Origin of the sequence: Pseudomonas putida, from assembly GCF_028682635.1 — a bacterium.
Lineage (GTDB): Bacteria > Pseudomonadota > Gammaproteobacteria > Pseudomonadales > Pseudomonadaceae > Aquipseudomonas > Aquipseudomonas putida_AE.
The window spans coordinates 1-56,187 of the sequence record NZ_JANHLK010000025.1; the positions used below are offsets into that span (position 1 = coordinate 1).

The following is a 56,187-nucleotide window of genomic DNA, read 5'->3' on the forward strand; positions in this document are numbered from 1 at the left end:
TATGCCGTAGAGGCTGCGCAACGGCTTGTACTCGGGCGCTGGAAGGCCTGGGTAAGGTGGCTTTGGCGGCGAGGGGTACAGGCTGAAACGAGCGTCCTTGTTGAGCATCTGCTCGGCGCTGAGGTCCTGCTCGGTGCAGGTGAATTCGATGCGGTAGCTGAAGGGCTGGCTCAGGTGTTCTTCGCCTTCGAAGGCCAGGACGTCGAAGACGGCGTCGAACCAGCGAATGGCAAATTTGTGGCGAGTGTGGTCGAAAAAGATGCGCGGTGGCGTGCTCATGGTCAGTCCTTCCTGGTCTGCGGGGAGAATTTGCAGGAAGGGTTTTGCGTTCACCCAGGTCCTGATGGATGAAAGCTTTGGTTAAGTTGAATAAGTTGGAAATGGGACGTTTCTGAGAAGGGTGTAGGGCTTTTCTGTATTGGAATACCGGGGTTAAAAGTATCGGACAACCCTGTAGGAGCGAGCTTGCTCGCGATGGTCGTTAACGAAAACTCTGTAAGCCTGACACCCCGCGGCCATCTCGGTTTTTTCGCGAGCGAGCTCGCTCCTACATGAGGGTGGCAGCTGTACGCAGGTGTGGAAGACCAGGCCAATCCACGGGCCCTTGCCTACGCAGCCTTGGGCAGTAACGGCGGGTTATCGCTACCAGTGGTAAACCGGTAAAGGCTCAATCATCCGGCATTTCCGGTGGCTTGGCCGGTTTTGCCGGTTTGCCGTTTTTTGCCGCCTTGGCGGTCCCTTTGGGCGGTGGGGTTTCGGCAACCGGAGGTGGCGTTGGCGTCGCAGCTTCCTTCTCTGCCGCCGGCAAGGCATCGACGGTATCGAAGATTTTCTTCAGGTCGACCGACCTGGATTCATCCCCCGAGCTTTCGAGTTTCTTCTCGCCGTCCTTGCCCATCAGGATCACTTTGGGCAACGCGCCGGCCCCCAGTTTCAGCGCACGGATCAAGGCCATGGTGTCCTGTTGGCCGAGGTCCTTGCCGTCCAGTTGGCCGGACATGTTCAGCACGCTGTACACCCGGATGTTGCGCTCGGCGACACCCTGCTTGTTGGCCGGATCTTCCAGGGACTTTTTCAGGTTGACCCAGACCGGGTCGACGGTGCTCGAGGCAATCACGATCAGCGGCCGGGCCCTGCCCTTGTCGATATCCAGAGGTGAATCGCCATCGGCGGCGAACAAGGGGCCGGCAATCGCCAGCAAGGTAGCCAGGGTCAGTGACCTGATGAGCATGCGCATCTCCTTTTGATATCCACGCTCTAATGATTGCGCATCGCGGCGTTCGTTCCGGTGACGCTTGGCAAATGTGTTTCACCTTGCTCCAAGCTTAGGTCAGGGCGGTCATTGCGCAACAGGCTGGGCTAATCTGAAAGCATGAAATAAACCTCATGAGGAGCCGTGCATGAGCGTTCGACTGAACCACACCATCGTCTGGTGCCGCGACAAACAACGGTCGGCCCATTTCCTCGTTGAACTGCTCGGCCTCCCGGCGCCGGAGCCCTTCGGGCCGATGCTGATCGTCAGGCTCGACAACCAGGTGTCGCTGGACTTCTACGACAACGACCCGCCGATCGCCTCGCAGCATTACGCGTTCCTGCTCGGCGACGACGACTTCGACCAGGCCTTCGCCCGCCTGCAAGCAACCGGGCAGCCATGGTGGGCCGATCCGGGCAAGCAGCGGCCGGGTGAGATCAATGACCATGGCGGCGGACGGCGGGTGTATTTCGATGACCCGGACGGGCATCTGCTGGAGATCTTCACCCGCGAATAGCGGGATACTCATCGCTGCTGTCCGGCCAGGCCGTCAACACCTGGAAGCCATCTTCAGTGACCGCCACCATATGCTCCCACTGTGCCGAAAGGGAGTGATCCTTGGTGACCACGGTCCAGCCGTCGGCCAGGGTTTTGACGTGGCGCTTGCCCAGGTTCAACATGGGCTCGATGGTGAAAATCATGCCGGCTTTCAACTTCATTCCCTGGCCTGGGTAGCCGTAGTGAAGGATTTGCGGTTCATCGTGATAGATCTTGCCGATACCGTGACCGCAGTATTCGCGCACGACACTGAACCCGTCATCTTCCGCCACCTTCTGGATGGCATGCCCAATGTCGCCCAGCGTAGCGCCGGGGCGGACCATGCGGATACCGGCGCACATGGCGTCATAGGTCGTCTTGACCAGGCGTCGTGCCTGCGGGCTAGGTTCGCCCACGAAGTACATGCGGCTGGTGTCGCCGTACCAACCGTCCTTGATCACGGCAATGTCGATGTTCAGGATGTCGCCATCCTTCAATACCCTGTTCGAAGGGATGCCATGGCAGACCACTTCGTTGACGGAGGCGCATACGGTCTTGGGAAAGCCGTGGTAGCCGACATTGCCTGGAATGGCTTTCTGTACGTTGACGATATAGTCGTGACAAAGCCGATCGAGTTCGTCGGTGGTGACCCCTGCTTGCACATGGGGCGTGATCATCGCCAGCACTTCGGCCGCCAGCGTGGCCGCCGCGCGCGACTGGGCTATTTCTGCCGGGGTATTGAGCTTGATATTGGCCTTCATTGCTTGCCCCCGGTCGTTGCATGAACCGGCGAGGCTTGGGAAACATCCGCGATCGCACAGAGCTGTTTTACATCAAGGCCACCGGCCAGTTCGGCACGAATCAGCAGGCGGCAGATGTCGCTGTGATTCAATTCTGGATGTAGCTCGGCCAGCATCCCGATGCGCATCCAGTGTTCGGCTTGCGCATTGATCGAGCGACTCAGCGCATCGCTGGCGACGCGCAGGTTCTCATGCATGTCTTCTGAAATCTTGACGATACCCATCTACTTGCCCGATACGAAATATATATGAAACATATACTAATCGTTTCAGGTGCTGGAGCGCAATTTCTGGCACTGGGTTCAGCCAGAAGAATACTCAACCCTGCATCAGAACGGCGCCTGGCGGAACCCGCTTGCGCAGCTTCTTGCAACTCCCGGGCGGGGGCTGTTGCCCCGGCGGGCGATCGGCGAACCAGATGCGGCATTGGCCTGGGGGCGGCCAATGGCCGCGGGGAATCGTTATCTCATCGGACGCGGGCTCTGGCTCCAGCGCAGCCACCTTGAATTGTCCTGCGCTCTGTGGCCCGGCAGTCGCCGCGGCCACTTCCGCTTCGCGCGCCTTCTGTACGGCAACCGGATTCTCCTGCGCCTTGGGCGGGATACCCGAAGCCTGGGCCTGCTGCGCCGCCTGGATCAACTGGAGGTTGCGGTTGCGTAACGCCTCGTTGCCAACAATCCGCATGTTCGAGCGCAACGCCAGGGTTTGCGCCTGCTGGTATTGCCCCTGCTGCAGGCGCAACACGCCGAGGTAATGCAGGGTCGCGGGATTGTTCGGCTGGATATGCAGGGCGCGCTCCAGCGTGGCGGCGGCCTGGTCCAGCTGGCCACTTTCATACTGGCGCGAGGCGGTTTCGATCAGGGCGGTTGAGGCACTATTGCTTTGCGCGGGCGTTTTTCGCTCGGCAGCCACCGGGCCAAACGACGCGACGGCGCAAAACGCCAGGAGGAAGCTGGGCAGGAAACGCTTGGTTGGCATCAGGGGGCAGACTCGGCTGATCTCGGAGGGCACCGCCATGAAAGCAGGCCACCAGCACTGCTCGGAATCTCCGATACAGGGCCCCTACTGACCTGGCCTGCACCCTGAAGTTCCCGTTGCCACGGCCACTTCAGCCCACGTTCGACCTCTGCCAGTCGAACCGACAGGACCTGCTCCCGCACACATCATTAAATTTTCATCTTCAGGAAAATCAACTATACCCAATTGGGCAATCAGTATTGATCCCGGCCCCAAGCACCCGTGCAGTCGCTGGTCCCCGGTCACTCAACGTCAGGACAGACCACGAGACTCTGGTTATGAATGGTTTGAAAGTCGCAGCAGGCCATACCGTTCTAGATTGCTTCCATACTTCCCGCCCGATCGTTGCCCTGGATCAAACCGACTTCACCGATGTTGCCGCCGCGGTACTGACCGTCGACGATGTCATGGGCGGCGCGCTCGATGCCATTCAACGAACAGGTTTCGACATCCCCCTATTCCTGGTGGTCCCTCGCGGCGGTGCCGGCAACCGTGCACTCGATGTCTACAAGCGCCTGCACGAGGTCATCCTGCTGGTCAACGGAGTGTTTGACCTCTCCAGCTACAACGCCGAGTACTACGGCAATCAGCTGGAAACAGCCGCCAAGGCCTATGAAGAAAACCTGTTGCCGCCCTTCTTCGACGTCCTCAAGCACTACACCGAAGCAGCCAATGCGACCTTCGCCTGCCCCGGCCACCAGGGCGGACAATTCTTTCGAAAGCACCCCGCCGGCCGCCAGTTCTTCGATTTCTTCGGCGAAACCCTGTTCCGCGCCGACATGTGCAACGCCGACGTCAAGCTCGGCGACCTGCTGATCCACGAAGGCCCGGCCCTGCTGGCGCAAAAGCATGCCGCCACAGTGTTCAACGCGGACAAGACCTACTTCGTGCTCAACGGCACCTCGGCGTCGAACAAGGTGGTCACCAATGCGTTGCTGACGCCTGGCGACCTGGTGCTGTTCGACCGCAACAACCACAAGTCCAACCACCAGGGGGCATTGATCCAGGCCGGTGCCACGCCGGTGTACCTGGAAACCGCGCGCAACCCCTACGGCTTCATCGGCGGCATCGATGCCCATTGCTTTGAAGAAGACTACCTGCGCGAGCTGATCAAGGAAGTCGCCCCGGACAAGGCCCAGCTACCGCGACCGTTTCGCCTGGCGATCATCCAGTTGGGCACCTATGACGGCACCATCTACAACGCGCGCCAGGTGGTCGACCGCATCGGCAAGCTGTGCGATTACATCCTGTTCGACTCGGCGTGGGTGGGCTACGAGCAGTTCATCCCGATGATGAAGGATTGCTCGCCGATGCTGCTGGACCTTGGCGAAGACGACCCGGGCATCTTCGTCACGCAATCGGTGCACAAGCAACAGGCCGGCTTCTCCCAGGCCTCGCAGATCCACAAGAAGGACCGCCACATCAAGGGCCAGGCGCGCTACTGCAATCATGCGCGGTTGAACAACGCCTTCATGGCCCAGGCTTCCACCAGCCCGTTCTACCCGCTGTTCGCCTCGCTGGATGTGAATGCGCGCATCCACGCCGGCCGCAGTGGCTTGCGCCTGTGGGAAGACTGCGTGAAGTTCGGCATCAATGCACGCAAGCTGATCCTCGAAGCCTGCACGCTGGTGCGCCCCTTCGTGCCGGAAACCATCGACGGTTGCCCCTGGCAGGACCACCCCACCGACGCCATCGCCAGCGACCTGCGCTTTTTCGAGTTTCACCCCAAGGATCGCTGGCACGCCTTCCCAGGTTATGCCGACAAGCAGTACTTCATCGACCCCTGCAAGCTGCTGTTCACCACCCCCGGGATCGACCCGATTGATGGCAGCTACACCGACTTCGGCATCCACGCCGGCATCCTGGCCAACTTCCTGCGCCAGAACGGCATCGTCCCGGAGAAGTGCGACCTCAACTCGATCCTGTTCCTGCTCACGCCCGCCGAAGACTGGGCGAAGATGAGCCATCTGGCCGCACAACTGGCGCGCTTCGAGCAGTTCCTCAGCGATAACGCGCCCATGAGCCGAGTACTGCCGGCCATCTACGCCCGGTTCGAGGACCGTTACCGCAACTACAGCATCCGCCAGCTCTGCCAGGAAATGCACGACCTCTACCGCAGCCATAACGTGCAGCAGTTGCAAAAGGACATGTTCCGTAAGGAACACTTCCCGAAAAAGGCGATGAATCCGCAACAGGCGCAGATCGAATACATCCGCGGCAATGTCGAGCTGGTCGCGTTGGCCGATGCCGACGGCCGTATTGCGGCCGAAGGGGCACTGCCCTACCCGCCCGGTGTGCTGTGCGTGGTGCCGGGTGAAATCTGGGGTGGTGCGGTATTGAAGTATTTCCTCGCGCTGGAAGACGGCATCAATGCCTTGCCCGGCTTCACGCCGGAACTGCAAGGCGTGTACCTGAAAGAACAAGGCGGCCGCATTCGCGCTTACGGATACGTGCTCAAGGCCTGATCCTCGCCCCATTCAAAGAGCAGCGTTTCCTGCGACTTACAGCAAGGAGTGTGCGATGGCAGATTCAAGCAAGAAAATGGGCCTGATGGGGCTCACCACCCTGGTAACGGTCAACATGATGGGCTCAGGCATCATCATGCTCCCCACCAACATGGCCCAACTGGGTGCCGTCTCGCTGTTGTCGTGGATTTTCACGGCGATCGGCTCGATGGCCATTGCCTACTGCTTCGCCCAGTGCGGGGTGTTCTGCGCGCGTTCCGGCGGCTTGTCCGCCTACACCGAAGAAGCCCATGCCAAGTCGGGGTTCTTCCTCTGCTCGTACCTGTACTTCCTGTCCCTGGCGATCGCCAACGTCGCTGTTGCCATCTCGGCAGTGGGCTACATGAGCGCCTTCCTGCCCTGGCTGAGCACGGGAGCCATCCCGCTGTTCGTCGGCACGGTCGGGCTGATCTGGATCACCATCATCGCCAACTTCGGTGGCCCCAGCATCACCGGCAAGATCGGCGCGATCACCGTGTGGGGCGTGATCATTCCGGTGGCGGGCCTGTGCATCATCGGCTGGTTCTGGTTCGATGCCAACGTGCTGGAAGCCGCCTGGAACCCCAACAACCTGGCGATCTCCGACGCCATCGGCAAGGCCATCCCCCTGACCCTGTGGGCCTTCCTCGGCATGGAATCGGCGGCCCAGGCCACCGATGCGGTGGAAGACCCCAAGCGCAACGTACCGCTGGCCTGCCTGTTCGGCACCCTCGGTGCAGCCACGGTCTATGTGCTGTCGACCACCGTCATCCAGGGCATCATTCCCAACGCCGAACTGGCCAACTCCTCGGCACCGTTCGCGCTGGTCTACGCCAAGATGTTCAGCCCGCTGGTGGGTAACATCGTCATGGCCCTGGCGGTCATGGCGTGCGTGGGCTCGCTGCTGGGCTGGCAGTTCACCCTGGCCCAGACCGCGAAGATGACCGCCGACCAGAACCTGTTCCTCAAGCTGTTCAGCAAGGTCAACGCCAGCGATGCCCCCGTGATCGGCATGATCGTCTGCGGCGTGCTGCAGACGCTCATGGCCGTGTCGACCATCTCGCCCGATGCCGCTGCACAGTTCAGCAAACTGGTGAGCCTGGCGGCCGTGACCAACCTGATCCCGTACATCACGGCGCTGACCGGTTTGCTGGTGATCATGCACAAGGCCCAGGTGGGGCCCGCGGTGTACTCGCGCAACGTGGTGGTGTTGCTGGTGGCGGTGGCCTACTCGTTGTACGCCCTGTATGCCTGCGGCAAGGACGCCGTATTGGGCGGCACCCTGGTGCTCGCCTTTGGCTACCTGCTCTATGGCTTCCTCGCCAAGCGTTTCGTCGACGCGCCCACCGTCACCCAGGCCAGGACCGGCAATGTTTAGGCATGGCAATCAGGACTGCTCAGACTTGTACACGGGGAAACCGGACATGAACGTACCTTTTGCTGCAAAAACCACCCGCCTGCTGCTGGCCCTGGTGGTCACCGCCCTGCCGATGGTGGCGGGTGCCAACACCCTGGAGCGCATCCGCGCCAGCAATGCCTTTACCCTGGGCTACGTGCCGGACCTGTCGCCCTTCAGCGTTCAGGATGGCGACAAAGCCAGCGGTTATGCCATCGACCTGTGCCTGAAGATCGCCGACAAGCTCAAGAGCGAACTCGACCTGCCCAACCTGCAGGTGCGCTACCAGCCCGTCACGTCTGCCGAAGAGACCAGCGCGGTGAAACTGGGCAAGGTCGACATCCTCTGCACGCCGACCCCGCCTACCCTCGAACGGCGCAAGTCCGTCAGCTACTCGATACCGGTGTACACCGCTGGCCTCTCGGTACTGGTGCGCAAGGATGCCACCGAACCGCTGCTCAACGCGCTCAACGGCAAGGAAGCCATCCCCGGCCCGACCTGGCGGGCGACGATCAACCGCGGCCTGGCCAACCAGACCTACGCCACCGTCGAGGGCGGTGTAGTCGAAGACTGGATTCGCGAACAGATGCGCATGCTCGGCGTGATCGCTTCGCTGGTGACGGTGGCCAATACCGAAGAAGGTGCAGCGATGGTCGCCACGCGCAAGGCCGATGCGTTCTTCTCCGAGCGCATGCTCCTGAAAAACCAGGTGGCCAAAGGCGGCGCCAACAATGACCTGATGGTCCTGGACCGCATCTTCGAGTTCTCCCCGGTGGCCATGATCGTCGAACGCGGTGACGAAGACTTCCGGCTGCTGGTCGATATGGCACTGAGCGAGGCTTATCGCTCCGGCGCCATCGAGCAGGAGTACGACAAGTACCTGGGCGGGATCAACGAGACGATGAAGAAGCTGTTCCGGGTGTATGCATTGCCGTGAGGTTTTCTCAGAACGCCAGTTTGTAGCCGATCAATACCAGCATGGTCGCCAGGCAAGGACGCAACACTTCATCGGAGATGCGCCCGGTCAGGTGGCTGCCCAGGTAAATCCCCGGCAACGAACCGACCAGCAGATAACCGAGTACGTGCCAGTCCATGTTGCCCATGCTCGCATGGCCAAGGCCGGCGACCAGGGTCAGGGGCACGGCGTGGGCGATTTCGGTGCCGACCAGGCGGCGGGTCGGCAGCAACGGATAGAGGATGAACAACGCCACGGTGCCCAGGGCCCCCGCGCCGATCGAGGTCAAGGCGACCATGGCGCCCAGCACCAGGCCGGTGATCACGGTCAGGACATTGAGGCGCGCACCGCTGGGGTTGTAGTTGCCGCCCGCGCGCTTGTGGGCGAAATCGAGCAGGCGTTTCTTGAACAGGATCGCCAACGCCGTGGCGAACAGGACAAAGCCCAACGCCTGCTTGATGATCGCGTTCATCGCGTCGGGTGCTTCGTTCAGACTGCTCAGGAACCACAACGTCAACGCCACCGCCGGCACGCTGCCGAGGGTCAGCCACCCGGTGATCGACCAGTCGATGTTGTTGTTCTTGCGGTGAACCAGGACGCCGCTGGATTTGGTGATGGCCGCGTACAGCAGATCGGTGCCGACTGCGGTTGCCGGGTTGATGCCGAACCATAGCAGGATGGGGGTCATCAACGACCCGCCACCGACGCCCGTCATGCCGACGATAAAGCCGACCACCAGCCCGGCCACGACCAACCCGAAATTCAATAGATCCATTGATACGTCCACAAACCGCAGGGAATAACTGGCCCGCAGCATAGCGACAATTCTTATAACCAGTTATATCGATGCGATCTATCTTTATACCCCGATGTCATCACGACCTGTAGGAGCTGCCGAAGGCTGCGATCTTTTGATCTGGTTTTTGAAGATCAAGAGATCGCAGCCTTCGGCAGCTCCTACAAAGGGGTGGGTCATTGCACCGGCAGGAAATTCAGGAACAGCAGGCTCTGGGCATAATTCAGGCCGATCCGCCGGTAGCGTTCGTCGAGCATCTGGGTCACCAGGTCCAGGCGCGCGACGATCTTGCCGAACTCCACGGCGAAACTCAGGTTGCTGCCCTCCTCCGAGATTTCGTTGGAGAACAGCATGGGCTGGCCGTCCTTGTTCTGCCGCTGACTGAGGATCCAGGTGGCGATCTCGATGTTGCGCGCGGCATTGCTGACGAACGTCGGGTTGATCGCATCCGTCATGTAGAACTCCAGGCGATTGCCGTGGGCGGTGACCAGCATGCTGCCGATGGCATAGATGAACGCACCGACCCGATCGCCGAGAAATTCCGGGCTCATGGCAAACCGCAGCGCCGCCAGATCCTTCTTGTTCCCCAGCGTGGGCAAGGGCTGCTGCTGCTCAATGGCCATGCGCACCTGCTTGCCGGCCGTACGGGCATCGAGGAAGCCGGATTTCTTCAATTCCTCGGGGTTGCGCAGGTACAGCTTGCCCATCAGCAGGTAAAGGCTGTCGAGGTTGTCGCGCATGGCCAGCGTGGCCATGCGGTCGACGCTGGTTTGCAGGAACTCCTGGGGTTTGCCTTCGCGTATCTGGGTGAACAGGTCGTTGCCGGGTTGGTGGCTGCAACCGCTGGCCAGCAACAGCGACAGGCCGGCCAGTAGCAGGCGATGGCGACGGATTGAGCGGATGATGTGGGGTGAAACTTGGGCCATGGGCATTGAACTTGGACATGGGCCGGCGGTGGGGATCGCCGTCGGCTGGCAATGGATAGAGCCGATAGATGGGGAAAAGTGCGGTGGCGAGGGTTGGCAATCGATCACCGGCAGGTTTGGGAGCAGAACCGGAACGAAGCCGCTTACCTTGTAGGAGCTGGCTTGCCAGCGATGGTCGTCAACGATAACGCGTGATGTCAGGTTCATCGCGGCGCTCTGGCGTTAATCGCTGGCAAGCCAGCTCCTACAGGGGATCGGGTACATCCGCGTGCAGTTGGCCGTCGGGATGGAACCCTTGGGTCTATCCTGATGCCAACCGAAATATCACTAAAAGGAGCAAGCATGCGCACCCAGCAATTGGCCGGCACCCAAGTGCCCGTGATTGGCCAGGGCACCTGGCAAATGGGCGAAGACCCCGCCCGCCATAAAGAGCAAGTCGCCGCCCTGCGCCTGGGCATCGACCTGGGCATGACCCTGATCGACACCGCAGAAATGTACGCCGAAGGCGGCGCCGAGATCGTGGTGGGTGATGCCATCGCCGGCCAGCGCGACCGGGTCTTTCTCGTCAGCAAGGTCTACCCGCACAACGCCAGCCGCCAGGGCATTCCCCAGGCGTGCGAGCGCAGCCTGCGGCGGCTGAAGACCGAGACTATCGATCTGTACCTGTTGCATTGGCGGGGCCAGTATCCCCTGGAAGAAACGGTCGAGGCCTTCGAACGCCTGCGTGAAGCCGGCAAGATTGGCCGTTGGGGCGTGTCCAACCTTGATCTCGACGACATGCTGGAACTCCCGGCAAAGGAGGCCTGCGCCACCAATCAGGTACTCTACAACCTGGAAGAGCGCGGCATAGAATTCGATCTCTTGCCCTGGTGCAAGGCACACGGGATGCCGGTCATGGCCTATTGTCCGATCGGCCAGGCAGGGAACATGCTGGCCAATGCTACGCTCAAACAAGTAGCTGCCCGCCACGACGCCACGCCTGCCCAAGTCTCGCTGGCATGGCTGCTGCGCCAGGACGGCGTGATCGCCATCCCCAAGGCTGTCCGCCCGGAACATGTGCAACTCAATGCGCAAGCGGCACGGTTGAAGCTGGAGGCTGGGGATCTGGAGGCGCTGGACCAAGCGTTTCAGGCGCCCAAACGCAAGCAGCGGTTGGCCATGGTCTAAGCCATCGCGGTGACAGAGGGCTTCGATATGAGAAGCACCGATCAACCGGACGTCTTTAACCTGCAACGCTTTATCCAGGCGCAGAACCCGGTGTTCGACCGGGTTCAAGCCGAACTGGAGGCCGGCCACAAGCGCAGTCACTGGATGTGGTTCATTTTTCCGCAATTTGCCGGGCTGGGTGACAGCGACATGTCGCGCCGCTTCGCGATCCGCTCCCGGCAGGAAGCACAGGCCTATCTCGATCACCCGCTGCTGGGTGCCCGGCTAAGGACTTGTACCCAGCAAGTGCTGGACATCCCGCAGCGCTCGGTGGCAGCGATTTTCGGCCATCCCGACGACCTGAAGTTTCGCTCCTCGATGACCATGTTTGCCCAGATAGCGGCCGCCGACAGCCTCTTTCATCAAGCCTTGAACCAGTATTTCCACGGCATCCTGGATGACTGGACGCTGTCGCTGATGGACTCAAAACAAGCCCAGTTGCCCCCCCACCAGGGTTGAGAAATCGTCGTCGACAAACGGCAGGATCGCGTCCGCCACCGGTTGCAGCTGCCGGCTGATGTAGTGGTCGTAATCGATGGGCGCACTGCGGATTTCCAGCGGCTCGGGGCCGGCGACGGTGATCACGTAGCTGATCCAGCCGCCATTCTGGTACTGCCGCGGGCGGCCCTGGCGGTCATTGTAATCGTCGGCAATGCGCGCCGCCCGTACATGAGGCGGGACGTTGCGCTGGTAGTCGTCAAGCGTGCGGCGCAGGCGCTTGCGGTAGATCAAACGCTCGTCGAACTCACCGGCCAGGGTCTTGCGCACGTACTCGCGCACATAGTCCTGATAGGGCTTGCGGTGGAAGATCAGCGAATACAGCTCCTGCTGGAATTGCCGGGCCAGCAGCGACCAGTCGGTGCGCACGGTTTCCAGGCCCTTGTAGACCATCTCGTCACTGCCATCGGCGCGCGTGACCAACCCCGCGTAACGCTTCTTGCTGCCCTCCTCCGCACCGCGAATGGTCGGCATGAGGAAGCGTTTGTAGTGGGTTTCGAACTGCAGCTCCAGCACGCTCTCCAGGCCGTACTCGCGGCGTACATGCTCGCGCCACCACTGGTTGACGTGATCGACCAGCGCGCGGCCGATCTGCGCGGCTTCCTGCTGGCCGTGGGCGCGCCGCAGCCAGACGAAGGTCGAGTCGGTGTCGCCGTAGATCACCGTGTGGCCCTGGGCCTCGATCAGCTCACGGGTGCGCAGCATGATCTCGTGGCCACGCAAGGTGATGGATGACGCCAGGCGCGTGTCGAAGAAGCGGCAGCCACTGGAGCCCAGCACGCCATAGAACGCGTTCATGATGATCTTCAGCGCCTGGGACAGCGGCGCGTTGTGCTCTCGCTTGGCGGTTTCCCGGCCTTCGGCGACCCGGGCGACGATGGCCGGCAGGCAATGCCGGGTGCGGGAGAACCGTGCGCCGCGAAAACCCGGTACCGAATCCTGGTTGTCGGGGTGCTTGAGCCCTTCGATCAGGCCTACCGGGTCGATGAGGAAGGTGCGGATGATCGACGGATAGAGGCTTTTGTAGTCGAACACCAGTACTGACTCGTACAGCCCCGGCTGCGAGTCCATGACAAAACCGCCGGGGCTGGCTTGCGCCGGCTTGCTGCCAAGGTTGGGCGCCACGAAGCCCTGGCGATGCATCAGCGGCATGTACAGGTGGGTGAACGCAGCCACTGAGCCGCCCATGCGATCGGCCGGCAACCCGGTGACACTGGCCCGCTCCAGGAGGAACTTGAGCAGTTCGGTCTTGGCGAAGATCCGCGTGACCAGCTCGCAGTCCTTGAGGTTGTACTTGGCCAGCGCCGGCTTGTCCTCGGCGAACATGCGGTTGATTTCATCCATGCGCTGGTACGGGTTATCGATGGCCTTGCCTTCGCCCAGCAGGGTTTGCGCGACGTTTTCCAGGCTGAAAGAGGGGAAGCTCCAGGTCGCCGAGCGCAAGGATTCGATGCCGTCGATGATCAGCCGGCCGGCGGCGGAGGCAAAATAGTGGTTGCCGCTGCCGTGTTCGCGCCATTGCATTTCCTCGCCGCCACGCCCCAGTTTCAGCGGCACGCCCAGGCGCCGAGCGTGCTCGTGCAACACTCGCAGGTCGAACTGCACGACGTTCCAGCCGATGATGGCGTCGGGGTCGTGGCGGGCGAACCATTCATTGAGCTTTTTCAGCAGCAGGGTTCGCGACTCGCAGTACTCAAGTTGGAAATCCACTGCGCTGTGGTCGCCATTGGGCGGGCCGAGCATGTAGACCTGACGCTCGCCGCAGCCTTCCAGGGCGATGGAATACAACTCGGCCTGGGCGGTGGTCTCGATGTCCAGGGACACCAGTTTCAGGCTGGGTCGGTAGTCGGGGTCGGGTTTCATCTGTGCATCGAGCAGCAGGCCATCGGCATCCGGTGTACCGCCAAAACGTACCGGTGCGGTAATGAACCGTTCCATCATGTAGCGCTCCGGCGGGCGCACATCGGCCTCGTACACTTCGACGCCTGCCCGGCGCAGCGCGGTTTCCAGGCGCATCAGTTGCCCGTGCTGCCGGCAATACAGGCCGAGCACCGGGCGATGTTCGAAATCCAGCAGGGCCAGGGGCTTGAGCTCGACGTTCTTTTCGTCGCACAACAGCGCCTCGGCCTGCTCGCGCTGCTCGGCCGGGATGAACGCCACCGACGGTTGATGAGGCAGGCGGATGCGCCGGGGGCCGCTGTCGGTCGCCAGCCAGAACTCGACTTCGGTGCCCGCCGGTGTGTCGCGCCAATGCCGGGTCAGGACGAAGCCCTGGGGTAAATCCACCACTGCAAACCTCAACGTTGATTCAGAGGGTGATTCTACGCGTTAGCCTGGAAAAGATCGCAGCCTTCGGCAGCTCCTACAGAAGAACGCATTCCCCCTGTAGGAGCTGCCGAAGGCTGCGATCTTTTTGGTTTTACAGAAAAAAACCGCCGAATGACGTTTTTTGCATGCTATCTGCCGCATTCGCCCTTGCCCTCAACGCCTGGGTCTACGATCCTTCAAGGACAACGACAACACCCGGGAAACCGCCATGAAAACCGTCGCGCAACTGCTCAAGATGAAAGATCAGAAGAACCAGGAAGTGCACCAGATCAAACCGGATCACATGGTGCTCGAAGCGCTGATGAAGATGGCTGAAAAAAACGTCGGTGCCTTGCTGGTGGTGGAGAATGACGAGGTGCTGGGCATCATCAGTGAGCGCGACTACGCGCGCAAACTGGTGCTGCATGGCCGCTCCTCGGTGGGTACGCCGGTACGCGACATCATGGTATCGCCCGTCATTACCGTGGACACCCATCAAACCGTCGACACCTGCCTGGGCATCATGTCCGACAGACGCCTGCGCCACCTGCCGGTGGTGGAAAACGGCAAGTTGATCGGCCTGCTGTCGATCGGCGACCTCGTCAAGGAAGCCATCGCCGAACAGGCCGAGCTGATTCGCCAGCTGGAGCAATACATCCGCGGCGAATGATGAGTCCTCTGTACCTGTAGGAGCGAGCTTGCTCGCGATGGTGGATCAGCTGCACAGGTGTCGACTGACACACCATCGCGAGCAAGCTCGCTCCTACAGGGGGAGTTGATAGGTTTACGAAGGCCAATGCCGGGCAAACACCGGCGCCAATGTCGGGTGCCGGTCAATCCGTTCCAGCCAGGCGGAAAAACCCGGCCGGGTACGGCGCAAATGCTCGCGGCTGCCCGCCCACCGCGTGACCACCGCCGCCAGCACATCCAGGGCTCCCGGTGTCTCGTCACCCAAATACAACTCCGCGGAAAACTGGTCGGCAAACACTTCCCAACTCCAGTGCAGACGCTGCCGGGCACCGGCCATGAGGTTTTGCCGCGACGCTTCATCCGCCCCGGCCAGCCAGCGTTCGGGGTAATCGATGATGCCGATGGCCGCATAACAATTGCTGACGATGAACGCCAGGCCACGAATGGCCTGGTCACGGTCGGCAGGGTCGGCCGGCAACAGGTTCGACTGCGGAAACGTCAGCCCGAGATGAATCAGGATCGCCGCGCTCTCGGTGAGGATGCCGCCGTCGGGCAGCTGCAGCGTCGGAATCTGCTTGAGCGGATTGAGCTTCTCCAATGCCTGGGCGGCCTCCGGGGAGGTCTCGACATCGATGAAGCGATAGGCGATCTCGCACAGCTCCAGTGCAGCCTCGATCGCCGCCGCGCCAGAGTTCTGATGTCCGTAGAGTTGATACATGCACGCCTCCTGATTGGCCGAGATCAGCACCCGCTATGCAGTGTAGAAGGCGCCATCGACCACGCCTCGACCGTCCGACGACTGTAACATCACGGCCATCAAGGGAATTGCAGCGCCGCGTTCAACGCGCCATGCAGCGCTGGTAACGCTCGTCGACCCGTTTGGCGAACCAGGCGGTGGTGAGCTTGCGGGTGATTTTCGGGCTTTGCAGCACGATGCCCGGCAGTACCGCCCGCGGCAGGGCACGACCTTCGGCCTGTTCGGCCAGGGCGAAGACCCGCTGATAGAGCTCGCTGTCCTCGAACGCCAGGGTGTTGCCCTCCTCCAATTGATCCCTGATCGTCGGGTTGCGCATGCCCAGCTGCTTGCCCAGGGTGCGCACCGCCAGTTCGGTACTGCCGGGCATGATCGAATCGTAGCGGACCAGGTCGCCGTCCAGCGCCAGTGGAATGCCCGAGGCCCGGCTCACGGCGTTCTGGAAGGCGGCATTGCGACTGGCGTACCAACCGGCGTTGAAATCGGCGAAGCGGTACAAGGGTTGCTTGTAGCTCACCGGATAACCGAGCAAATGCGCGATGCCGAAGTACATGCCGCCGCGCCGGGTAAAGACTTCGCGTCGTATCGACCCCTCCACCGGATACGGATAGCCTTTGGCCTGCTGTTCGGCAAAGTCGATGCTGACCTGCATCGGCCCGCCGGTGTGCACCGGGTTGAAGCCGGCGAACAGGGTCTTGCCCATGGGCACCATGCCGATGAAGTCATCGAAAATCGCGCTCAGTTCCCGTTCGCTGCGTGCCGCATTCAGCCGGTCGCTGTAGGTCTTGCCGTTGGGCGAACTCACCCGCAGCGCACCGCTGACCAACAGTTCGGGGATATGCGCCTTGGATGCCCGGAGATCGATCTCGTCCCGGGCGATCTTGCCCAGCCCCGGCACGCGGGGATCAACCTGGAAGGTCGATTCCTGCTCGGTGACCGCCAGCACGGCACAAATGTTTTGCGTGGTCGGTGCAATGTCCTGCGCGGCAAACGCGGCATAGATGTCCGTGGCCCACCCCTGGCGATCGACGGTCTTGGCCGGCAGCAGGCGCACGATCTGCGCCTTGACCTCGGCGGGCTTGCGCGCCAGCGGTTCCTGGGTGCGCTGGCTGCTGCAGCCGGCCAGCACCAGTAACGCGGTGATGCTCATGATCAATCGATGGGCTTGCATGTTGCTCCAGGGCGTTCGTTTAACCGGGTAACCATACGACCAATGGCATGGCCCAGGCTATGACCGTGGCGTGAGCCCGGCTGTTCCTCTGGTGCCCATGAAACGTTACCTACACACCGTCATACAAATTGATTGCAGGATATGACTGAGAACTCCTATCATTCGCGCCAGGAGTCGCATTTGCGCAAGGAGTTCCGCGCCGTCATAACTTTTTTATCAGCGGCGGCGCCGCCCAGGAACCCATTCCATCATGACTCCAGCCCGAACCGGCATACCCTACCGTCCTACGCTACTGGCCTTGTTTTGCTCATTGTCGGTCACGGCCCACGCCGCGACACCCGCGCCAACCAACTCTTCAGCGCTGGTGCTGGACAACGTCAACGTCAATGCCCAGGCGCCCTCTTCGTCCGACCTGCCCCCGGTATACGCTGGCGGCCAGGTCGCGCGCGGTGGGCAACTGGGGGTGCTGGGCAACCAGGACATCATGGACGTGCCCTTCAGCGTCACCGCCTACACCGAAGAACTGATCCGCGACCAGCAAGCCGAAACCGTGGGCGATGTGCTGCTTAACGACTCGTCGGTGCGCCAGGCCTCCGGGTTTTCCAACCAGGCCCAGACCTTCATGATCCGCGGGCTGCCACTGAACGGCGACGACATCTCCTTCAACGGCCTGTACGGCATTTTGCCGCGGCAGATCATTTCCACCGACGCCCTGGAGCGCGTCGAAGTGTTCAAGGGCCCGAACGCCTTCATCAATGGCGTGACTCCTTCCGGCTCGGGCATCGGCGGCGGCGTCAACCTGCAACCCAAGCGCGCCGCTGACGTGCCTTTGCGGCGCTTCACCACCGACATCAGCGATGAAGGGCGTATCGGCGAACACCTGGACGTCGGCCAGCGCTTCGGCGAGGACAACCGCTTCGGCGCACGGATCAACCTGTCCCAGCGTGAAGGCGATACCGCCATCGACGATGAAAACCAGCGCTCCAAGCTGTTCGCCATAGGCCTCGACTACCGCGGCGATGCCCTGCGCCTGTCCGGCGACTTCATCTATTCCAAGGAGCGCATCAACGGCGGCCGCAGCTCGGTCAACCTCGGCAATACCACGCACATCCCGGATGCGCCATCGGCCGACACCAATTATGCGCAGAAGTGGGGCTTCAGCCAGATCGAAGATACCTTCGGCATGCTGCGCGCCGAGTACGACCTCAATGAAAGCTGGACCGCCTACGCCGCCGCTGGCGCCAAGCACACCCGCGAAGTCGGCAAGTACGACGGCACTACCCTGGTCGGCAACGATGGCAGTTCCGTGACCACCGGCTCGTTCATTCCCCATGACGAGGACAACAGCAGCGCCATGGGCGGCCTCAACGGCAAGTTCGCCACCGGCCCGGTCAGTCACCGGCTCAATTTCGGCCTGGCCGGGATCTGGACCCAGCAGCGCAATGCCTTTGATTTCGACCTGACCCGCTACCCCAACAACATCTACCACCCGGTCGACGTGCCGGCGCCCCAGGGCGGTTTCTCCGGCGGCGACCTGCACGATCCGGGCATCACCGGCAAAACCTTCGTGCGCAGCGGCGCGGTGTCCGACACCCTGGGCTTTTTCGATGATCGCCTGCTGGTGACCGTCGGTGTGCGTCGCCAGCAACTGGTGGTCCAGGGTTATGCCTATGGCACCGGAACCCGCACCTCCAACTATGACGAATCGATCACCACCCCGGTGTACGGCATCGTGTTCAAGCCGTGGGAACACGTGTCGTTCTACGCCAACCGTATCGAAGGCCTGGCCGAAGGCCCGACAGCCCCCAACACTGCCGGCTCGCGGGTGGTGGTCAACGGCGGTGAAGTCTTTGCCCCGGCCCGCTCCAAACAGCTCGAAGCCGGTGTGAAGGTCGACATGGGCACCTACGGCGCCACCTTCGGCGTCTATCGCATCGAACAACCGGCCGATGGCTACACCGAAGTCATCGACGCCGGCACCGCGCGCTTCGTGCACAAGGGCGAGCAGGTCAACAAAGGCGTGGAACTCAACGTCTTCGGCGAACCCCTCGACGGCCTGCGCCTGCTCAGCGGAGTCACCGTGATGGACACCGAACTGAAGAAAACCCAGGGTGGCCTCAACGACGGTAACCGGGCCATTGGCGTGCCGACCTTCCAGTTCAACGCCAGCGTCGATTGGGACGTCCCCGGCCTGCAAGGCGTCGCGTTGAACGGTCGGATGTTGCGCACCGGCGGTCAATACGCCGACGCGGCGAACAACCTCAGCCTGCCGACCTGGAACCGCATCGATGCCGGAGCCCGCTACGCCTTCAAGGTGCAGGAAAAGGACGTGACCTTGCGCTTTGGCGTGGAAAACGTGGCCAACAAGAAGTACTGGGAATCGGCCCAGGGCGGCTTCCTGACCCAAGGCGAACCACGGGTGGCCAAGCTGTCGGGGACTATCGACTTCTGATTATGTGGGAACGAGCTTGCTCGCGATGGTCGTGAACGATAACGCGCGCTTTCCGGGCAGCGCGGCGCACCTGAGATCATCGCGAGCAAGCTCGCTCCCACAGGTATTTTTCCATTCAGCGGTCAGCCTGGCCGCTGCGCAAGGCTGGACCATACTTGCTGCACACGGCAATGAGGACTGGTTTATGCAGCGTAGCGATGTATTGATCATCGGGGCCGGCCCGACCGGGCTGGTCCTGGCGCTATGGCTGAGCAAACTGGGGGTGCGCGTGCGGATCGTCGACAAGACCTCTGCACCGGGCACCACCTCGCGGGCGCTGGCGGTGCAGGCGCGCACACTGGAGCTGTATCGCCAGCTGGACCTGGCCGACGCCATCGTGCAAAAGGGTCATCAGGTAGCGGCCGCCAATTTCTGGGTAAAAGGCCAGCCCGTGGCGCGCCTGCCGTTGAGCCGCGTCGGCGAGGGCCTGACGCCCTACTCCTTCCTCGAAATCTTCCCCCAGGACGAACACGAACGGCTATTGATCGAGCGCCTGCAATCCTTCGGCATCACGGTGGAACGCAACACCGAACTCGAAGGTTTCGAGCAAACCGATGACGGCATCAGCGCCACGCTGCGCCTGCCCGACGGTCAGCAGGAAACCTGTCAGGCCTGCTACCTGGCCGGTTGCGACGGCGCCCGTTCGATCGTGCGCAAGACCCTCGACACCGGTTTTCCCGGCGGTACCTACCAGCAGGTGTTCTACGTCGCCGACGTCCAGGCCAGCGGCCCGGCCTTCAATGGCGAATTGCATGTGGACCTGGATGAAGCGGATTTCCTTGCAGTATTCCCGCTGGCCGGCAGCGGTCGAGCGCGCTTGATCGGCACCGTGCGCGACGAACGCGCCGAACAGGCGCACACCCTGCAATTCGAAGACGTGAGCAGTCGCGCCATCGAACATATGCAGGTCAAGATTGAGCAACTGAACTGGTTCTCGACCTACCGCGTGCATCATCGGGTGGCCGATCACTTTCGCAGCGCCCGCGCCTTCCTGTTGGGCGATGCTGCCCATGTGCACAGCCCCGCCGGGGGCCAGGGCATGAACACCGGGATTGGCGATGCCATCAACCTGGCCTGGAAACTCGCGGCGGTCCTGAGCGGCGGTGCCGAGGCAAAACTGCTCGATACCTACGAAACCGAGCGCATCGCCTTCGCCCGCAGACTGGTGGCCACCACTGACCGGGTGTTTACTTTCGTCACCGCCGAAGGGCCTATCGCCGACTTGCTGCGCACACGGCTGGCACCCTTCCTGATTCCGAAAATGGCCTCGTTCGAAACCACCCGCGAGTTCCTGTTTCGCACGGTGTCGCAGATCACCCTGAACTATCGCGGCATGCCCTTGAGCACGGGGGTCGCCGGGCACGTGCATGGCGGCGATCGCCTGCCGTGGGCCCATGACGGTGAAGGGGACAATTTTGGGCCGCTCAAATGCCCGACCTGGCAGGTGCACGTGTATGGCGACACCAGCGACGAGATGATCGCCTGGTGCCACGAGCACCATTTGCCGCTGCATGTATTCTACTGGCGCCCGGCATTCGAAGCGGCGGGCCTTGGGCGTAACGGCTTTTACCTGTTACGCCCGGACACCTATGTGGCGATCGCCGAAACCTGCTCGGACCCCAAGGTCATCGAACGGTATTTCCGCGATCACGGCATCCGCCCGTATTTTGGCGCGCCCTGACTGGTTTTTTTCAGATTCCGGCCAGTGCCAGGTCCATCGCAAAGTAGGTGAAAATCAGGTCGGCCCCTGCGCGCTTGATCGCGCCGAGGCTTTCGCGCACCACACGATCCTCGTCGATGGCCCCGGCCTGGGCGGCGAACTTGATCATCGCGTACTCGCCGCTCACCTGATACGCCGACAATGGCAGGCGCGAGGCTTCGCGAATGTCGCGGATGATGTCCAGGTACGCACCGGCCGGCTTGACCATCAGCGCGTCGGCGCCTTCCTGCTCGTCCAGCAGCGACTCACGCACCGCCTCACGGCGATTCATCGGGTTCATCTGGTAGCTTTTGCGGTCGCCCTTGAGCGCGCTGCCCCCGGCTTCGCGGAACGGACCATAAAGCGCCGAGGCGAACTTGGTCGAATAGGCCATGATCGGCGTCTGGGTGAACCCGGCGGCATCCAGTGCCCGGCGAATGGCCTGGACCTGCCCGTCCATGGCCGCGGACGGGGCAATCACGTCAGCGCCGGCACGGGCGGCGGCCACCGCCTGTTTGCCGAGGTTGAGCAGGGTCTGGTCGTTATCGACCTCGTGATTGTGCATCACGCCACAATGCCCGTGGTCGGTGTACTCACAGAAACAGGTGTCGGACATGACGATCATTTCCGGCACCGCATCCTTGGCGATGCGCGACATGCGCGACACCAGGCCGTTGTCGTGCCAGGTGTCGCTGCCATCGCTGTCCAGGTGGTGGGACACGCCGAAGGTCATCACCGACTTGATCCCGGCCCGGGCATAACGCTCGATCTCGCCAGCCAGCTTCGACTCGGGAATGCGCATCACCCCGGGCATGCTCTTGATCGGCACGAAGTCGTCGATTTCTTCTTCAACGAAAATCGGCAGCACCAGATCGTTCAGGCTGAATTCGGTTTCCTGGAACAGACTGCGCAGGCTCGCATTGCGGCGCAGACGGCGGGGACGTGCTTCGGGGAACTGACTGGACATGGGTATTCCTGAAAAACGGGGGATGAGGCGAAGGTTGTAAAGGAGGCAGCTTATGCCCTGCGAGGCGCAGGGCACAAATGTCGAACGCTCAAGACTTCGTTACCGGATCGGCAACAATCGTTCGAGCCAACACCAATCCCACAGGGGGGGGTTATTGCATGGATCAGTTCGAGATTGGTTTCGGAATTTCCAGCCCGCGCTTCACCGCCGGCCGCGCGAGGAATTTCTCCAGCACCCGGGTGACGTTGGGGAAGTTCTGGATACCCACCAGATCGCCCGCTTCATAGAAGCCGATCAGGTTGCGCACCCACGGGAAGGTCGCGATGTCGGCGATGGTGTAACGCTCGCCCATGATCCAGTCGCGCCCTTCAAGTCGCTTGTCGAGGACGCTGAGCAGGCGTCGGCTTTCTTCCACATAGCGGTCGCGTGGACGCTTGTCTTCGAAGTCCTTGCCGGCGAATTTATTGAAGAAACCAAGCTGGCCGAACATCGGACCAATGCCACCCATCTGAAACATCAGCCACTGAATGGTCTCGTATCGCGCTGCCGATTCCTGGGCCAGCAACTGCCCGCTCTTGTCGGCGAGGTAGATCAGGATCGCCCCGGACTCGAACAGCGGCAACGGCTGGTCGTCCGGACCGTGGGGATCGAGAATGGCCGGGATCTTGTTGTTGGGGTTCAGCGACAGGAACTCGGGGGACATCTGGTCGTTGCTCTCGAAGCCCACGCGATGGGGCTCATAGGGCAGGCCGATCTCTTCAAGCATGATCGATACCTTGACGCCATTGGGGGTCGGCAAGGAGTACAGCTGAATCCACTCCGGGTACTGGGCCGGCCATTTTCGGGTGATGGGGAACGCAGACAAATCGGTCATGTGGGCATCCACGGGAAAAATGAGAATGCCGATCATAATGGAGATAACCCGGGCTGCGGCGTCTGGCGCCATGAATATCAATGATGGTGGAGATCAAGCGAGATCACGGCGCGCTGGCGTGCCGGCTAGTGTAGGGTGTCCATAATTTCGCAACATCCTGTCGATAACCTTTGCTCCAACCCGTGCAAGGTTACCGGTAAAGTGCTGCGCTCTCGGCCGGAATCGAACCAAACGGGCCTCAGAGGACTCTGAGATGCGTCCCTTTGATACGGACCGGCTTCACGACATGGAAAACACCCGACGCAGGAAAGTCGCGGTGCAAAGGTTTGTCAGCCTTAACTCAATGCGCTGAAGAACCGTTTACTCCATGATCAATCCGTTGAAATTCACCCAACACTTCAAACGTCGCGCTTATTTGATCCTGCCCGCCTTGCTGGTGACCAGCGCGTTGTTTTTGGCGCTGGAGGCCCGTGAAAGTCGCGCCCAGCCGGCGGATGGCACCCAGACCCTGGTGTTCCTGCGCCATGCGGAAAAGCCTGAGGGCGGCCTGGGCCAGCTCAATTGCCAGGGTTTGAACCGCGCCATCGACCTGGCCACCCTGCTGCCGGAAAAATTCGGCAAGGCCGACTACGTGTTTGCCGCCAACCCGACGCGCAACGTCGAGGAAGGCGAACTGGACAACTCCTACAGCTACATCCGCCCCTTGATGACCATCAGCCCCAGCGCGATCAAGCTCGGTTTGCCGGTGAACATCAACTTCTCGGCCAACGACACCAGCGACCTGGCCGATGAACTGCTGCACGACAAGTACCACAACTCGGTCATCTACACCGCCTGGTCCCACGGCTATCTGCCGGAATTGATCAACAAGGTCGCCGGTGAAGCCGTTGGCCAGAAACAGAAGATCACCGAGGACTGGGAGTCCAATGACTACGACTCGCTGTATGTGCTGACCCTGACCTGGCACAACGGCAAGGCCAGTCTGCAGAGCCACAGCTACAAGCAGGGGTTGGACAACGGACAGCAGACTTGCCCGACTTGAATTGGTGCTTTAAGTCTTGTAGTGCCTTGACGGCCCCCTTCGCGAGCAAGCCCGCTCCCACAGTAGATCTTCAGTGAACACAAATTTTGTGTGTGGGAGCGGGCTTGCTCGCGAAGGGGCCGGCAAAACCACCCTCACCCGCGCCGACCACCCCGCTCGCGCAAATACGCCAACACCTCATCTCGCTCCCCCGCAAACTCGATCCGCGCCCCTTTCTTCTCCCGCTGAAAGACATACATCGGGTCGTAATACTCCACCAGCAACCCTTCGATCCACGCCCGGTGCAAATCCACCGCCCCACTGCGCGCCTGCTCGGCCAGCGCGTCTTCCATCAGGATCAGCATCCGCTGGTGCCGTTCACCGCCCAGGCGTTTGCGCACATTGTTCAGGCTCGCCAGCAAACGCTCGGAAAACAGCGCAAAACCTTCCTCGCCATGGGCACCGATGAACTCGGCACACAAATCCACCACGTAATCGCGCAGGATCCGCTCGACTCGCCCCTGCAGGCTGTCTTCGAGCCAGACCATCGGAAACTGCTGCATGCCCTGGTACAACGGCAGTGGCAGCGCGCAACTGCCGACCGCGCGGCTCTCGTCTTCGAGCACGAACTGTTCGATGCCGCGGGCGCGTTTTTTCAACACGTCCACGGCCAGGCAGTTTTCAAAGTCGATGTTGGACGGCTGGCCGGTGACGCGTTTGCCGAAACTGGAACCGCGATGGTTGGCATGCCCCTCGAGGTCCAGGCCGTTGTCCAGTTGCGTGAGCACGTCGGTTTTACCGGTGCCGGTCATGCCGCCCAGTAACACGAAATCGCACTGGGAGACGGCCTGGTCCATGGTTTCCAGGAGGAAGGTACGCAGAGCCTTGTAGCCACCGCCCACCCGCGGATAGTCGATGCCCGCCTCGTCCTTGAGCCATTGCTGGACGATCTGCGACCGCAGCCCGCCACGAAAGCAATACAACAGACCATCAGGATGGGCCCGGGCAAAATCCGCCCAAGCCTGGATGCGCTCGGCCTTGATGGCGCCGGACACTAATTGATGGCCCAACTCGATCGCCGCCTGCTGGCCTTGTTGCTTGTAGCTGGTGCCGATCCGTTGCCGTTCCAGATCGTTCATCAGCGGCAGGTTGACCACGCCGGGGAACGCGCCCTTGAGAAACTCGACCGGCGCACGGGCATCCATCATCGGTCGATCGTTGAGAAAAATATCGCGGTAATCGGTGCAGTCGACAGGCATCAGGACACCTCGACCGCGTGGCTCTGTCGCGCCACCAGTTCGCCGATCGGCGCCAGGTCCAGCCCCAGTTCGGCAGCGACCGCTAGAAACTCGGCGTTGCCTTCAGGCGTCACGGCGATCAGCAGGCCACCGCTGGTTTGCGGGTCGCACAGCACTCGCTTGTGCAGCTCCTGGAGGCGCCCGACCTTGCTGGCGTAGCTGTCGTAATTGCGCAGTGTGCCGCCCGGCACGCAGCCCTGGTCGAGGTAATACTCGACGCCCGGCAAGCGCGGTACCCGGTCATACCCGATGCGCGCGGTGAGGCCGCTGCCGTCGGCCATTTCCACCAGGTGCCCGAGCAGGCCGAAACCGGTGACATCGGTCATCGCCGTCACACCTTCGAGCTTGCCGAAACGGCTGCCGGGTTTGTTCAGGGTGCACATCCAGTCCCGGGCCAGGCCGATATCGGCGTTGCGCAATTTGCCTTTCTTCTCAGCCGTGGTCAGCACGCCGATGCCCAAGGGCTTGGTCAGGTACAACAGGCAGCCGGCCGTGGCCGTGTCGTTGCGCTTCATGTGGCGCTTTTCCACGAGCCCCGTAACGGCCAGGCCGAAGATCGGCTCCGGTGCGTCGATCGAATGCCCGCCAGCCAGGGGAATCCCGGCCTCATCGCACACCGCGCGCCCGCCGCGAATCACTTCCCGGGCAATCTCCGGCGCCAGCACGTTGACCGGCCAGCCGAGGATCGCGATCGCCATCAACGGATCGCCGCCCATGGCGTAGATGTCGCTGATGGCATTGGTGGCGGCAATACGGCCGAAATCGAAAGGATCGTCGACGATCGGCATGAAGAAGTCGGTGGTCGATACCACGCCGCGCTCTGCATCGATGGCATACACCGCCGCATCGTCGCGCGAGGCATTGCCGACCCAAAGTTTCGGATCAAGATTCTGCGCACCGCTGCCGGCCAGGATCACTTCCAGCACCTGGGGAGAAATCTTGCAGCCGCAACCAGCGCCATGGCTGTATTGGGTCAGGCGAATCGGTTCGCTCATAGGGCACCTCATGGGGTCAATGGGGCCGATTCTAGCAGAGCGGCCGCTGCCTCTGTGGCAGTGAGCCGGCTCGCGAAGCGGTCATGAATTCACCGTCCGCCAATCCGAATGAATTTTCCCATCGCCCAACGATCCCTCTATGTACACAGGGAGGAAGAAAGGCTCTATGAACAACGCAAAACTGTTCGTCATTGAATACACTCTTCATGGCGTCCCCAAGTCGTTCATCATCCGTCTGGACAAAATGGACAACGCGGAGGCATGGCATTGGGCAAGCTGCGACGCGGGGGTCGGACGTATCCCTCGCTTCGGCCGCGAAAAAGTGCAGAAGACCAGCAAACCGATGGCGGAAAAATTCGGCGTGGAAAACGTCAAGTGGCGCCCGGCCGGTTAACCCGGCAGCGCTCAGGATTGGGGGATCAGCAAATGACACTCGTCAGCAGCCCTGCACATCTGGACTACGGTCTGGATACGTTGTTCGGCCGCATCACCAAGAGCACCGAATGCCGGGTCGGCCTGGAACAGGTCGAAGATGATCCAATGCGCTTCGCGATCCGCGTTCCAGCGCCATTGCCGGAAGACCTGGAACAGGCCAAGACGGTGGTGGTGAGGGTCGATGGACGACGCCTGGCCGGCACCGTGCGCCACAGCGAACGGCTTGACGACGACAGCCTGAAACTGGAAGTGGAGCCTGACTAGGCCCCACGTTCCCGCGCTGCAAGTGTCAGTGGGCGCACTTGCAGCCTTTATGGGCGCACTCTTCGCCGTGCTCGTGGTGCTTGGAACAGGCTTCACAGCAGTAATGCTTGCCGTGGCGCACGATCGGATGTTCACCGAGCTTGCAGTTGCATTTCGGACAGTCACAGACGCTTTTTTCATCAGTCATGGCGCTGACTCCTTGGGCAGTGGTCGTCGGCGGGCCGCATCAGCAACCCGTTGTACCAGTGTAGGAGTTGATCAAGCGTACACCTGACCGTTCAACCCGCAACCAGACTGCTGCTGCGGTACATGAACACCAGGGCCAGCCCCAACAGCACCATCGCCAACACCCGGCTCCCCGATAACTCGATGGCCGGATTGCCCAGCCAGCCAAAATTATCGATCAGCATCCCCATCCCCAGTTGCCCGACGATCACCGCCACGGTCGCCACCGCCGTCCCCACCCGTGGCACCGCACCGACCATGACTATCATGTAGACCACGCCAAACACCGCCCCGCTGAGCTGCCACTTCGGCACGTCCAGCAGGCTCGTGGCATGGGCCGGTTCAAAAAAAACGATCAGCAACCCGGTCAGCACCGCGCCCACCACGAAGGTCAGCAAGCTGCTGCGCAACACCCCGACCGTTTCCCCCAGACGCCCGTTGATCGCCGCCTGCACACTCAGGATCGCCCCGGCCGCCACGACCACTGCCAACAAAATAATCAGACTCATCATCAACCCCGTGCAATCAGGACAAGTGCCGCGACAATCAGCAGCAAGGCCAGCCAGCGTTCAGCGTTGACCTTCTTGCGAGTGGTGCCGAACCAGCCGAAATGGTCGATCAGCACACTTTTGCCGACCTGCCCGGACAGGATGGCGATCATGGTCATCGCGATACCGATGTGCGGTGTCGCCAGCGTCAGCACCACGACATAGATCGGCCCGAGAAAACCGCCGATCAGCTGCCAGCGCGGTAATTCGCTCAGCGCCGGGCCCTTTTGCGGGCCGCTGAGCAACAACAGGAAAAACAGGATCGCCGAGCCGACGCCAAAGATGCTCAAGGTCGCCCACAGGTGACCGACCTGAACGCCCAAGGGCCCGAGCAAACCGGCCTCCACGGACAGGCCCATGCCCGCCAGGATCACCAGGGGCAGCAGCAGTAGCCGCAACCCTGGCCGGGTGCTCGGTGCCACTGCAGCACCGACGTTGTCGAGAGAAGAAGACTGCATCGATAAAACTCCGTTCGAGAAACATGGCGCGCATTATCGATTGGCAGTGCTTTGCGATAAATGGGAGCATCCTGACAACACTTTTGCGTAACTCGCACAGCAGGACTGACCATGCACGGCCTCAACGAACTGGGATTCAAGGCACTTCGGCTATTTGTCGCGGTGCTCGATCACGGCAGCTTTTCCGAAGTCGCCCGCCGCGAGGGCCTGGCGCCCTCTTCGATTTCCCGCCAGATCCAGTTGATGGAACAGGCCCTGGGCCAGCAATTGCTTTACCGCCACACGCGCGCCGTCACGCCCACCGAGGCCGGGCGATTGCTGGGTGAACACGCGCGACTGGTACTGGTGCAACTGGAAGAAGCCGAACAGGCGCTGCAGGAACAGCAAAGCGAGCCCAGCGGACTGGTACGGATCAACGCGCCAGTGGTGTTCGGCCAGCGGCATTTGACGCCGTGGCTGGGGCAGTTGTGTGCGCGCTATCCCAAATTGCAACTGGACATTCAGCAGACCGACAGCTATGTCTCGGCGTTACAGGAAGGCGCCGACCTGCTGTTTCGCATTGGCCCAATGCATGACTCCAGCATGCAGGGGCGGATCCTCGCGCCCCATCGCTTTCAGGTCGCGGCGAGCCCGGCGTACCTGCAACGCCACGGCACGCCACAACATCCAGACGATCTCGCTGCTCATCAATGCCTGGCCTACAAAGGCGTGTCAGGCCTGCAGCGCTGGTTTTTCCGCAAAGGCCAATTGCCCTGGACACCCTATACGGTGAAAGGGCCGATCACCGGCAACCACGCCGACACCCTGACCCAGGCCGCCGAGCAGGGCCTGGGGCTGGTGATGTTTCCGTCGTGGTTGATCGGCGAGGCCGTGCGCAACGGCACGCTGGTGCCGGTGCTGGGGGACTACCAGGTGTCCAACAGCCTCGAGCCGCAGCAGATCGCCGTGCTCTGGCCCGGCAGCCGGCGCCTGTCGGTGAAGGTCAGGACGGTGATCGACTTTTTTGTCGAATGCTTTGGCGAAGTGCCGTATTGGGACCTGTAGGAGCCGGCTTGCTGGCGATGCGAGGGTGGCCGTTATGCCGCCTTCGCTGCCGTATGTGAAATCAGAGCACCATCGCCGCAATCCAGCCGAACACCAGCAACGGCAGGTTGTAGTGCAGGAAAGTCGGGACCACGGTGTCCCAGATGTGGTGATGCTGGCCGTCGATGTTCAGGCCTGAAGTCGGCCCAAGAGTCGAATCCGAAGCCGGCGAACCGGCGTCGCCCAATGCACCCGCGGTGCCGACGATACAGACGATGGCGATCGGGCTGAAGCCCAGCTGCACGCACAAGGGCACGAAAATCACCGCCAGGATCGGCACCGTGGAAAACGACGAACCGATGCCCATGGTCACCAACAGCCCGACCAGCAACATCAGCAAGGCGCCGACGGCCTTGCTGTGGCCGATCCACGAGGCCGAGGTTTCGACCAGCGTCTGTACTTCTCCGGTGGCCTTGATCACTTCGCCAAAGCCGGACGCGGCGATCATGATGAAGCCGATCATCGCCATCATCTTCATGCCTTCGGTGAACAGCTCATCGGTGTCACGCCACTTGACGATGCCCGACGCCGAAAAAATCAGGAAACCCACCAACGCGCCGATGATCATCGAATCCAGCAGCAGCTGGATGATGAACGCCGCGGCAATGGCCACGCCGGCAACCATCAGGCTCAGCGGGTTGTACTGCACCGCGACCTGCTCGACCTGTTCGATCTTTGCCAGGTCGTAGACGCGCTTCTTGCGGTAACTGACAAACGCGATCAGCAGGCCTACCACCATGCCCAGTGCCGGGATACCCATGGCGTGAGTCACGTTGATGCCGCTGATATCGACGCCGCTGCGGGCGACGTTGGCCAGCAGGATCTCATTCAGGAAGATGTTGCCGAAGCCCACCGGCAGGAACATGTACGGGGTGATCAGGCCGAAGGTCATGACGCAGGCGATCAACCGGCGATCGAGCTGCAGCTTGGTCAGCACATACAGAAGCGGCGGCACCAGCAATGGAATGAACGCGATATGGATCGGCATGATGTTCTGGGACGCGATGGCCACGACCCACAACAGGCCGATCAGCAGCCATTTGACCTGGCCACCGCCATTGGCATGTTGGCGATCGACCATTGCCAGGGCCTTGTCAGCCAGGGCATGGGCCAGGCCGGACTTGGCAATCGCCACCGCAAACGCGCCGAGCAACGCATAGGACAACGCCACCGTCGCACCACCGCCCAAGCCGCTATTGAACGCCTTGAGGGTCGCGTCGATGCCAAGGCCACCGGTCAGCCCCCCCACCAGCGCCCCTACGATCAGCGCGATGACCACATGCACGCGGGACAGGCTGAGTATCAGCATGATGCCGACCGCGGCAATTACTGCATTCATTGTCGTTACCTCTGGGCAAGCGAAAAGAGTCCGGCCGGCAGTCTGCGAGAGCCGCCAGCGGATAAAGGAACAGGTTTTATTAGAGGGCGCGCACTTTGAAGGAAGCCGCTGCAAGCTGCAAGCCTCAAGCGACAAGTTTTGGCTCAAGAAAGCTGCTTTCAGGCCGTTACAGAGCAAAGTCGCAGATATTTATCGAATAAGGACGCCTCCATGTCGCTCAGACAACTTTCCATTCAATGGAAAATCACCCTGTTGGCCGGCCTCTGCCTGGCGGGCATCGTGACCCTGCTGGTGGGTCTTTCGCTGTATCGCATGGAGCACAGTTCCGCGCTGGTGAAAGCCTCGAGCATGGAGATGCTGACCGAAGCGGCCCAGGCGCGGATCGAGTCCCAGGGTGAAAACCAGGCGCTGATGATCCGCCAGCAGTTCATGGACGCCTATCAATATGGCCATGGTTTCTCGCGCCAGGTGCTGTTCCTGCGCGACCAGGCGGAAAAACGCTTCCTCGATGCCTTCGACCTGCGCGAAGACCTGACCCGCCAGGTCAAGTCGGCACTGCAAGCCAACCCCGACCTGCTCGGACTGTCCCTGGTGTTCGAACCCAACGCCCTGGACGGCAAGGACGAACTGTTCAGCGGCCAGGCGGAGCTGGGGAGCAACGACAAGGGCCGTTTCGCCCTCTATTGGTCGCAGCCGACACCGGGCAAGGTGACCTCCATGGCGCTGCCCGAAAGCGACATGGCCGACACCAGCACCGGCCCCAGCGGCGAACCGGCCAACGCCTGGTTCACCTGCCCGCGCGCGCGCCTCACGCCTTGCGTGATCGAGCCGTACTTCTATGTGATCGACGGCCAGAATGTGCTGATGACCAGCATCGTGTTCCCGTTGATGGTCAACGGCAAGGTCATCGCTTCGCTGTCGGTGGACATCAACCTCAACAGCCTGCAGGCGATCAGCCAAAGCGCGAGCGAGAAGCTCTACGACGGCCAGACCAGCGTCAGCATCGTCAGCCCGGCCGGCCTGCTCGCCGGTTACAGTGCCGATGCCAGCAAACTCAGCCAGCGCCTGGAAGCCGTGGACACCCGCACCGGCGCCGAGCTGATGCGCATGCTCGCCGCCAGCAGCACGACCGCCAGCCTGCACAATAATCAGCAATTGAAAGTGCTGGCGCCATTCCAGCCGATTCCCGGCGGCAAAGCCTGGGGCGTGTTGCTCGACGTGCCGGAAAAAGTCCTGGTCGGCCCGGCCGAGACCCTGAAAAAGCAACTGGATGACAGCAATACCGCCGGCACCCTGACCGAACTCGGCCTGGGCATCCTCGCCGCGCTGATCGGCTTGCTGCTGGTGTGGCTGATGGCGCGCAGCGTGACCCGGCCGATCCTCGGCGTGGCGCACATGCTCCAGGACATCGCCAGCGGTGAAGGTGACCTGACCCGCCGCCTGGCCTATGACAAACAGGATGAACTGGGCCAACTGGCGGGCTGGTTCAACCGTTTCCTCGACAAGCTGCAACCGATCATCGCCGAGGTGAAACGCTCGGTGCAGGACGCCCGCGGCACGGCGGACCAGTCGTCCGCCATCGCCACCCAGACCAGCGCCGGCATGGAGCAGCAATACCGTCAGGTCGACCAGGTCGCGACCGCCTCCCACGAAATGAGCGCAACCGCCCAGGACGTCGCCCGCAGCGCCGCACAAGCGGCACAGGCGGCGCGCGATGCCGATCAGGCAACTCGCCAGGGCCTGACCGTGATCGACCGCACCACCGCGAGCATCGACAACCTCGCCGCCGACATGAGCGCGGCGATGGTCCAGGTCGAAGGCCTGGCGGCCAACAGCGAGAAAATCGGTTCGGTGCTGGAAGTGATTCGCGCGATTGCCGAACAGACCAACCTGCTGGCCCTCAATGCCGCCATCGAAGCCGCCCGGGCCGGTGAAGCCGGGCGCGGTTTTGCCGTGGTGGCCGATGAAGTGCGCAACCTGGCGCGGCGCACCCAGGAGTCGGTCGAAGAAACCCGCGTGGTGATCGAACAACTGCAAAGCGGCACCCAGGACGTGGTCGGTTCGATGGGCAACAGCCACCGCCAGGCCCAGGACAGCGTCGAACAGGTTGGTCAGGCCGTGACGGCGCTGCAGCAGATCGGCGACGCGGTCACCGTGATCAGCGACATGAACCTGCAGATCGCCAGCGCCGCCGAAGAGCAAAGTGCCGTGGCCGAGGAAATCAACCACAACGTGGCGACCATCCGCGACGTCACCGAGTCGCTGTCGGGGCAAGCCAACGAGTCGGCGCGGGTGAGCCAATCGCTCAATCGCCTGGCCAATCAACAGCAGAGCCTGATGGATCAGTTCCGCGTTTAGCCCATACACACATCCAATGTGGGAGCGGGCTTGCTCGCGAATGCGGTGTGTCAGTCAACATGAGTATCGACTGACACACCGCATTCGCGAGCAAGCCCGCTCCCACAGGTCTATCTATGCACACCCGGTCAGTTGCCCGGAACCTGCGCGGCGTTTCGGCATCCTATCTACCGATACCGCGCCCCGCCATTCAAACAGCCGTTTTGCGGTTGTTGCCCCCGGGGCCATCGATACACATACATGCCCTTGAGTGGCTGTCAGCGCTCGGGTAATGTCATCAGACCCATAGGACAGAGCACGCCCATGACTTCCAAGCTGGAACAACTCAAACAGATGACCACCGTGGTTGCCGACACCGGCGACTTCGAAGCAATCGCTCGCGTCAAGCCCGTGGACGCCACCACCAACCCTTCCCTGCTGCTCAAGGCAGCGGCCATTCCTGCTTATGCCGAACTGCTCAACGCTTGCGTCGCCGACTGCAAGGGCGATGTGGGCCTGGCCAGCGACCGTTTTGGCGTCGCGGTGGGGCAGGAAATCCTCAAGGTGATTCCCGGCCGTATTTCCACCGAAGTGGATGCGCGCCTGTCGTTCGACACTGACGCCGTACTCAAGCGAGCGCACCGTCTGATCGAGCTGTACGAAAACGCCGGTATCGGCCGCGACCGGGTGCTGATCAAGATCGCCTCCACCTGGGAAGGTATCCGCGCTGCCGAGATCCTGGAAAAGGAAGGCATCCAGACCAACCTGACCCTGCTGTTCTCGTTTGCCCAGGCGGCTGCCTGCGCCGACGCCGGGGTGTTCCTGATTTCGCCGTTCGTGGGCCGCATCTACGACTGGTACAAGAAAGCCAACGGTAACGACTACGTCGGCGCCGATGATCCGGGCGTGCAGTCGGTGACGCGCATCTACAACTACTACAAGGCCAATGACTACAAGACCGTGGTCATGGGCGCGAGCTTCCGCAACCTCGGCCAGATCGAGCAACTGGCCGGTTGCGACCGCCTGACCATCAGCCCCGACCTGATCGACAAGCTGGCGGCGGACACCGGCAAGCTGGAGCGTAAACTGGCGCCGGGCAGCGCCGGTGAAGCGCGCCTGAACCTCAATGAAGCGCAATTCCGCTGGCTGTCCAACGAAGACGCCATGGCCACCGAGAAACTAGCCGAGGGTATTCGTCAATTCGCCCGGGACCAGGAGAAGCTGGAGGCGTTGTTGCAGGCCAAGCTGTGATCTGCATCGCGTAATGCAAAAAGGGCGAACCTTGGTGGGTTCGCCCTTTTTTGTGAGTCCTGATCGAGTGAGGTGTTCTTGCGGACGCCTTCGCTGGCAAGCCAGCTCCTACAGGGGGATTTGTTCACGCAACAGATCCAATGTGGGAGCCAGCCTGCTGGCGATGAGGCCAGCCCGGCCAACATCACTTTAATAGATCAGTGCCGCTCCAAAGCATTCACCAGGTCATGAAAGGCTTCCCGATTGGAGTCGTTCAAGCCCATGAGGATCTTGTGCGCTTCCAGCACCTTGATCCGCACCACCTCCTCCGACTGATCCTGATCAGGCAGGTCGTCCAGGCATTCCGGGCATGGCACCGGCTGGTCGACGATGTTGAACACCTGCTCGAACCCCATCGACTGCAACAGACGGGTGATGTCTTCATGGGTGGTGACAACGGTTGGCAGCAGTCCGACCTTCTGCCGCGACAGGATCGACAGTTTGGCCAGCAGGCCCAGGGTGGTGCTGTCGATGCTGCGGGTTTCGGTCAGGTCGATCACGATCGCGTTGAAATTCAACGCGGTGAAGATCCGCTCAATAGTTGCATCCAACGCCGAACACAGGGTCAGGCGAACTTCACCGACGAATTTCAGGACAAAGGTGCCGTCCTGCTCGGCGAACTGGATTCTACCGGTACTCATCAAAGATTCCTGCTCAACACCAACAGGGCGATATCATCCGGCATCTCCCCAAGCGTGGCCAATCCAAAAACCTGCCGCAGGCCATCCAGGCTGCCGCCCGCCGCCTTGACCCGTTCGGGCAAGGCAGCCTCTTTTTCTTTGAGTGTGGGTTCCGGCAAAAGGTCCAGAATGCCATCAGACATCAGCGTCAGGCTGAACGTCGGCGGCAATTCCAGCACGTGATCCTCGTAGGTGGCTTCATTGAAGAGGCCTACCGGCAGACCACGCCCTTCCAGGTAACGAACACTGTCGGGTGTGTACAACACAGGCAACGGCAAATGACCACCGATGCTATAGGTCAACAAACCTGTCTCCTCGTCGATGACTCCACCGACCATTGTGACGTGTTTGCCCAGCTTACAACTGATCAGGCCCCGGTTGATATGCCCAAGCACTTCAGACGGCTTGAATTCCGGCAAGGTGCCGTTGCGCTTGGACTCGAACAACAGGCGCGTGGTCATGAATTTCAACAGCACGGTGACGAAGGCTGAAGAGGCGCCATGCCCGGAAACGTCCGCCAGGTAGAACGCTACCCGGCGCTCGTCGACCCGGAAATAGTCGACAAAATCACCCGACAGGTACAGCGACGGAATGATCTGGTGGGCAAACTTGAAATCGTCGATGGTCCAGGGGCTGACCGGCAGCATGTTCATCTGCACCTGGCGACCGGCGTTCTGGTCTTCCTGGAGCAGGTTCAGGCTGGCGGCGAGCTCGCGGTTGGCCTTTTCCAGCTTCTCGCGGTAGCGCTGGTTTTCCACCAGCAGGCGTGCGCGATCCAGGGCCCGACGCACCGAGTGCTCGAGCACGGCCAGATCTTCGAGAGGCTTGATCAGGTAATCCGCTGCGCCCAGGCGCAGGGCCTCGACCGCGTCGTTCATGACGCCGGCACCCGACACCACGATCACCGGTGTTTGCGGTGACAGCTCGGTGACTTGACGGATGAGTTCGAGACCGCCCATCTGTGGCATGCGCAGATCGCAGATGACCAGGTCGGGCTTGTCTTGCTCGAATACCTGAAGACCCTGCTGGCCATTGCTGGCCTGCAAGACGCTGAAACCACTGTCTTCCAAATAGGCCGCGAGGCTCGCGCGCACTACTTCGTCATCATCGATTATCAGCAGCGTGGCACTGGTTTTTGGCATGTGGGCAAACGGCGCCAGAATTAGGTTGGCGTAGCGGCTCGGATTTTCGCCCGGCTCAGACTACTGGATTCGCTTTCTAGCCTCTCTGCTGCACTGTTTTCGAGCGTTTACCCGACTCACAGGTCCACCAGAGGTGCCCTTCTAAGGCGCAGACGGTACTCCCATCCGCGAGGCGTTTCAAGCTCACGCCGATGGTCTCTTGGCGACGAGACTTTTCAAATCACCGGGAGTTATAAGAACCTGCAAAACCGAAACCCAATGAAAGGTCGCTCAGGGCAATAAAAACGAACAAGGCGGCTCGTTGGCCGCCTTGTTTCTTACCGGTCGAGATCAGAAATCGTCTTCGACCTGGCCGTCTTTCACCTTGAATTCACGGTTTTGCAGATAAGCGTTGCGGATGAAGGTGTACTTGTCGCCGGTGATCAGCTTCTCGGAGGACAGCAGGCTCGCACGGGTATCGACGATGTTCAGGCCGAAGATCGAGTTACGCACCGGTACATCGTGGATGTAGCGGTACGGGCCGGTGTAGCCGTCGACGTACTTCGAGGGCGCATCACGCAGCGTACTTGGGCCGAGCAGGGGCAACATCACGTAGGGACCACTGCCAACGCCCCAGTAACCCAGGGTCTGGCCGAAGTCTTCGTCATTGCGGTGCAGGCCCATGTGGGTACCCACGTCGAAGAAGCCCAGCAGGCCGAAGGTGGTGTTGAAGAGCAGGCGCGCCGTGTCGATACCCGCCGCGTGAGGTTTGACCTGGAGGATATTGTTGGCGAGGTTGGTCACATCGCCGACGTTGCGGAACATGTTGTGGATGCCATCTTCGAGAAACTCTGGCGTCACGAACTGATAGCCCTGGGCCAAAGGTTTCAAGGCATAGGTATCGACGAAGTCGTTGAACTCGAAGATCGGACGGTTGACGCCTTCCCAAGGATCATCTTCCGAGGCTGCCTGGGCAGCAAACGGAACCAGCAGCGCACTGGCGCACACACAAAGCCGAGCGAGAGGATTGCTCCAGCGCATAGAAAAACTCCTTGGACTGTAACGTCGCGGGGCGCTTGGCCCGGCGCAAAGATCGATAGTATAAGACGTAACTGCCACTTTAGGCAGTATTGGACCCGCCCCCCTCACAGGGCGAGCAATTCACAACAGTGTCACTCAACTGTCACCGTCGCCCTTTAGCCTCGAGGCTATTTCAGGGACGTAGACATGCCACACGCCGAAATCACCCCGCAAACCGCGCCGAACCTGACTGCCGTGCTGTTCGGCCTGAGTGGTTGCCTGGTGGATTTCGGCGCCTGCATGCGCCTTCAGGCCAGCCATGGTGCCGATCACGCCGAGGTCACCCCCGGCGCCCTGGACAGCCTGCACAGCTTGCAGCGCCAGCAGATCCCCTGCGCCTGGCTCGATGAACTACCTCCCTCGACCAGCCATGCTTTGGCTATCGGCCTGCCGCAATGGATCAAGCCTTCGCAGCCTCTGCAACAGCTTGCAACAATCAAACCCTGGCCGGCACCGGATGCGTGCTGGCAAGCCTTGATGGCCCTGGACATCGAACGCCTGGAAGGCTGCGTGCTGGTCAGTGGCGAACCGCGACTGCTGCAATCGGGTCTCAATGCCGGGTTGTGGACCATCGGCCTGGCCTCCTGCGGCTCGCTCTGCGGGCTGTCGCCGGCGCAATGGCAGGCATTGTCCGCACAGGAACGCGACATCAAGCGCAGCAAGGCCACGGTGCAGCTGTTCGGCCTGGGCGTGCATTCGGTGATCGATCACCTCGGTGAACTCGACACTTGCCTGGCAGACATCAGTTTGCGTCGGCTCAAGGGCGAAAAGCCCTGATACAGATCATGCAGGTTAGGCGCGAGTGGATTAATCTAAAGATAAGCCATAGACCTTTGGCGCGCCGTCGCGGTCTATGCCAGTGCCTATCGATAAAAGGAAGAACGCCATGTCTGCCCGCGAACTGCAAGAACAGCTCAATGCCCTGCGCGAGCAATTGGACCAGAATCCTCCGCTGACCGAAGTCGAGCGCGAAGACCTGCACAAGCTGATGCAACAGATTGAATTTGAGCTGGAGCTCGAAACCAAGACCCAGGACGTCAACCTCGCCGATAACGTCAACATGGCCGTCGAACGCTTCGAACTCGAACACCCGACCCTCTCCGACGCCCTGCGCCGGATTGGCACAGCCCTGCACAGCATGGGCATCTGATCCTGCAGATACATGTGGGAGCGAGCTTGCTCGCGAAAAACCAGAGATCACCGCGGGGAGTCAGGCTTCCCGCGTTATCGTTGACCTCCATCGCGAGCAAGCTTGCTCCTACAAATCATTTACTGGCGGACCAGGCGATGGTTCGGCAGTTGCACCTCTTCAGTACTGCGATACGGATTGATATCCAACCCACCCCGCCGCACATACCGCGCAAACACCGTCAATTTCTCAGGCTTCAGTAACCGCTGCAGATCAAGGAAAATCCGCTCCACGCACTGCTCATGGAAGTCCGAGTGCTGGCGGAAGCTGACGATGTACGCAAGCAGGCTCGCGTGATGCAGCGCCGCGCCACGGTACTCCACCGCCACGCTGCCCCAGTCCGGCTGGCTGGTCACCGGGCAATTGGACTTGAGCAAATGGCTGTGCACGCTCTCTTCGACAACGCGCGAATGATCACAACGCAGCAGGTCCGGGCGCGGGTGCTCGTAGGTGCTGACGCTGATATCCAGATCGTCGATGCACTCCCCTGGCAATGCCACCACACCTTCGGCCTCGACTTCTTTCAGGCTGCGGATGCGCACGCCCACGGTCTTGCCGGCGGCGGCCGACAGGTCCTTGGCCAGGGTCGATTCGAGGCTGGCGGTGTCGGCAAACGGCGTCTGGTTCAAGGAGTTGAGGTAGAGCTTGAACGACTTGGATTCGATGATGTTCGGCGAATCCGCTGGAATGCTGAATTCGCCGATCGCCACCACCGGTTTGCCCGATGGCAACAACCACGACAGTTCGAAGCAGTTCCAGAAATCCAGGCCTTTGTACGGCAGTGTTTCAGCCGTCAGGCCCAGCTCCGCCCATTTCGCGGTGCGCGGGATCGGAAACAACAGGGACGGCGTGTAAGTGGCAATGTATTCGCTGGATTTGCCCAGCGGCGAGTGTTCGGCTGCGGGATGCATGGCGGAAACCTGACGGAAGAATCAGAGGATTCTACCAGCCTTTGCCGCAGCCTTTGAGTGCTTACTGACTGACAGTCAATTTGCCTACCATGCCGGCCTGGTAATGACCGGGGATGTTGCAGGCAAATTCGAGGCTGGTGGCCTTGGTGAACGTCCAGGTCAGCTCGGCGGTCTTGCCAGGCTCCACCAGCACGCTGTTGGGGTCGTCGTGCTGCATGCCATGGCCCATTCCGGCCATGGCGCTGTGGTCCATTGCCTTCACGCCGGTAGGCGTGAGCATGCCGTGTTGCTGCATCTGCAGCATTTCCTGCTGATGCCTGGCATGCATCGCGGCATCGCCGAGGTTGAATTCGTGCAGCAACTGGCCTTTATTCACCAGCACGAAGCGCACCGTTTCCCCGGCCTTGATCTCGATCGCCTTGGGGGTGAACGTCATGTCACCCATGACCACCTCGACGCTGCGGCTCGCCTTGGCGGTCGGTGCCGACTGACCAAAATCCCAGGTTTGCGCCGGCGATGCCCACACCGGCGAACTCAGCGCCAACAGACAGCTGGCCAACAACACGGATTTGCGCAAAAACATCGAAGTACTCCAACAAGATCAAGGTTCAGCCTGTGGAAAACTCTAAACTGCCATCGCTGCCCGTTACCTGACAGCCAGATTACAACTTTGTCAGCTTGGCCTGCAGCGTCGTCGCCCAAGGTATAACGCTGTCGTGCCATTTAGCCCGAGTCGCCCATGAAACTGCTGATCGTCGAAGACCAACCGAAAACCGGCCATTACCTGCGCCAGGGCCTCAACGAGGCCGGGTTCACCACGGAACTGGTGGCCGACGGCAGCACCGGTCAGCAACTGGCGCTGAGCGGTGACTATGCCCTGCTGATTCTCGATGTGATGCTGCCCGGTCGCGATGGCTGGCAGATCCTGCAAGCGGTGCGCAGCGCCGGCCTCGACACGCCGGTGCTGTTCCTCACCGCCCGGGACGCCGTGGAAGACCGGGTACACGGCCTGGAGCTGGGCGCCGACGATTACCTGGTCAAGCCGTTCGCCTTCTCCGAGTTGCTCGCGCGGGTCCGCAGCCTGTTGCGCCGTGGCAGCACCCCACCCCAGGAAACCTGCCTGCAACTGGCCGACCTGCGCCTGGACCTGATCCGTCGCCGCGTCGAGCGCAGCGGCCAGCGCATCGACCTGACCGCCAAGGAGTTCGCCCTGCTGGAAATGCTCCTGCGCCGCCAGGGCGAAGTCCTGCCCAAATCGCTGATCGCCTCCCAGGTCTGGGACATGAATTTCGACAGCGACACCAACGTCATCGAAGTCGCGATCCGCCGCTTGCGCCTGAAGATCGACGACGAGTTCCCGAACAAACTGATCCACACCGTGCGCGGCATGGGCTACGTGCTTGAAGAGCGCCAGCCCTGATGCGCCGGCTGTCCTTGAGCGCGCGCCTGGCACTATTGTTCGCCGCGTGCACCGCCGTGGTCTCGCTGTTCGCCGGGTTTCTGTTCAGCCGCGCCAGTGAGGCGCACTTCATCGAGCTCGACCAACAGTTGCTGGACGCCAAGCTTGTTGGATTACGAAGGGCATTGCCGGATATCCAATCAAGCGAAGGTCAAGCCCGGCTGGCCGACGAATTGAGTCGCCAGGCCGACCTGTCACTGCGCATCAGTGGCAGCGATGGCCGCCGCTGGCATGACAGCTCCCCGCGCCTGCCGCCGACCTTGCCGCGCCAGCCCGGCTTGTCCACGGTGAGCCACGACGGCACCGACTATCGCGTGCTGAACGCGCCGCTGTACCTCGACCAGGTCGATTCGCCGCAACTGACCCTGCTGCTGGACATCACCCATCACCAGCATTTTCTGCAACGCATGCAACACCTGATCTGGCTGACTGTCGGCCTGTCCGCCCTGGCCACTGCCCTGCTGGGTGCCTGGGCCGCGCGCAGCGGGTTGCGACCGTTGCGCCGCATGAGCGCGGTCGCCCGTGGGGTCTCGGCGCACTCGCTGAACGCACGCCTGCCGGAAGACAACATGCCGCCGGAGCTGGCGCAATTGGCCCTCCACTTCAACGCCATGCTAGGGCGACTTGACGACGCCTTCCAACGGCTCTCGGCCTTCTCCGCCGACATTGCCCATGAGCTGCGCACACCGCTGTCGAACCTGCTGACCCACACCCAGGTCACCCTCACCCGTGAGCGCCCCCTCGAGGATTATCGCGAAGCGCTGCACAGCAACCTCGAGGAACTGCAGTGGATGGCGCAACTGGTCAACGACATGCTGTACCTGGCCAAGGCCGACCACGGTTTGTTGATGCCCAAGCGCGAACCGCTGGAACTGGCTGAGGAAGTGGATGTGTTGCTGGAGTTTTTTGCGCCCCTGGCCGAGGACACTCAACTCACCTTGAGCCGCGACGGAAATGCATGCATCGAGGGTGACCGCAGTATGTTGCGCCGGGCGCTGTCCAACTTGCTGGACAATGCATTGCGGTTTACCCCGGTTGGGGGCGAGGTTCGGGTGCGGATTGTCGATCAGGCCAATGGATTGAAGCTGACAGTGGAAAATAGCGGTGAGGGGATTTCAGCGGATTTGCTGCCGCGCCTGTTTGATCGTTTCTACCGGGCTGATCCGGCGCGACATGAAGGCAGCAGTGAGCATGCGGGGTTGGGGTTGGCGATTACCCAGTCGATCATCCGTGCCCATGGTGGGCAGATTCGTTGTGAATCGGCTGATGGGTGGACCAGGTTTGTGATTGAGTTGCCCAAGGGAGATTGAGGCTAGCCGGGCCGGCCTCATCGCCGGCAGGCCAGCTCCCACAGTATTTTGTGACGTTCACATAATTTGTGTACGACGCGATCCCTGTGGGAGCTGGCCTGCCGGCGATAGCGGTATCAGCGCTTACGAATAACGCAACGCGTGAGCCGGCTCGATCTTCGCCGCACGCCACGCCGGATAAACCGTGGCCAAAAAGCTCATGACAAACCCCGCCGTGCAGATCAGCGCAACGTCCGCACCCTGCAATTCCGACGGCAAATTGCTGACGAAATACACATCGGAACTGAAGATGTGCTGCCCGCTGACCCGCTCTACCCAGCCGACCATGGCACTGACATTCAACGCCGCAATCACGCCCAGCATGCCGCCGATCAGGGTGCCTACAATCCCGATCACGGTGCCCTGGACGATGAAGATCGCCATGATCTGCCGTGGCGTGGCGCCGATGGTGCGCAGGATCGCGATGTCCGCGCCCTTGTCGTTCACCACCATGATCAAGGTGGCGATGATATTGAATGCCGCCACCGCGACAATCATCAGCAACAACAGGCCAATCATGGTTTTTTCCATCTTCATGGCGCTGAACAGGCTGCCCTGGGTGTGGGTCCAGTCGTCAGCCTTGTAGGCGGCGCCCAGCCCCGTGGCGATGTCGCTCGACACTTGCGGCGCGGCGTACAGGTCCTTCACCGCCAGGCGCACGCTCTGCACCTGGTTCGGCGCCCAATGCTGCATCTGCGCGGCATCGGCCATGTGGATCAGTGCCATCGAACCGTCCAGTTCGGCACCGACCTTGAACACCCCGACCACGTTCAGCCGTTGCATGCGCGGGGTGATGCCGCCCGGCGCATTGCTGACTTCCGGCACGATCAGGGTGATCTTGTCGCCGACATTCAGGCGAAAACGCCGCGCCGTGATCTCGCCGATCACCACGCCAAACTCGCCCGGCTTCAACGCATCCAACCGCCCCTGGACGATATGCTGGGCGACGATCGACACCTTGCCTTCCAGCGCCGGATCGATGCCGCTGACCTGGATCGGCTGCATCGTGCCCTTGTAGGACAGCATGCCTTCCATCTCGGTGAACGGCACGGCGGCCGTGACTTGCGGGTTTTTCATCGCGGCCGCCGCAACGGGCTGCCAGTCATCGATGGGATTGACCCCGACGATGGTCGCGTGCGGGACCATGCCAAGGATGCGTGAGCTCATTTCGCGCTGGAAGCCGTTCATCACCGACAGCACCACGATCATGGCCAGCACGCCCAGGGCGAGGCCGATCATCGAGGTCATCGAGATGAAGGAAACGAAGCGATTGCGGCGCTTGGCGCGGGTATAGCGCGTGCCGATAAAGATCGATAACGGTCTGAACATTCGCTGGGGCACCGTATAAAAATAGAAAACCCGACTGGCTTTTCAGTGCCGTCGGGTTGCAACCGGTCAGATAGGCGTCAGGCAACCTTCCTGCAAGTGCAGGACGCGGTCCATCTGGCGGGCCAGGTTCATGTCGTGGGTCACCACCAGGAACGCCGTGCGCATCGAGGTGCTGAGTTCCAGCATCAAGTCCTGGATGCCCTGGGCGGTGTGGGAGTCGAGGTTGCCGGTCGGCTCGTCGAGCATCACCAGGCCCGGATTGTTCACCAGGGCGCGGGCGATGGCCACGCGCTGGCGTTCGCCACCGGACAGCTCCGCCGGCTTGTGCTCCAGTCGGTGGCCCAGCCCTACCCGCGTCAGCAACGCGGTGGCACGTTGACGCGCCTCGGGGATCGCGGTCTTGCCGATCAGCAGCGGCATGCAGACGTTCTCCAGGGCGGTGAATTCCGGCAGCAGGTGGTGGAACTGGTACACGAAGCCCAGGGCACGGTTACGCAGCAGCCCGCGTTTTTTCTCGCTCAGCGCCGACAGCTCTTCGCCGTCGAGCCAGACGCTGCCCTTGGTCGGCGTATCGAGGCCGCCCAGCAGGTTGAGCAAGGTGCTCTTGCCCGAGCCCGACTTGCCGACGATCGCCACACGCTCGCCCGGGTGCAACTCCAGTTGCAGGCCCGCCAACACTTCCACCGACTCTGGGCCTTCCTCGTAGGATTTGCCCAGGCTGCGGCAGCTCAAGATTGCTTTATCACTCATGCCCGACTCACTCATAACGTAGCGCCTCCGCCGGCTGGGTGCGCGCGGCACGCCAGGCGGGATACAGGGTGGCGAGGAAACTCAGGACCAACGCCGCGCAGCAGACCATCAGGACATCCTGGCTCTGCACCTGCGACGGCAGGTAATCGATGAAATACACGTCGGCGTTGAGGAATTTGTGGCCGATCAGGCCTTCAAGCGCCGAGATCGCCGCGCTGACATTGAGCGCGGCGAAGATCCCGACCACCGCGCCGATGGCCGTGCCGACCACGCCGATCACCGTGCCCTGGACCATGAACGTGCGCATGATCGTGCCCGGCGTGGCGCCGAGGGTGCGCAGGATCGCGATGTCACTCTTCTTGTCGTTCACCACCATCACCAGCGTGGAAATGATGTTGAACGCAGCGACCGCGACGATCAGCAGCAGCAACAGGCCGATCATGGCTTTTTCCATGCGGATCGCCTGGTATAGGTTGCCGTGGGTGCGGGTCCAGTCGCGGGCATAGAAACGGTCCTCGCCCAGCTCGCGGGCGATGCTCCACGCCGTGCGCGGCGCCTGGAACAGGTCGTCGAACTTCAGCCGCAGGCCCTGCACCTGATCCGGCTTCCAGCGATGCAGGCGCGCCAGGTCCTGGAGATTGGTGATGCCCAGGTAACCATCGAGCTCGCCGGCGCCGACATGGAAGATGCCGACCACGGTGAAGCGCTTCATGCGCGGGAACATCCCGGCGGGAGTCACGGTGACTTCCGGCGCGACGAACGTCAGCTTGTCGCCGATGGCCGCACCGAGCTTGGCCGCCGCCTTGTCGCCGATGACGATGCCGAACTCGCCCGGCGCCAGGTCGTCGAGTTTGCCCTGGGTCATGAAGTTGTCGATGATCGATACCTGGCGTTCCTGCGCCGGGTCGATGGCATTGAGCAGGATCTTGTTGACCTTGCCGTTGTTGGTCAGCAAACCCTGCATCTGCGTGAACGGCGCCACGGCCGTCACCTGAGGGTTCTGCTTGACCTTGGCGGCCAGGCCCTGCCAATCGCTGAGCGGCTCGCCGGATTCGATGGTCGCGTGGGGCACCATGCCCAGCACGCGGGTGCGCATCTCATGATCGAAGCCGTTCATGACCGACAGCACCACGATCATCACGACCACGCCAAGGGCGAGTCCGATCATCGAGGTCAGGGAAATGAATGACACAAAATGATTGCGACGCTTTGCACGGGTATAACGCGTGCCGATAAATACGAAGAGAGGTCTGAACATGTCGGGGCTTGTTCGGAGGGAAAAGGAACGTCCTTGTGGCGGGGGTCGATAACCAGCTTTACACTCAGACCACCGCCGCTACCATGGGTTCGCCATGTCGACATTAGATGAAGAAGATCGCCGCGAATACTACCGTATCGAGGACATGATCGCACTGGAAATTCGGCCCCTGTCCGCCCTCGAAGCCGCCGGGCAGGAAGTGTTGCAGGATGCTTCCCCACTGTTCAATCTGCTCAGCGAACTGCACCTGAGCGAATTCGAGTCGCAGCACCTGCTGCGCCAGATCAGCGAGCGCGACCGCAACCTCGCGGCGTTCCTCAAATCCCAGAACAAGCGCATCGATCTGCTCAGCCAGGTGATCGCCATCACCGTGCTCGGGCAGATCGGCGAACCGCAGCCGGTGATCATCTCCGAAGGCGGCATCGACTTCCAGCACCCTTCCCCCATCGCCGCCGGTTCGCGCCTGTCGATCAAGCTGGTGCTGATGCCCCAGGCCCTGGGCCTGTTGCTGCGTGCGCGCGTCACCCATTGCGACCGCAAGGGCGATGGCTTTGATGTCGGCACCGAGTTCGAACACCTGACCGATGCCCAGCGGCAACTGTTGGCGCGCCATATCTTGCAGAAGCAGGCCCAGGAACGACGCCTGGCCCGCGAACTGAACGAATCAGGCATTTAAATAAAGGAATAATCGTGACCCTCATCTACGGCCACCGCGGCGCCAAGGGCGAAGCACCGGAAAACACCCTGACCAGCTTTCAGGAATGTCTCAAGCACGGCGTACGCCGTTGTGAACTGGACCTGCACCTGTCCATGGACGGCGAGCTGATGGTCATCCACGACCCGACGCTCAAGCGCACCACTGACCGGCGCGGCAAGGTGGTCGAGCACACTGCAGCGGAGCTGGTGACCTACGACGCGCGCAAGGGTGGCCCGGGCTGGATCAAACCGTGCCCGATCCCGACCCTCGAAGAGCTGTTCGAGCAATGCGATTTCGAGCATTGGCAACTGGAGGTCAAGAGCGCTTCACGCACCCGCGCCGCGACGACAGTGCTGGCGATTCGCGAAATGGCCCAACGGCATGGCCTGCTGGACAGGATCACCATCACCTCGAGTTCGCGGGAAGTGTTAAAGGCGGCTCTGGACCTGGTGCCGGACGTGTCCCGCGGCCTGGTGGCCGAATACGCCTGGCTCGACCCGTTAAAGGTCGCCCAAGGCTACGGCTGCGAGATCCTCGCGCTGAACTGGACCCTGTGTACGCCGGAACGCCTGCAGAAGGCGCAGCGCCAGGGGCTGCATGTGTCGGTGTGGACAGTCAACGAACCCGCGCTGATGCGCAGGCTCGCTGATTTCGGCGTTGACAGCCTGATTACAGACTTTCCCGGTTTGGCCACTGCCACGCTCGAGAATTGCTGAAATCGGTCTCCCCGGCCGGCTCAGGCCACCGGCCGGAGCCGCTCAAAAAAGCCGGTTGAGGCCGTCGTACGCGGCGACCCGATAGGCTTCGGCCATGGTCGGGTAGTTGAACGTGGTATTGACGAAATACTTCAAGGTGTTCAGCTCGCCCGGCTGGTTCATGATCGCCTGGCCGATGTGCACGATCTCCGATGCCTGGTAGCCGAAGCAGTGAACGCCCAGCACTTCCAGGGTTTCACGGTGGAACAGGATCTTCAGCATGCCTTGCGGCTCGCCGGCGATCTGCGCCCGGGCCATGCTCTTGAAGAACGCCTTGCCCACTTCGTACGGCACCTTGGCCTGGGTCAGCTCCTGCTCGTTCTTGCCGATCGAACTGATCTCCGGAATGGTGTAGATCCCGGTCGGTACGTCGTTGACGAAGCGCCAGCTGCCGTTGTCGACGATGCTGCCAGCGGCCGAACGGCCCTGGTCGTGGGCGGCACTGGCCAGGCTCGGCCAGCCAATCACGTCACCGGCGCCGTAGATGTTCTGGATCCCGGTGCGGTACGCCTCGTCGACTTCGATCTGGCCACGGCTGTTGACCTTCACGCCGATGTTTTCCAGGCCCAGCTGGTCGGTGTTGCCGGTGCGGCCGTTGCACCAGAGCAAGGCGTCGGCCTTGATCTTCTTGCCGGACTTGAGGTGCAGGATCACACCGTTGTCCACGCCTTCGACGCGGTCGTACTCTTCGTTGTGGCGAACAGTGATGTTGTTGTTGCTGAAGTGGTAGCTCAACGCCTGGGAAATTTCCGAGTCGAGGAAGCTCAGCAACTGGCCGCGGTTGTCCACCAGCTCGACCAACACACCCAGGCCACTGAAGATCGACGCGTATTCGCAACCGATCACGCCGGCGCCGTAAACGATGAGTTTACGCGGGGTGTGGCCGAGGCTGAGGATGGTGTCGCTATCGTAGATACGCGGGTGATGGAAATCGATGTCGGCCGGGCGATAAGGGCGCGAACCGGTGGCGATGATGATGTGCTTGGCCACCAGTTTTTCCACCACGCCATTGGCGCAGACCACTTCGATGGTTTGCTCGTCGGCGAAACTGCCGGTGCCGAAGAATACATCGACGCGGTTACGGGCGTAGTAGCCGGTGCGCGAGGCGACTTGCTTGGAGATCACTTTCTCGGCGCTTTTCAACACGTCCGGGAACGAGAACCAGCGCGGCTCACCAATGGCCCGGAACATCGGGTTGGTGTTGAACTGCATGATCTGCCGGACCGAGTGACGCAGTGCCTTGGACGGGATGGTGCCCAAGTGAGTGCAGTTGCCGCCGACCTGGCGACGGCTGTCGACCATCGCCACCTTGCGCCCTGCCTTGGCGGCGTTCATTGCCGCGCCTTCCCCCGCCGGGCCGGAACCCAACACCACCACGTCGTAGTTGTAGACAGCCATGCGTACTCCTCAGAACAGGCCGTGGCGCCAGCGGCACCTGCGGCTAAATCACGCCAATCTGTGGCATGAAGGAACAATTTGGGGCCCATGCAGAACCCGGACACAGTCTATAGAAGCGTCAACGCCGCGCACATTAACCCTTGGTCGCGTCGTAGGCTAGTTTTGCCTGCACTACAACGCCAGGTTTCAATGCCTGAATCGCCGTTATCATTCGGTTTTTTCGCCACTCAGGCGTGCAAAAGCCTGACTGCTGCGTGTGACGAAACCTGTATCGGTGCGCATCACAAAAAATGCGCCGATGCCGTGTTTTTCCGCGTAGTCCCAGCCCCGCTCCGGGCCAAGAATCAGCAACAGCGTCGATAAGCCATCGGCCATCAGCGCTGAAGGATGAATCACAGTGACTGACGCCAGGTTGTGTGAGACCGGTGTACCGGTCCGGGCATCGAGGGTGTGGGAAAAACGCTGGCCACCCTGTACGAAATAATGTCGGTAGTCGCCGGACGTGGACAGGCCATAGCCGTCGACAGCGATGATGCGCTCGGTCACTTGTTGATCGTCGCGGGGTTCCTCCAGGGCGATGCGCCAAGGAGTGCCGTCCAGTTTGCGGCCGGCCGCCTTGAGTTCGCCGGTGGCTTCGGCGAGGTAGTCGTGGATGCCCATGGCCTCGAGCTTCGCGGCGATGGTGTCCACCGCGTACCCGGCCGCGATGCTGTTGAAGTCGACTTCGACGGCGGCATCCTTGCACAGCTGGTCACCGTCGATGCGCAGATGCTCGTGACCGACACGTCGGCGCGCCTCGGCCAGCGCTTGGGTAGTGGGGATTTTTTCTTCACGGGCCTGTGGGCCGAAACCCCAGAGATTCAGAAGCGGCTCCACGGTCAAATCGAAAGAGCCCTCGCTTTGCACTGACAACTGCTCGCCGACGCGGACCAATTCGAGGATCGGCGCGGGCATGACCAGACAGTGATTGGCGGGCAAAGCGTTGAAGCGCTCGATGTCCGAGTCGCTGCGGTAGGTCGACATTTGCCGGTCGACTTCAGCCAGGATCTTTTCCACCTGAGCCTGGACCTCTGCCGGGGCAGGAAGGCCGGCGTGTCGCACGTACTTGATCGACCAGGTGCTGCCCATGGTCGGCCCGCCGAAGCTTTCCATGGATTCGCCGTTGCCGCAGGCGGACAAGGTGCCCATCAACACAAAAACAACGGCCTGCCACCTGTTCAACAAATCCCCCACTCCCAAAGCACTTCCTGACCCAACGCCAAGGTGAGCCATTATGCGATAGAACTGTAGGAGCGAGCTTGCTCGCGAAGGCGTAGTGTCATTCACCAATGATGTTGCCTGACACGCCGCCTTCGCGAGCAAGCCCGCTCCCACAGGGGGGATTTGTGGTGTGAATGAATTGGCGTGGTCAACGTTCCGCCATCTTCAAGGATTGGCTCCACCCTCCCCCCAGCGCCTTGTACAACGTCACCTGATTGATCTCCCGCGCCAACTCCAGCTGCGCCCATTTCTGCTGCGCATCGAACAACGACCGCTGCGCATCCATGGTGGAAAAATAGCTGTCCAGCCCCGATTCGAAACGCAGGCGCGACTGCCGGTAGGCTTCCTGATAATCCCCCACCAGTTTTTTCTGGTACTCGACCTGAGTGAGCATTTCCTGGCGCGCATTCAGGGCATCGGCCGCCTCCCGAAAAGCGTTCTGCACCGTGGCTTCATAGGCCGCCGCCTGGCCGGCGAATCGAGCGTGACTGGCATCGACCTGCGCCCGTCGCGCGCCGCCGTCGAGCAAGGGCAGCGAGCCGGCCAGCGCCACCGACCAGAACTCCGCCGGGCCAGTAAGCAACTGGGAAAACTCTCCGGTCAGGCTGCCCAATGCCGAGGTCAGGGAAAAGGTCGGGAAGTACGCCGTGCGCGCCGCGCCGATATCCGCGTTGGCCGCACGCAGTTGCGCCTCGGCGGACATGATGTCGGGCCGCCGCTCGACCAGCGCCGAAGGCAAACCCGCCGGCACGTCCAGCGTCGCCAACTGCTCCCCCAACGCGCCGGTCGGCAGCAACCCCACCGGCACCGGTTGCCCCACCAACACCCGCAGCGCATTGCTGTCCTGCGCCACTTGCATGCGATAGGTATTGACCTGCACCGCCGCGGTGTTGGTTTGCGCATCCGCCTGATGCACATCGATCCGCGCACTGGAACCGAGGTTATAGCTCTTGCGCAACAACTGCCCGTAACGATCCTGGGATTGCCAGGTGTTCTGCGCCAGGTCGAGCAGATGCTGGTTGGCCTTGAGGCTCAGCCAGGTGCTGGCGACTTCGCCGATCAGCGCCAGCCGCGCCGTCTGATAATCCGCCTCGGACGCTTCGAAGCGCGCCCCGGCGGCATTGCGCTGACTGCGGATACGCCCGAACAGGTCCAACTCGTAGGAGGTAAAGCCCGCCGTTGCCTGATAGGTGTTGGCGATACTGCCAGCGGTATCGCCGCCTCCGGGTGTGCGCACCAGCGGCGGCAACTTGCTGCGACCGGCGTAAGTGTCGATGCCGATCGTAGGAAAAAGCCCCGAACGCGCACTGTCATACCCGGCCCGCGCCTCTTCGACACTGGCCGCGAACTGTCGCAGGCTGCGGTTGTTGGCCAGGGCCATGTCGATCAACTGGCGCAGTCGCTCGTCGACCACAAAACCGCGCCAGTCCTTATCGAACGCCTGCTTGCCGCTGCAGCACTCACCAGCGGTATTGGCCGGCCATTGCTGGTCGATGGGTGCTTCGGGTTTCTCGTAGGTCGGCTCCAGCGAACAACCACCGAGCAAAAACAATGTCATGAAACATGTAGTGGGCAAGCAACTGTTCATGGCGCGCACCTAAAAACGTTGGCCGAGCAAAGCTCGCAAGGGGGAAAGAAGCAACGACCACAGGCCCGACCGACCGACACTGATGTTCGGCAGCGCCTGTTTACGCGAACGCACACTGATCGGCCGCCAGCGGGGTGCAGGGACGTAGGTTGGCGCCTTGACCGGCTTGGCGGCAGGCGGTGCCAGGCGTTTTTCGCCGATCAAGGAGCGCTGCAGCAACGTGCCGAAGGCCTGTGCCGGTTGCGCCTTGCTGACCACGTTGATCGTGGCGTCGCTGAACAGCCGGGCAATCAGTTGCCGCCGCAGCCCTTCGTCAAGGTCGGCAAACCTCAAGCCCAATTGGTCCTCGCCGTGATTGCGCATGACTTCGACGTCAATCCAACCCAGCTTGTCGACCCACAGCTGCCCACACAGTCCCGGCTTGATCGAGGAAGCGAAGGCGCAGTTGAGCGACGCACCGCTGAGGGAAATATCCATCAGGCGCCCCGGCAGCACCTTGCCGCCAAAACGAAAACCGGTGGGTTTGTCGAACGGAAACCGCTCTTCGCCATGCAACCGCGGCCGGTCGACACAAGCCACCAGGGTCGCCAGGTTGTACACCAGCGCGACCACCGTCCAGCACAGGTTGAACAGCATGTTGCCGTCGAACGAGGCGGCGGTGCTGATGGCGATGTAGGCGCCAAATTGCGAGAGCAAGGTCAAGGCCAGAAAGAAGCCGAACAGCTTCCAGTGGACCATGGTTTTCGTCCGGTCGAGGCCCTTCGCGGTGACCTTGAACGGCCTGCCGAACGGACGAATCATTGCGCTGGCGATGGTGGCCGTGACCGCCAGCGAGGCAACGATCTGCGTGACCTCGGTAAAGATCGGCAAGGTTCGCCGGTCCGTCACCCAGGTCCCGTAACCCCAGAACGCAATCAGCGCCGGCATGCCGAACGCCAGGAAATCCACCGGATTGGCGTAGAACCCGGCGATGCCGAAGTACCAGTACAGCACCGGCGACACCAGCATCATCAGAATGAACGGCTTGGAAAACCAGTGCATCAGCCCATGGATATAGTGCAGCCGGTCATTGAGCGTGTAGCCGCTGCCGCGCAACGGGCCCTCCTTGAGCAGCGCCACCTGGATCGTGCCCAGGCACCAGCGCCCACGCTGATTGATGTACTCGGTCAAACCTTCGGCAGACAAGCCAATGGACAGGCGCTCGTTCAACCAGCGGGTGACGTAGCCTTTTTGCAGCAAGCGGTAAGTCGTGTAGATGTCTTCGCAGACCGACCCTGTAGGAAAACCGCCGACTTCGGTGATCAAATCGCGTCGCACCACGAAGGACGTGCCGACACAAAACGCCGCATCCCAACCATCCTTCGCCGGCTGGAACACATCGAAGAACACTCGCTGTTCATCGACCCAGCAGGCCGACGTGCCGAGATTGTGCTGGATCGGGTCGGGGTTGTAGTAGAACTGCGGCGTCTGCACCAGGCCGACCCTGGGATCGTCGAACAGCCCCAGGGTTCGCAGCAGGATCGGTTGCTGCGGTGCAAAGTCGGCGTCGAGCACCAGTATGTACGGCGCGTTGCTGAGGGCCGCCGACTGGCGCAGACCGTTGTTGAGGTTGCCCGCCTTGGCGTGGGAATTGTCGGGGCGCCGCGCGTACTGCACGCCCATTTCGGCGCAGTAGTCGCGCAACCAGTCGCGCCGGGTGTCGTCGAGCACCCAGATGGTGAAGTTCGGGTAGTCGATGGCCTGGGCGGCAATAATGGTTTTTTCGAGAATTTCCAGGCCCTCGTTGTAGGTGGCGATGAAGATGTCCACCGCCGGCACCGCGTTGCCTTGCTGGCGCAGGCGGCGTTCGCCGGCATCGGCCGCTTTGTGGTGATCCGTGCGACAGAGCATCACGACGATGGAAAACAGCGTGTAACCGATCGCCAGCATCTCGAAGAACAGGAAGCTGTAGGCCCAGACCGTGGCAAATCCGGAATGACCGTCGGGCAAGGTGTCGCGAATCCGCCAGGCTGCATAGTTGATCAGCAAAAATGCAGTGATGGCACCGAATCCGACCCGCGCGGCCCATTGATCACGGTGGGTCAGGCAAGTGAATAGAATCACCGCCGCCAGGGTCCAGAAATTGATTTGCAGCAGTTGCAGCGAGTCCAGTGCCTGCATGTCAGTCAGCCTCTTGCGAACCGGTAAAGGGATTGACGCCGGTGGCAGCAATCGCCGCCCACGCTGTGGCGCCCAAGTGAGGCAGGTGGTAATAGAAGAAATCGTTGCTGACCGAGTCCGGGCCTATGGCCAGCCCGGTACTGATGCGCGCTTGCGGTGTGGCGAACAGCCAACCGTTGCCCGCCTGCTGGGCCAGCAGCACGCTCCACAGCGGCTGGGCTTTCTCACTCAGGCCGCTCAAGCGCGCCACCGCAGCGGCCTGGGCGGTGCCTTCGGTCCACAGGCCATCGGGGTCGCGGTTGAACCCGTAACCTTCGCCGGCACGGTGAGCGTGGTCGATGAAGGCGAAGACTCGTCGCCAGTCCTTGGGCGGCTCATGCAGGGCGATCAAGGGCCAGATCTGCGCATCCAGCCCCGAGCGCACGCGGTCCGAGGTCTGGCCATCCGCGCCAGTGCCGATCAGGAAGCGGCCTTCCCCGGCATCCCATTGGCTCGAGACAAACTGTCGGGCGATCCGTGCCTGTTTCGCCGCATCCTGATTCGGCGCCACCGCGTCGAGTGCCGACCACGCCGCGGCGAGGTCGACGTTGTGCTCGGTGGATTTCCAGTTCTGCTGGACCTGTTTGTCAAAGTACCCGTAGTACCCCCCACTGAATCCGGCGGGCGATTGCCCGTCGTAGGTGTTTTGCTGCGACCAGTGCAGGGCTTTGCGCGCGGCCGCAAGGTATGACGCCTCGCCGCTCTGTCGATAGGCCTCCAACAAGGCCAGTGCCGCCCAGGCCTGGTTACCGGTGGCGCTGCTGACCTGATAGGCGTCCTGGTTCCAGGCGTTGCGCTCGACACTCCAATAACCGGGCAACTTCATCGACGGCGCCGCCACCGGGCCTGCGGCGTAGGCGTTGCGCAGGCGCCCGTCCTGGTACTCCGGATCGTGCAGTGTGGCGAACGCCAATGCATCGGCAATCCGCCGCGCCGATTCGGCCTTGCCGCAGGCAAACAGGGCAATGCTGGCCAGTGCGTTGTCGTAAGTAAACGCCACCCCGCGCAACGCCAGGATCGGCGCAGGCTGGCCATCCAGCGGCGGATAACTGGCCACCAGTACCGGGCCCGCCGGCTGTGATGCCACGGCCTGATCCAGGGCGGCGCAGGTCATTGCCGCCAGTTGCGGTCGGGCTTGCGCAGCCCATCCGCTTGCCGCACCGGTCATCAACATCAGCCCCACCATCGCTCGCAATAAAATGCTCATGGCCGCGACACCTCGGCACTGGCCCACAATCCCGGGTTGCAGGTCATGGCACGCTGGCTGTCCGTGAGGTCGGCGGCAAAGGTGCCAACCACGTACACCGAATTCTGCTCGGCATAGGGAAACGGCACGCTGTAGGTATTGGCGCGGATGTCCGAAGCGCTGGACAACAACTGCACCACACTGGCCTTGAGCGGCTGGTCGAGGCCGCGGATTTTCACGGTGAGCACGCTGTCGCGGTCGATCTTGCTGGCCATGCGCTCGGGAAACACCGCGATCACGTAGCTCTGCGCGCAATCGGTGGCCCGCAGCAGAGTCGAGCCGGCCTGCACCAGGGTGCCTTGGGGGGCGAGCAGTTCCTGGACGGTACCCGGCGAATACGCCACGACGTCGTAGCCGGCCATCAACTTGATCCGGTTCTGCTCGGTATCGATCAGCTGGTTGAGGTTGGCGAGTTCCTGTTGATAGGTCGCCCGGTTGCGCGCCTGATTCTCCAGGCTGAGCTTGAGCGTAGTCATCTGCGCGCTGAGATCGAACATGCGCAGCTGATCGGGATCGAGGTAGACCCGCTTGTTGGCGGCGCTGACGTCACCATCGGTGATGCGCAACTGCGAACGCACAGACTCGGCCGCGCCCTGCAACGAAGCCAGCTGCGCTTTCGACGAAGCCACCACCGCCCCACTGACCGCCCCCTGGACGAACAACTCGAGATTGCGCTCGACCGTTTCCTGGGCATCGATCAACCGCGCACTGGCGGCACTGTTCTCGGCTTTCAGGGCTTTTTGCGTGTAGAGCTGGCGGGTATGGAAGGCGGCCTGGTATTGCTGGCTGGTCTTCTCCAGTTCCTCGTAATAGCGCTGATCGTGCTCGGCCTGGCTGACCGAAGACGACAGCTGCTGCTCCAACGTCAGGCGCCGGGTTTGCAGGGTCAACAAGGTTTCCTGGTTCGCCCGCGGGTTTTCCACCACGGCAATCTTCTGGCCCTGGCTAAACGTCACACCGGGCTTGACCGCCAGGGAACTGACCACGCCATCGATAGGCGTGGTCAACAGAATCACCGGCGCATTCAGAATCGCCCGGGTGGCAGACGCCGACACCAGCGGCATGAGCAAGGTCGACAGCAACAGCCAGACAACAAACCCCAGCACACCCAACCCCACCAGGCGCGGTAACAGCGACAACAACTTCGATCGTTCTTCCGCCATGTTCGACTCTCCCGATAGACCAACCGCATATCAGCCAGGCACTAGCAGGCCTGGCTGCGAAAACACTTTTGGCAGGGTGAGCAAAACGTAATTGATTTGTGCACGGCAATTAAGCCGACGCTGGTTTATGTGATTTTTATTGTGATGTGAGCGGAAATGGGATTCCCGTCTTTTTGGAGAGTTGCTGTAAAGCATGACTTTGGTATTGCCCGAGGCAGAGCGGGCGGTGTCATGGGCGACACTAGATTCAGTGCTTTGGGGTGTCAAGTAAATGAATGGAACAATTAAATGACGTCAAATATGTAGCGGGTTGATGATTGGATCCACGTCATGCATTAGTCGGCAAGCTGTTATTTTAATTGGTGGTTTTTATTTTTTATTGCGAATTGAACTTTTTATCGGATTTTAAATAATTATTAAATGATGACTGGAAAGATTAAAATGATATAAGTCAGTCACAATCGATACAGGAGACAGCCTGCATTCATGCTTTGGCGCCTTTCAGGGGCGCGCGTGGTCCGTGGTGCATTGTTTCAAGCGATCCGCATCAGTACCGCTGCCTTCGCTGTGATCAATATCGCCATTTGCATCAAGATAGATGTGCGTAGTGGACCATTTCGGGGATATATTGACGCAGTGCCGG

The 56,187-nt window shown here is 61.5% G+C and carries 52 protein-coding genes and 3 pseudogenes (1 of these 55 only partly in view); 23 read left to right on the top strand and 32 right to left on the bottom strand.

Translation table 11 applies throughout. From position 1 onward, the window contains the following. Window positions 1–279, bottom strand: a pseudogene (locus NPS56_RS24460) (type VI secretion system tip protein VgrG); the annotation flags it as partial. A gap of 388 nt (window positions 280–667) precedes the next feature. Then, window positions 668–1,231, bottom strand: coding sequence for a DUF4174 domain-containing protein (locus NPS56_RS24470; RefSeq protein ID WP_274077024.1), 564 nt, complete (start codon window positions 1,229–1,231; stop codon window positions 668–670). A gap of 169 nt (window positions 1,232–1,400) precedes the next feature. On the opposite strand from NPS56_RS24470, the gene NPS56_RS24475 reads away from it, so the two are divergent. Then, window positions 1,401–1,769: a VOC family protein gene (locus NPS56_RS24475; protein ID WP_274077025.1), complete on the top strand. Its 369-nt coding sequence runs from the start codon at window positions 1,401–1,403 to the stop codon at window positions 1,767–1,769. Here NPS56_RS24475 and map read toward each other — a convergent pair. The 3 genes from map to NPS56_RS24490 form a co-directional block, all read right to left on the bottom strand. Further along, window positions 1,756–2,550 carry a type I methionyl aminopeptidase gene (gene map / locus NPS56_RS24480; RefSeq protein WP_274077026.1) on the bottom strand — a complete coding sequence of 265 codons (795 nt, stop codon included), beginning with the start codon at window positions 2,548–2,550 and terminating at the stop codon, window positions 1,756–1,758. The genes NPS56_RS24475 and map overlap by 14 nt on opposite strands. Continuing rightward, window positions 2,547–2,813 carry a ParD-like family protein gene (locus tag NPS56_RS24485; RefSeq protein ID WP_274077027.1) on the bottom strand — a complete coding sequence of 89 codons (267 nt, stop codon included), beginning with the start codon at window positions 2,811–2,813 and terminating at the stop codon, window positions 2,547–2,549. Before NPS56_RS24485 ends, map begins: the two co-directional genes overlap by 4 nt. Window positions 2,814–2,907: 94 nt before the next feature. Continuing rightward, a complete protein-coding gene (locus NPS56_RS24490) occupies window positions 2,908–3,567 on the bottom strand; it encodes a tetratricopeptide repeat protein (RefSeq protein ID WP_274077096.1) in 660 nt (219 codons plus the stop codon). 317 nt (window positions 3,568–3,884) lie between these two features. Here NPS56_RS24490 and speF point away from each other — a divergent pair, with 317 nt between their 5' ends. Genes speF through NPS56_RS24505 form a run of 3 tightly spaced genes read left to right on the top strand, consistent with a single transcriptional unit; the run spans window position 3,885 to window position 8,422 of the window. Then, on the top strand, window positions 3,885–6,071 hold the full coding sequence (gene speF, locus NPS56_RS24495; protein WP_274077028.1) for an ornithine decarboxylase SpeF: 2,187 nt from the start codon (window positions 3,885–3,887) through the stop codon (window positions 6,069–6,071). 55 nt (window positions 6,072–6,126) lie between these two features. Next, a complete protein-coding gene (potE, locus tag NPS56_RS24500; protein ID WP_274077029.1) occupies window positions 6,127–7,467 on the top strand; it encodes a putrescine-ornithine antiporter in 1,341 nt (446 codons plus the stop codon). 46 nt (window positions 7,468–7,513) lie between these two features. After that, complete coding sequence (locus NPS56_RS24505; RefSeq protein WP_274077030.1) at window positions 7,514–8,422, top strand: amino acid ABC transporter substrate-binding protein; 909 nt, start codon at window positions 7,514–7,516, stop codon at window positions 8,420–8,422. Between the two features lie 7 nt (window positions 8,423–8,429). Here NPS56_RS24505 and NPS56_RS24510 read toward each other — a convergent pair whose 3' ends face one another. Both NPS56_RS24510 and NPS56_RS24515 read right to left on the bottom strand, forming a co-directional pair. Further along, on the bottom strand, window positions 8,430–9,215 hold the full coding sequence (locus tag NPS56_RS24510; protein ID WP_274077031.1) for a sulfite exporter TauE/SafE family protein: 786 nt from the start codon (window positions 9,213–9,215) through the stop codon (window positions 8,430–8,432). Between the two features lie 197 nt (window positions 9,216–9,412). After that, a complete protein-coding gene (locus NPS56_RS24515) occupies window positions 9,413–10,162 on the bottom strand; it encodes a hypothetical protein (protein WP_274077032.1) in 750 nt (249 codons plus the stop codon). 342 nt (window positions 10,163–10,504) lie between these two features. On the opposite strand from NPS56_RS24515, the gene NPS56_RS24520 reads away from it, so the two are divergent. After that, window positions 10,505–11,329 carry an aldo/keto reductase gene (locus NPS56_RS24520; RefSeq protein WP_274077033.1) on the top strand — a complete coding sequence of 275 codons (825 nt, stop codon included), beginning with the start codon at window positions 10,505–10,507 and terminating at the stop codon, window positions 11,327–11,329. A gap of 27 nt (window positions 11,330–11,356) precedes the next feature. Next, window positions 11,357–11,827 (top strand): DUF1810 domain-containing protein, encoded by a 471-nt coding sequence (locus NPS56_RS24525; protein WP_274077034.1) that lies wholly within the window; start codon window positions 11,357–11,359, stop codon window positions 11,825–11,827. Here NPS56_RS24525 and NPS56_RS24530 read toward each other — a convergent pair. Next, complete coding sequence (locus NPS56_RS24530) at window positions 11,792–14,152, bottom strand: DNA polymerase II (protein ID WP_274077035.1); 2,361 nt, start codon at window positions 14,150–14,152, stop codon at window positions 11,792–11,794. The two genes, NPS56_RS24525 and NPS56_RS24530, sit on opposite strands and share 36 nt — an antisense overlap. Window positions 14,153–14,402: 250 nt before the next feature. Here NPS56_RS24530 and NPS56_RS24535 point away from each other — a divergent pair, with 250 nt between their 5' ends. Then, complete coding sequence (locus tag NPS56_RS24535; RefSeq protein WP_180204955.1) at window positions 14,403–14,843, top strand: CBS domain-containing protein; 441 nt, start codon at window positions 14,403–14,405, stop codon at window positions 14,841–14,843. A gap of 114 nt (window positions 14,844–14,957) precedes the next feature. Here NPS56_RS24535 and NPS56_RS24540 read toward each other — a convergent pair whose 3' ends face one another. After that, entirely contained in the window at window positions 14,958–15,581 is a 624-nt protein-coding gene (locus NPS56_RS24540; protein ID WP_274077036.1) for a glutathione S-transferase N-terminal domain-containing protein, read from the bottom strand. A gap of 121 nt (window positions 15,582–15,702) precedes the next feature. Continuing rightward, window positions 15,703–16,788 (bottom strand): DUF1615 domain-containing protein, encoded by a 1,086-nt coding sequence (locus NPS56_RS24545; RefSeq protein ID WP_274077037.1) that lies wholly within the window; start codon window positions 16,786–16,788, stop codon window positions 15,703–15,705. Between the two features lie 250 nt (window positions 16,789–17,038). On the opposite strand from NPS56_RS24545, the gene NPS56_RS24550 reads away from it, so the two are divergent. Further along, complete coding sequence (locus NPS56_RS24550) at window positions 17,039–19,240, top strand: TonB-dependent receptor (protein WP_274077038.1); 2,202 nt, start codon at window positions 17,039–17,041, stop codon at window positions 19,238–19,240. A gap of 184 nt (window positions 19,241–19,424) precedes the next feature. Continuing rightward, the gene (locus tag NPS56_RS24555) at window positions 19,425–20,960 is read left to right on the top strand and encodes an FAD-dependent oxidoreductase (protein ID WP_274077039.1); all 1,536 of its coding nucleotides are present in this window, start codon (window positions 19,425–19,427) and stop codon (window positions 20,958–20,960) included. Window positions 20,961–20,970: 10 nt separating this feature from the next. On the opposite strand, the gene hemB is transcribed toward NPS56_RS24555, so the two are convergent. After that, a complete protein-coding gene (gene hemB / locus NPS56_RS24560; protein WP_274077040.1) occupies window positions 20,971–21,945 on the bottom strand; it encodes a porphobilinogen synthase in 975 nt (324 codons plus the stop codon). A 163-nt stretch (window positions 21,946–22,108) separates the two neighbouring features. Then, entirely contained in the window at window positions 22,109–22,819 is a 711-nt protein-coding gene (locus NPS56_RS24565; RefSeq protein WP_274077041.1) for a glutathione binding-like protein, read from the bottom strand. A 367-nt stretch (window positions 22,820–23,186) separates the two neighbouring features. Here NPS56_RS24565 and NPS56_RS24570 point away from each other — a divergent pair, with 367 nt between their 5' ends. Beyond that, on the top strand, window positions 23,187–23,861 hold the full coding sequence (locus tag NPS56_RS24570; RefSeq protein WP_274077042.1) for a histidine phosphatase family protein: 675 nt from the start codon (window positions 23,187–23,189) through the stop codon (window positions 23,859–23,861). Between the two features lie 134 nt (window positions 23,862–23,995). Here NPS56_RS24570 and mnmH read toward each other — a convergent pair whose 3' ends face one another. Together mnmH and selD are read right to left on the bottom strand one after the other, a co-directional pair. Then, window positions 23,996–25,099: a tRNA 2-selenouridine(34) synthase MnmH gene (gene mnmH, locus NPS56_RS24575; protein ID WP_274077043.1), complete on the bottom strand. Its 1,104-nt coding sequence runs from the start codon at window positions 25,097–25,099 to the stop codon at window positions 23,996–23,998. Then, a complete protein-coding gene (selD, locus tag NPS56_RS24580; protein ID WP_274077044.1) occupies window positions 25,099–26,133 on the bottom strand; it encodes a selenide, water dikinase SelD in 1,035 nt (344 codons plus the stop codon). Before selD ends, mnmH begins: the two co-directional genes overlap by 1 nt. 166 nt (window positions 26,134–26,299) lie before the next feature. Here selD and NPS56_RS24585 point away from each other — a divergent pair, with 166 nt between their 5' ends. Together NPS56_RS24585 and NPS56_RS24590 are read left to right on the top strand one after the other, a co-directional pair. Then, on the top strand, window positions 26,300–26,527 hold the full coding sequence (locus NPS56_RS24585) for a DUF6555 family protein (RefSeq protein WP_020799440.1): 228 nt from the start codon (window positions 26,300–26,302) through the stop codon (window positions 26,525–26,527). A gap of 32 nt (window positions 26,528–26,559) precedes the next feature. Next, entirely contained in the window at window positions 26,560–26,832 is a 273-nt protein-coding gene (locus NPS56_RS24590; protein WP_274077045.1) for a hypothetical protein, read from the top strand. Between the two features lie 25 nt (window positions 26,833–26,857). On the opposite strand, the gene NPS56_RS24595 is transcribed toward NPS56_RS24590, so the two are convergent. The 3 genes from NPS56_RS24595 to NPS56_RS24605 form a co-directional block, all read right to left on the bottom strand. After that, complete coding sequence (locus NPS56_RS24595; protein ID WP_274077046.1) at window positions 26,858–27,019, bottom strand: metallothionein; 162 nt, start codon at window positions 27,017–27,019, stop codon at window positions 26,858–26,860. Between the two features lie 91 nt (window positions 27,020–27,110). Beyond that, complete coding sequence (locus tag NPS56_RS24600; RefSeq protein WP_274077047.1) at window positions 27,111–27,569, bottom strand: DMT family transporter; 459 nt, start codon at window positions 27,567–27,569, stop codon at window positions 27,111–27,113. Beyond that, window positions 27,569–28,063, bottom strand: coding sequence for a DMT family transporter (locus NPS56_RS24605; RefSeq protein ID WP_274077048.1), 495 nt, complete (start codon window positions 28,061–28,063; stop codon window positions 27,569–27,571). The genes NPS56_RS24600 and NPS56_RS24605 overlap by 1 nt, the downstream gene beginning before the upstream one ends. Before the next feature lie 111 nt (window positions 28,064–28,174). On the opposite strand from NPS56_RS24605, the gene NPS56_RS24610 reads away from it, so the two are divergent. Beyond that, window positions 28,175–29,107: a LysR family transcriptional regulator gene (locus tag NPS56_RS24610; RefSeq protein WP_274077049.1), complete on the top strand. Its 933-nt coding sequence runs from the start codon at window positions 28,175–28,177 to the stop codon at window positions 29,105–29,107. Window positions 29,108–29,168: 61 nt separating this feature from the next. Here the strand turns inward: NPS56_RS24610 and NPS56_RS24615 are convergent, their stop codons facing one another. Next, on the bottom strand, window positions 29,169–30,485 hold the full coding sequence (locus NPS56_RS24615; protein ID WP_274077050.1) for a Na+/H+ antiporter family protein: 1,317 nt from the start codon (window positions 30,483–30,485) through the stop codon (window positions 29,169–29,171). A gap of 429 nt (window positions 30,486–30,914) precedes the next feature. Here NPS56_RS24615 and NPS56_RS31415 point away from each other — a divergent pair. From NPS56_RS31415 to tal, 3 genes and pseudogenes are all read left to right on the top strand, one after another. Next, window positions 30,915–31,985 (top strand): annotated as a pseudogene (locus NPS56_RS31415) (HAMP domain-containing protein); the annotation flags it as partial. Between the two features lie 345 nt (window positions 31,986–32,330). Further along, window positions 32,331–32,843, top strand: a pseudogene (locus tag NPS56_RS31420) (methyl-accepting chemotaxis protein); the annotation flags it as partial. A 303-nt stretch (window positions 32,844–33,146) separates the two neighbouring features. Next, window positions 33,147–34,073, top strand: coding sequence for a transaldolase (tal, locus tag NPS56_RS24625; RefSeq protein ID WP_274077052.1), 927 nt, complete (start codon window positions 33,147–33,149; stop codon window positions 34,071–34,073). Between the two features lie 197 nt (window positions 34,074–34,270). Here the strand turns inward: tal and rssC are convergent, their stop codons facing one another. The 3 genes from rssC to NPS56_RS24640 form a co-directional block, all read right to left on the bottom strand. Then, window positions 34,271–34,753 (bottom strand): anti-sigma factor antagonist RssC, encoded by a 483-nt coding sequence (rssC, locus tag NPS56_RS24630; protein WP_274077054.1) that lies wholly within the window; start codon window positions 34,751–34,753, stop codon window positions 34,271–34,273. Next, window positions 34,753–35,934: a two-component system response regulator RssB gene (gene rssB, locus NPS56_RS24635; protein ID WP_274077055.1), complete on the bottom strand. Its 1,182-nt coding sequence runs from the start codon at window positions 35,932–35,934 to the stop codon at window positions 34,753–34,755. Before rssB ends, rssC begins: the two co-directional genes overlap by 1 nt. 330 nt (window positions 35,935–36,264) lie before the next feature. Then, complete coding sequence (locus NPS56_RS24640) at window positions 36,265–36,954, bottom strand: MlaA family lipoprotein (RefSeq protein ID WP_274077056.1); 690 nt, start codon at window positions 36,952–36,954, stop codon at window positions 36,265–36,267. Window positions 36,955–37,140: 186 nt separating this feature from the next. Here NPS56_RS24640 and NPS56_RS24645 point away from each other — a divergent pair, with 186 nt between their 5' ends. Together NPS56_RS24645 and NPS56_RS24650 are read left to right on the top strand one after the other, a co-directional pair. Beyond that, complete coding sequence (locus NPS56_RS24645) at window positions 37,141–37,770, top strand: HAD family phosphatase (protein WP_274077057.1); 630 nt, start codon at window positions 37,141–37,143, stop codon at window positions 37,768–37,770. Between the two features lie 109 nt (window positions 37,771–37,879). Beyond that, window positions 37,880–38,143 carry a DUF4404 family protein gene (locus NPS56_RS24650; RefSeq protein ID WP_274077058.1) on the top strand — a complete coding sequence of 88 codons (264 nt, stop codon included), beginning with the start codon at window positions 37,880–37,882 and terminating at the stop codon, window positions 38,141–38,143. Between the two features lie 119 nt (window positions 38,144–38,262). Here the strand turns inward: NPS56_RS24650 and queF are convergent, their stop codons facing one another. Together queF and NPS56_RS24660 are read right to left on the bottom strand one after the other, a co-directional pair. Then, entirely contained in the window at window positions 38,263–39,093 is an 831-nt protein-coding gene (gene queF / locus NPS56_RS24655) for an NADPH-dependent 7-cyano-7-deazaguanine reductase QueF (RefSeq protein ID WP_274077059.1), read from the bottom strand. Window positions 39,094–39,154: 61 nt separating this feature from the next. Then, window positions 39,155–39,676 carry a cupredoxin domain-containing protein gene (locus tag NPS56_RS24660; RefSeq protein ID WP_274077060.1) on the bottom strand — a complete coding sequence of 174 codons (522 nt, stop codon included), beginning with the start codon at window positions 39,674–39,676 and terminating at the stop codon, window positions 39,155–39,157. 156 nt (window positions 39,677–39,832) lie between these two features. Here NPS56_RS24660 and NPS56_RS24665 point away from each other — a divergent pair, with 156 nt between their 5' ends. After that, a complete protein-coding gene (locus NPS56_RS24665) occupies window positions 39,833–40,513 on the top strand; it encodes a heavy metal response regulator transcription factor (RefSeq protein ID WP_274077061.1) in 681 nt (226 codons plus the stop codon). Continuing rightward, on the top strand, window positions 40,513–41,862 hold the full coding sequence (locus NPS56_RS24670) for a heavy metal sensor histidine kinase (protein WP_274077062.1): 1,350 nt from the start codon (window positions 40,513–40,515) through the stop codon (window positions 41,860–41,862). The genes NPS56_RS24665 and NPS56_RS24670 overlap by 1 nt, the downstream gene beginning before the upstream one ends. A 123-nt stretch (window positions 41,863–41,985) precedes the next feature. Here NPS56_RS24670 and NPS56_RS24675 read toward each other — a convergent pair whose 3' ends face one another. From NPS56_RS24675 to NPS56_RS24685, 3 genes are all read right to left on the bottom strand, one after another. Then, a complete protein-coding gene (locus NPS56_RS24675) occupies window positions 41,986–43,230 on the bottom strand; it encodes a lipoprotein-releasing ABC transporter permease subunit (RefSeq protein ID WP_274077063.1) in 1,245 nt (414 codons plus the stop codon). Window positions 43,231–43,296: 66 nt separating this feature from the next. Then, window positions 43,297–43,980: a lipoprotein-releasing ABC transporter ATP-binding protein LolD gene (lolD, locus tag NPS56_RS24680; protein WP_274077064.1), complete on the bottom strand. Its 684-nt coding sequence runs from the start codon at window positions 43,978–43,980 to the stop codon at window positions 43,297–43,299. A 7-nt stretch (window positions 43,981–43,987) separates the two neighbouring features. Beyond that, window positions 43,988–45,238: a lipoprotein-releasing ABC transporter permease subunit gene (locus tag NPS56_RS24685; RefSeq protein WP_274077065.1), complete on the bottom strand. Its 1,251-nt coding sequence runs from the start codon at window positions 45,236–45,238 to the stop codon at window positions 43,988–43,990. A gap of 94 nt (window positions 45,239–45,332) precedes the next feature. On the opposite strand from NPS56_RS24685, the gene NPS56_RS24690 reads away from it, so the two are divergent. Both NPS56_RS24690 and NPS56_RS24695 read left to right on the top strand, forming a co-directional pair. Further along, window positions 45,333–45,914, top strand: a complete 582-nt coding sequence (locus NPS56_RS24690; protein ID WP_274077066.1) for a PilZ domain-containing protein — start codon at window positions 45,333–45,335, stop codon at window positions 45,912–45,914. 14 nt (window positions 45,915–45,928) lie between these two features. Beyond that, window positions 45,929–46,651: a glycerophosphodiester phosphodiesterase gene (locus tag NPS56_RS24695; protein WP_274077067.1), complete on the top strand. Its 723-nt coding sequence runs from the start codon at window positions 45,929–45,931 to the stop codon at window positions 46,649–46,651. A 42-nt stretch (window positions 46,652–46,693) separates the two neighbouring features. On the opposite strand, the gene sthA is transcribed toward NPS56_RS24695, so the two are convergent. The 6 genes from sthA to NPS56_RS24725 all read right to left on the bottom strand — a co-directional run bounded on the left by sthA (window position 46,694) and on the right by NPS56_RS24725 (window position 55,544). Then, window positions 46,694–48,088: a Si-specific NAD(P)(+) transhydrogenase gene (gene sthA / locus NPS56_RS24700; RefSeq protein ID WP_077047123.1), complete on the bottom strand. Its 1,395-nt coding sequence runs from the start codon at window positions 48,086–48,088 to the stop codon at window positions 46,694–46,696. A 207-nt stretch (window positions 48,089–48,295) separates the two neighbouring features. Beyond that, window positions 48,296–49,276 carry an FAD:protein FMN transferase gene (locus NPS56_RS24705; protein WP_274077097.1) on the bottom strand — a complete coding sequence of 327 codons (981 nt, stop codon included), beginning with the start codon at window positions 49,274–49,276 and terminating at the stop codon, window positions 48,296–48,298. 220 nt (window positions 49,277–49,496) lie between these two features. After that, window positions 49,497–50,924: an efflux transporter outer membrane subunit gene (locus NPS56_RS24710; protein WP_274077068.1), complete on the bottom strand. Its 1,428-nt coding sequence runs from the start codon at window positions 50,922–50,924 to the stop codon at window positions 49,497–49,499. A gap of 21 nt (window positions 50,925–50,945) precedes the next feature. Continuing rightward, window positions 50,946–53,096, bottom strand: coding sequence for a glycosyltransferase family 2 protein (locus tag NPS56_RS24715; protein ID WP_274077069.1), 2,151 nt, complete (start codon window positions 53,094–53,096; stop codon window positions 50,946–50,948). 1 nt (window position 53,097) lies between these two features. Then, a complete protein-coding gene (locus tag NPS56_RS24720; protein WP_274077070.1) occupies window positions 53,098–54,342 on the bottom strand; it encodes a hypothetical protein in 1,245 nt (414 codons plus the stop codon). Continuing rightward, a complete protein-coding gene (locus NPS56_RS24725) occupies window positions 54,339–55,544 on the bottom strand; it encodes an HlyD family efflux transporter periplasmic adaptor subunit (protein ID WP_274077071.1) in 1,206 nt (401 codons plus the stop codon). The genes NPS56_RS24720 and NPS56_RS24725 overlap by 4 nt, the downstream gene beginning before the upstream one ends. A 486-nt stretch (window positions 55,545–56,030) precedes the next feature. On the opposite strand from NPS56_RS24725, the gene NPS56_RS24730 reads away from it, so the two are divergent. Beyond that, window positions 56,031–56,187 carry the 5' end (the start) of a hypothetical protein gene (locus NPS56_RS24730; RefSeq protein WP_274077072.1) on the top strand. The gene runs 173 nt beyond the window's last position, so the window shows 157 of its 330 coding nt (coding positions 1–157); the start codon lies at window positions 56,031–56,033; its stop codon lies off the right edge, out of view.

What these genes read in the sequence shown, in the direction of transcription:
- NPS56_RS24470 (WP_274077024.1), bottom strand. Translation starts at nt 1,231, where the DNA reads ATGCTCATCAGGTCACTGACCCTGGCTACCTTGCTGGCGATTGCCGGC.
- NPS56_RS24475 (WP_274077025.1), top strand. Translation starts at nt 1,401, where the DNA reads ATGAGCGTTCGACTGAACCACACCATCGTCTGGTGCCGCGACAAACAA.
- map (WP_274077026.1), bottom strand. Translation starts at nt 2,550, where the DNA reads ATGAAGGCCAATATCAAGCTCAATACCCCGGCAGAAATAGCCCAGTCG.
- NPS56_RS24485 (WP_274077027.1), bottom strand. Translation starts at nt 2,813, where the DNA reads ATGGGTATCGTCAAGATTTCAGAAGACATGCATGAGAACCTGCGCGTC.
- NPS56_RS24490 (WP_274077096.1), bottom strand. Translation starts at nt 3,567, where the DNA reads ATGCCAACCAAGCGTTTCCTGCCCAGCTTCCTCCTGGCGTTTTGCGCC.
- speF (WP_274077028.1), top strand. Translation starts at nt 3,885, where the DNA reads ATGAATGGTTTGAAAGTCGCAGCAGGCCATACCGTTCTAGATTGCTTC.
- potE (WP_274077029.1), top strand. Translation starts at nt 6,127, where the DNA reads ATGGCAGATTCAAGCAAGAAAATGGGCCTGATGGGGCTCACCACCCTG.
- NPS56_RS24505 (WP_274077030.1), top strand. Translation starts at nt 7,514, where the DNA reads ATGAACGTACCTTTTGCTGCAAAAACCACCCGCCTGCTGCTGGCCCTG.
- NPS56_RS24510 (WP_274077031.1), bottom strand. Translation starts at nt 9,215, where the DNA reads ATGGATCTATTGAATTTCGGGTTGGTCGTGGCCGGGCTGGTGGTCGGC.
- NPS56_RS24515 (WP_274077032.1), bottom strand. Translation starts at nt 10,162, where the DNA reads ATGGCCCAAGTTTCACCCCACATCATCCGCTCAATCCGTCGCCATCGC.
- NPS56_RS24520 (WP_274077033.1), top strand. Translation starts at nt 10,505, where the DNA reads ATGCGCACCCAGCAATTGGCCGGCACCCAAGTGCCCGTGATTGGCCAG.
- NPS56_RS24525 (WP_274077034.1), top strand. Translation starts at nt 11,357, where the DNA reads ATGAGAAGCACCGATCAACCGGACGTCTTTAACCTGCAACGCTTTATC.
- NPS56_RS24535 (WP_180204955.1), top strand. Translation starts at nt 14,403, where the DNA reads ATGAAAACCGTCGCGCAACTGCTCAAGATGAAAGATCAGAAGAACCAG.
- NPS56_RS24540 (WP_274077036.1), bottom strand. Translation starts at nt 15,581, where the DNA reads ATGTATCAACTCTACGGACATCAGAACTCTGGCGCGGCGGCGATCGAG.
- NPS56_RS24545 (WP_274077037.1), bottom strand. Translation starts at nt 16,788, where the DNA reads ATGCAAGCCCATCGATTGATCATGAGCATCACCGCGTTACTGGTGCTG.
- NPS56_RS24550 (WP_274077038.1), top strand. Translation starts at nt 17,039, where the DNA reads ATGACTCCAGCCCGAACCGGCATACCCTACCGTCCTACGCTACTGGCC.
- NPS56_RS24555 (WP_274077039.1), top strand. Translation starts at nt 19,425, where the DNA reads ATGCAGCGTAGCGATGTATTGATCATCGGGGCCGGCCCGACCGGGCTG.
- hemB (WP_274077040.1), bottom strand. Translation starts at nt 21,945, where the DNA reads ATGTCCAGTCAGTTCCCCGAAGCACGTCCCCGCCGTCTGCGCCGCAAT.
- NPS56_RS24565 (WP_274077041.1), bottom strand. Translation starts at nt 22,819, where the DNA reads ATGACCGATTTGTCTGCGTTCCCCATCACCCGAAAATGGCCGGCCCAG.
- NPS56_RS24570 (WP_274077042.1), top strand. Translation starts at nt 23,187, where the DNA reads ATGATCAATCCGTTGAAATTCACCCAACACTTCAAACGTCGCGCTTAT.
- mnmH (WP_274077043.1), bottom strand. Translation starts at nt 25,099, where the DNA reads ATGCCTGTCGACTGCACCGATTACCGCGATATTTTTCTCAACGATCGA.
- selD (WP_274077044.1), bottom strand. Translation starts at nt 26,133, where the DNA reads ATGAGCGAACCGATTCGCCTGACCCAATACAGCCATGGCGCTGGTTGC.
- NPS56_RS24585 (WP_020799440.1), top strand. Translation starts at nt 26,300, where the DNA reads ATGAACAACGCAAAACTGTTCGTCATTGAATACACTCTTCATGGCGTC.
- NPS56_RS24590 (WP_274077045.1), top strand. Translation starts at nt 26,560, where the DNA reads ATGACACTCGTCAGCAGCCCTGCACATCTGGACTACGGTCTGGATACG.
- NPS56_RS24595 (WP_274077046.1), bottom strand. Translation starts at nt 27,019, where the DNA reads ATGACTGATGAAAAAAGCGTCTGTGACTGTCCGAAATGCAACTGCAAG.
- NPS56_RS24600 (WP_274077047.1), bottom strand. Translation starts at nt 27,569, where the DNA reads ATGATGAGTCTGATTATTTTGTTGGCAGTGGTCGTGGCGGCCGGGGCG.
- NPS56_RS24605 (WP_274077048.1), bottom strand. Translation starts at nt 28,063, where the DNA reads ATGCAGTCTTCTTCTCTCGACAACGTCGGTGCTGCAGTGGCACCGAGC.
- NPS56_RS24610 (WP_274077049.1), top strand. Translation starts at nt 28,175, where the DNA reads ATGCACGGCCTCAACGAACTGGGATTCAAGGCACTTCGGCTATTTGTC.
- NPS56_RS24615 (WP_274077050.1), bottom strand. Translation starts at nt 30,485, where the DNA reads ATGAATGCAGTAATTGCCGCGGTCGGCATCATGCTGATACTCAGCCTG.
- tal (WP_274077052.1), top strand. Translation starts at nt 33,147, where the DNA reads ATGACTTCCAAGCTGGAACAACTCAAACAGATGACCACCGTGGTTGCC.
- rssC (WP_274077054.1), bottom strand. Translation starts at nt 34,753, where the DNA reads ATGAGTACCGGTAGAATCCAGTTCGCCGAGCAGGACGGCACCTTTGTC.
- rssB (WP_274077055.1), bottom strand. Translation starts at nt 35,934, where the DNA reads ATGCCAAAAACCAGTGCCACGCTGCTGATAATCGATGATGACGAAGTA.
- NPS56_RS24640 (WP_274077056.1), bottom strand. Translation starts at nt 36,954, where the DNA reads ATGCGCTGGAGCAATCCTCTCGCTCGGCTTTGTGTGTGCGCCAGTGCG.
- NPS56_RS24645 (WP_274077057.1), top strand. Translation starts at nt 37,141, where the DNA reads ATGCCACACGCCGAAATCACCCCGCAAACCGCGCCGAACCTGACTGCC.
- NPS56_RS24650 (WP_274077058.1), top strand. Translation starts at nt 37,880, where the DNA reads ATGTCTGCCCGCGAACTGCAAGAACAGCTCAATGCCCTGCGCGAGCAA.
- queF (WP_274077059.1), bottom strand. Translation starts at nt 39,093, where the DNA reads ATGCATCCCGCAGCCGAACACTCGCCGCTGGGCAAATCCAGCGAATAC.
- NPS56_RS24660 (WP_274077060.1), bottom strand. Translation starts at nt 39,676, where the DNA reads ATGTTTTTGCGCAAATCCGTGTTGTTGGCCAGCTGTCTGTTGGCGCTG.
- NPS56_RS24665 (WP_274077061.1), top strand. Translation starts at nt 39,833, where the DNA reads ATGAAACTGCTGATCGTCGAAGACCAACCGAAAACCGGCCATTACCTG.
- NPS56_RS24670 (WP_274077062.1), top strand. Translation starts at nt 40,513, where the DNA reads ATGCGCCGGCTGTCCTTGAGCGCGCGCCTGGCACTATTGTTCGCCGCG.
- NPS56_RS24675 (WP_274077063.1), bottom strand. Translation starts at nt 43,230, where the DNA reads ATGTTCAGACCGTTATCGATCTTTATCGGCACGCGCTATACCCGCGCC.
- lolD (WP_274077064.1), bottom strand. Translation starts at nt 43,980, where the DNA reads ATGAGTGATAAAGCAATCTTGAGCTGCCGCAGCCTGGGCAAATCCTAC.
- NPS56_RS24685 (WP_274077065.1), bottom strand. Translation starts at nt 45,238, where the DNA reads ATGTTCAGACCTCTCTTCGTATTTATCGGCACGCGTTATACCCGTGCA.
- NPS56_RS24690 (WP_274077066.1), top strand. Translation starts at nt 45,333, where the DNA reads ATGTCGACATTAGATGAAGAAGATCGCCGCGAATACTACCGTATCGAG.
- sthA (WP_077047123.1), bottom strand. Translation starts at nt 48,088, where the DNA reads ATGGCTGTCTACAACTACGACGTGGTGGTGTTGGGTTCCGGCCCGGCG.
- NPS56_RS24705 (WP_274077097.1), bottom strand. Translation starts at nt 49,276, where the DNA reads ATGGGCACCTTGTCCGCCTGCGGCAACGGCGAATCCATGGAAAGCTTC.
- NPS56_RS24715 (WP_274077069.1), bottom strand. Translation starts at nt 53,096, where the DNA reads ATGCAGGCACTGGACTCGCTGCAACTGCTGCAAATCAATTTCTGGACC.
- NPS56_RS24720 (WP_274077070.1), bottom strand. Translation starts at nt 54,342, where the DNA reads ATGAGCATTTTATTGCGAGCGATGGTGGGGCTGATGTTGATGACCGGT.
- NPS56_RS24725 (WP_274077071.1), bottom strand. Translation starts at nt 55,544, where the DNA reads ATGGCGGAAGAACGATCGAAGTTGTTGTCGCTGTTACCGCGCCTGGTG.